Origin of the sequence: Streptococcus sp. IsoGale022, assembly GCF_031142805.1 — a bacterium.
Lineage (GTDB): Bacteria > Bacillota > Bacilli > Lactobacillales > Streptococcaceae > Streptococcus > Streptococcus sanguinis_A.
Window position 1 is genome coordinate 1 of sequence record NZ_JAKZJI010000006.1, and the last position, 57671, is coordinate 57671.

Below are 57671 nucleotides of genomic sequence, written 5' to 3' on the forward strand. Positions count from 1 at the left end.
ACTGATTTTGGTTAGCCTAGTCAATCTAGCAGGTCTCGTCATAGTTGCCGTTTCGGGGAAGTACATGCCCGATTATCGCTGGCAAGCCATTCTCTTTGCCCTGCTTGCACTGATTTTCTTAGTCAATGCTGGGTTGCCAATCTTTCTGCGTTCAAAATTCCAAGTGAGCAAGGGTCGAAAAATCTTGACCTACTTGACCAGCAGCGCTTCACTTATCGTCGTTCTCAATATCCTTTATTGGAGCCTTTACCAGTGGTGGGCTTTATAAATAACAGAAAGGAGCATTTCACATGCAGACTTCCATTTCAACTTCAACTATTAAAAAATTTCTCATCTGGGCTTATGGCATAGGTTGGTTTCTTATGATCTTCTTATGTTATTTCTCTCAGCAAAAACAAAACGTCATAGCCTCGGTCTTCTCTATTTCCGCTATGTTTGCGCCGAGTATCGCGGCTCTTATTTCCAAAGCTCCCATTAAAGAGGCCGGTTGGCGACCTAATCTGAGCAAAAAGTGGAAGTCCTATGCTGCAGTCTGGCTCTGGATTGCCTTTTATGCTATCTTTGGTGCGGTAGTTTATTTTAGCATTTTTCCCCAGCACTTTTCACTAGCCTTTAGCCTGCTTGCTAAAAGCATTGGAACTAGCAATCCAGCTCTAGTTCAATCCACGGTTTGGCAGTATGTCTTTAATTTTCTAACGTGGATAAATTTACTTTGTATCATTCCAGCTTTAGGTGAAGAGTTAGGCTGGCGGGGTGTGCTTTATCCTTATCTTAAGGAGCGCTACGGTCGGACGAAGGGTCGCTTTATCGGTGGTCTGATTTGGGCTTCGTGGCATTTACCTATGTTACTGTTTGCGGACAAATTATCACTAGACACCATTCTCTATATCTTTCCTTACTATATTATGGCGATTACTATGGGCTTCTTGTTAGATATTTATTATGTAAAAAGCAAAACCATTTGGTTGCCTGCTTTTGGTCACTCCACTATTGATACACTTGGCCCCCTGACTTCTTTGTTGGTCGCAGGAAATGTCAAACCTCTTGCCTATCTCGGGCCTGGAGCCAATGGGCTATTTGTAGGCTTACTAGCCATTGTAGTGGTTACTTGGCTAACCAAGCGGGAGGCGAAAGAAAACTAGAATTGAAAAAAGAAAGGAGCATTTTATATGCAAAACACAATTTCAACTTCAACCATTAAAAGGTTTCTAGCTTGGGCGTTTGGGCTCGCTTGGCCAGGTATGCTAGCCATAGCTTACTTTTATGCGAACAATCAGAAACTTGTCGGTAACATTTTATCCGCAAGTGTGGTAATGTTCGCCCCTATGGTGGCTGCTTTTTTGGCTAAAGCTCCTGTCAAGTCTATCGGCTGGAAATTGAAGCTCGCCAGTAAATGGCGCGATTACCTAGCCTGCTGGTTCGCCATTTGTAGCATTATACTTGGCGGCGCACTTGTCTATTTTGCTGTCTTTCCGCAGCATTTGGCTTTTGCCCTGAACCCACAAGTCGCCCTTCAAATTTTAATGATTTTTACGGTCTTAACTCTAGTCGTCAGTCTTTCTGGCTTGGGCGAGGAAGTCGGCTGGCGGGGTATTCTCTATCCTTATTTGAAAGAGCGCTACGGACGGACTAAGGGACGCATCATTGGTGGTCTCATCTGGGCTATTTGGCATTTTCCTGTCAATATGATTGGAGCAGGGACGCTGGGTGAGCGTTTCTTAAATTTAATTCCCTATTATATCATGGCTATTTCTTTTGGGATTATCCTTGATATTTACTATGTACGTAGCAAAACCATTTGGCTGCCAGCCTTTGGACATGGGGTCATTGATGCCGTTGCCATGATAACTACCGTTTTCACTGTTAGTGGGGTAGAAACGTTTAAATTCCTTGGTCCTAGTCCAACTGGACTTTTTGGTGCTCTCATTGCTCTTATCATTGCCGTTTGGCTGACCAAGCGTGAAGCGAGAGAAAGTCAGCAGGGGATTTCTTAATATTTTTTAGGTGATTTTTCTACCACTTACTAGCGCAATCTAACCACTTACCAAAAAGAGATTGATTTGGTGTACTTCTTTTGTTAGGATAAGGGTGTAGGGGAAAATACACCTTAAGGAGGTCACACATGACACATACTTATCAAAAGACAGCCCATCGCTCTAGTCTGGAAATCTTGCAAGAAGAAGCAGGGGCAAAAAATTGGTGGCTGAGCCTGCCGCTGGCTTTTCTTGCGATTGCTGCGGGAAGCCTCATCAGCGGAGCTTTGTCCCAATGGCTCTTGCTGCCGAGCATGACGGACGCCAATCGCTTACTGATAGGCATCGTTTCTTTATCCGTCTTTTTAGGTAGCAGTTTACTCATCATTCTCTTCGTCGCTAAATTTTGGGAGCGGCGCAGCCTTGCCAGTTTTGGACTTTGGAAGGAAAAATTAGGGTTCAATCTGCTGCTTGGTACAGCACTGGGTTTCTTCTTAGTCCTTCTGGCTGTGGGCTTCAATCTGCTCGGCGGACAGCTCCACATTCAAGTCGAAAAGCAGTTCAATCTAGGAATTTGGCTCTTTTTCCTGGTCAATTTCTTCTTTCAGGCGCTGGCTGAAGAGATGATTTACCGCGGCTTTGTCATGAACAAACTCCGCACCAAGCTGGACTTGCTACCGGCTGTCCTGCTCAACTCCCTACTCTTTGCGGTTATCCACATTTTTAAAGGTGGAACGCCCGTCCTTTATATCCTCAATGTCTTTCTGACCGGGATTTTCCTTTCCCTCCTTTTTGCACTGACGGACAATCTCTGGCTGGTCATAGCGCTGCATGCGGCTAATAACATGATTTATCTAGGTGTCTTTGGAGTGATTGGGACGGGCAACAATCTCCAGCACGGTAGTTTCTTACAGACGACTTTGACCAGTCAAGCCAACAGTTTCTTAGCAGGAACGCCAAGCGAACCTCTATCAGGCGGGCTGATAGCAGTCATCGTTATGGCGCTGGCTGCTCTTCTCACCGCCTATCTAGCCAAGAAAAAGCAAGTGTTTAGCTAAGCCCTCCTTGTCTTTTATCCTCAAAAACAGTATAATGGAGAAAAGAATTTGAAAGTTCTCTAAATAGTTTTAGGAGGATTGCTGGCAGAAAATCTTGTCCGTTTGAGTAGCGCCTTGCTTACATTTGTAGGAGCCATGACTTATCTAGAGCTAGTTGCTTTGTTTGTCCTTAGCTAGAAATCAATTTTAAGAGGTATCAAAATTGGGAATTAGTGAAACCATGAAAGCCCTAGCTGATCCAGTTCGGCGGGAAATATTAGAAATATTAAAAAAAGGTCCTAAGTCGGCTGGTGAAATCGCTCAAGTCTTCGATTTGACGGGAGCGACGGTATCCTACCATTTGTCCCAGTTGAAAAAAGCGGGGCTCATCTATGAAGAACGGCAGAAAAATTACATTTACTACCATTTAGATGCTACGGTTTTTGAGGAAATTTTGGTCTGGATTGCCGCGCTAGGAGGGAAAAATAATGAAAACGAAACTGAGAAATAACCTTAGGGAATTGCTGCTGACTTTCTTGGTTATTTGGCTGCCACTTGCTTATGCCTTATGGATTTATCCTAGTTTGCCAGAGAATATTAGGATCAATTTCACGTCGCCGATTAGCCCGACATTTAAGTATGTACCCAAATTTCTCTTTATCTGGGGTCTGCCAATCTTTATGACTTTGGCACAGCTGATTGTTTATGGGGCAACGGCTTACCGAGAAATCACCAAGCCAGCTTTTGCCCGCTTCGTCCTTTGGATTGTTCCCTTGACCCATATCATTGTCTATCTTTCTATTTTGTTCTATGCTCTCGATTCTCACTTCAATGTTAATAAGATTGCCTTGATTTTTTCAGGCTTGATGTTTATGATTTCTGGGAATTATATGCCCAAGAAAGTGGTGGTGGAAGAAAAACCAGCGCCGCGTTGGCTAGCCTACCTCTTTATCCTAGTCGGATTGACAGCCGTACTAGTGGGACTTTTTCTTTTGTAAATCAAGTGAAAACAAAGTGCACAGATTGTGCGCTTTTGTTTAGTCTCATTCTGGCTCTTTGTCAACTGTAGTGGGTTGATGAGAAGTTATAATCTGGAGAGGACTAAATCAGTCCTCTCCTTTTTGATGTTCAAAGCGATGATTTCTTTATGAGTTCCAGCATCTAGAACATCCAAGATTATGGTGTTAGGGTCTTTTATTCCCAGTAAGTTTGTGATAAAATTGAACTGTTCCATAAGAGTCTTTCTAATGATGGTTTTGTCGCTTTTCATTATAGGTCTTATGGGACTTTTTTTCTACAACAAATAGGCTCCATCATTCCTACAGTGGTTTTACCCACTACAGAAATTATAGAGCTATGAAAATCTGGGCGTATTTTTTTATTGCAGTAGAGCTTGATGAATTTTAGATTGAAATCTATTTAGAAAAAAATCAAAATAGATTTGACAGAAAGAAAGGAAAGGTGTATAATCCATTTAGAAAAAAACCTAAACAGTTCAGGAGAAAAACGATGATTTCCATTCATATCTTGATTGCCATGCTGCTGATTTTAGGGGCAGTTCTTGTTCCTTTGCTTTATTTTAAAAAGACCAAGCACATTTCTCTATTAGTCTTTCTTTTAGGGGGAGTCGGTTTTTATTTATCGAGTCAAGTTCTGGAAAATATTTTGCACCGTATCGTTTTACAGCCTCAGGCTGATGGAACTATCGCTTTGAAGACGGAAAATCCCTGGCTATATGTTCTTTATGGTATTGCTGCGGCAGCTATCTTTGAAGAAACAGCCCGCTGGGTCATCTTTTACTGGCTGCAGAAGAAGCGCCCACTGACCTTTAGGGATGGTGTGGCCTATGGCTTGGGTCATGGTGGTATTGAGGCTTTGTTTGTTGGTATTGTCAGTCTCTTAAACTTTTGGGTTATAGCCCAAGTAGTGACTCAGGGGAATGCTCAGACGCTGGCTCAAATTCCTCAAGCAATTATTGACAATGTCCGTTCCATGAACGCTGGCAGCATCTATCTTTTGGCTTTTGAACGGATCTTGGCTATTCTCATTCAAATCCTTCTGACCTTCTGGGTTTGGAAGGCGGTCAAGGAGAAGGCTCCAGTGTATTTTATAGCTGCTCTGGGACTTCACGCCCTGATTGACTTAGCGCCTGCTCTGGCTCAGGTAGGCTTTCTTCCGCCACTGGCTGTTGAGGCTTTGCTCTTAGTAGAAGTAGTGGCACTAGTCTTTCTGACCAAGAAAATTTTGAAAGTTTACCTGAAAGAAAGGTTCAATCATGGGGATCAGTCAAACGCTTAAAGCCCTAGCTGACCCAGTTCGGAGGGATATTCTGGAAATGCTCAAGCATGGTCCGAAGTCTGCAGGGGAAATTGCTCAAGCTTTTGAACTGACCCCTGCGACGGTATCCTACCACCTCTCTCAGCTAAAGAAAGCCGGTCTGCTCATAGAAGAAAAGCAGAAGAACTTTATATATTACAGCTTAGATGTCACGGTTTTTGAAGAAATTCTTATCTGGTTTCAATCTCTTGGAGGAGGAAACAAAAATGAAAAAAAATAGTTTACAAGAATTAGGCTGGGCACTTGGCGTCATGCTCTTGCCAGTTTTATATGCCATCTGGGTCTATCAAAAATTACCAGAAAACCTAGCTATTCACCTTGACTTGTCTGGAAAAGGCGACTCCTTTTTACCTAAGTTTTTAGTAGTTTCGGCTTTTCCAATTGTCATGATGCTGCTAGAAGTTATGATTTATTGGTCTACTGTTGCTAAAGATATCTTAAATCCCACTTTTAAACACCTTATTCGCTGGATATTTCCTTTTACCTTTGTTTCGCTGTATCTAGCTACCATTTATCGGGGCTTAAATGAGAGTTTTGATGTGCGTAAAATAGCAACTATGCTAGTTGCTTTGGTTTTCATAATTGTAGGCAATTACTTGCCCAAAAAAGTACAAGCTGACAGAAATTCCATGAATAGAAAATGGGCACACCTCTTTGTTTTGTTAGGATTTCTTACTTTTATAGTCAGCATTTTCTATTTGTAAGCGGATTTATGCTATAATGGTATCAAGTATCAAATAAAAGGGTTATCATGATTACCAAGGAGCATTATCAATTTATCCGGCAGCACCCTGCCTTTGTCAATCTGCCAGTGGAGCTTTTCGATAAATTAGCAGTGGAGATTCAGTATCGCAAGATTCCAAAAGGGCAAATTATCTTTTTTGCAGGAGACCGGCGTGAGCGCCTTTTTCTCTTGTCTCAAGGCTATGTTCGGATTGAGCAGTATGATTCGACAGACACATTTTCTTATATGGATTATGTCAAGAAAGACAGTGTTTTCCCCTATGGAGGTATGTTTTTTGATGAGCGCTATCATTACACAGCCAGCGCTGTCACCAATGTCGAATATTTGTCCATTCCTATCGATTTGTTTGAAGATTATTCAAAGAAGAGTGTGGACCAGCTGTTGTTCATTACCAAGCGCCTATCGCAAATCCTGGAATTTCAGGAACTTCGTTTGCGCAATGTCGTAGCAGCTAGTGCAAGCGAGCGTGTTATCCAGTCTTTGTCGCTGCTCTGCATGGATTTGTGCAAGGAGGGGGATAGCCTGCCCTTTCCTATCAGTATGAAAGAGTTGGCAAAACTAGGAGCCACAACTCGGGAAACGGTCAATCAAGTTCTGAAAAAGCTCTTGGATGAAGGTCGGATTGAATACGAACATAAAAAATTAACTTTTAAAGAGAAAGAGTATTTTATGAAATACCTTGCTGGAAGCTAATCTATTTTGATTGGCTTCTTTTTTGTCAAACAAATTCAAAATATTCTAATATTAACCATGTACTGATTTTATTTTAAAAAATAAATATTCACAAAAATAATATAATGCATAAAATATTCAAAGAAAACGCTTTAAAGAAGAATATTATAAAAATAAAAATAGAAAAAAGCAAAGGATTTGGCATTTGTAATGTGGTTTTTTTCTTGAAAGCGGTAGCATTAAATGCTAGAATAGTACATGTAAACGGGCTTAGAAAAACCTAAACCGCAAAGAAAAAGGAGGATAGTAGATGTCTACACATCCAATTCGTGTTTTCTCAGAAATTGGAAAACTGAAAAAAGTTATGTTGCACCGTCCTGGCAAGGAGTTAGAAAACTTGCAGCCGGACTACTTAGAACGTCTTCTTTTTGACGATATTCCTTTCTTAGAAGATGCACAAAAAGAACATGATAACTTTGCTCAAGCGCTTCGTAATGAAGGAGTTGAGGTGCTCTATCTTGAGCAGCTGGCTGCTGAGTCACTGACTTCTCCAGAAATCCGCGAGCAATTCATCGAAGAATATCTGGAAGAAGCCAATATTCGTGGCCGTGAAACCAAGAAGGCTATTCGCGAACTGCTTCGTGGTATCAAAGATAACCGAGAGTTGGTTGAAAAAACGATGGCAGGGGTTCAAAAAGTTGAATTGCCAGAAATTCCTGAAGAAGCAAAAGGCTTGACGGACTTGGTGGAATCTGATTATCCATTCGCTATTGATCCAATGCCAAACCTCTACTTCACACGTGACCCATTTGCTACAATTGGTAATGCTGTATCGCTCAACCACATGTATGCAGATACTCGTAATCGTGAAACTCTCTACGGTAAATACATCTTCAAATATCACCCAGTATACGGTGGAAATGTTGAACTTGTATATAACCGTGAAGAAGATACACGTATCGAAGGTGGGGATGAACTGGTTCTTTCAAAAGATGTGCTGGCGGTTGGTATTTCACAACGTACAGACGCAGCTTCTATCGAAAAACTCTTGGTCAATATCTTCAAGAAAAATGTTGGCTTCAAGAAAGTTTTGGCTTTTGAATTTGCCAACAACCGTAAGTTCATGCACTTGGATACTGTCTTCACTATGGTTGACTATGACAAGTTCACGATTCACCCAGAAATCGAAGGCGATCTTCGCGTATACTCTGTGACTTATGTTGATGATAAACTTAAGATTGTTGAAGAAAAAGGTGATTTGGCAGAAATCTTGGCAGAAAACCTTGGTGTAGAAAAAGTTCACCTGATTCGCTGTGGCGGTGGCAATATCGTAGCTGCTGCGCGTGAGCAGTGGAACGACGGTTCTAACACCTTGACCATCGCACCTGGTGTGGTAGTAGTGTATGACCGTAACACCGTTACTAACAAGATTTTGGAAGAATACGGCTTGCGTTTGATCAAGATCCGCGGAAGTGAATTGGTTCGCGGTCGTGGTGGACCACGCTGTATGTCTATGCCGTTTGAACGTGAAGAAATTTAGGAATCCAGTATTTTACTGATACTCAAAGAATAGAAAGAGGAAATAATAGAATGACACATTCAGTATTCCAAGGACGTAGCTTCTTAGCAGAAAAAGACTTTAGCCGTGCTGAGTTAGAATACCTTATCGGTCTTTCAGCTCACTTGAAAGATTTGAAAAAACGCAATATTCAACACCACTATCTTGCTGGTAAGAATATCGCTCTCTTGTTTGAAAAAACATCTACTCGTACTCGGGCAGCTTTTACAACAGCAGCCATTGACCTAGGGGCACATCCAGAATACCTTGGTGCTAACGATATCCAGCTTGGCAAGAAAGAATCTACAGAAGATACTGCTAAAGTTTTGGGCCGTATGTTTGACGGGATTGAATTCCGCGGTTTCAGCCAACGCATGGTAGAAGAATTGGCAGAATTCTCAGGTGTTCCAGTATGGAATGGTCTGACTGACGAATGGCACCCAACTCAAATGTTGGCTGACTACTTGACTGTTCAAGAAAACTTTGGCCGTCTGGAAGGCTTGACATTGGTATACTGTGGTGATGGACGTAACAACGTTGCCAACAGCTTGCTGGTGACAGGAGCTATCCTTGGCGTAAACGTTCACATCTTCTCACCAAAAGAACTCTTCCCAGAAAAAGAAATCGTTGAATTGGCAGAAGGCTTTGCTAAAGAAAGCGGCGCTCGTGTATTGATTACAGAAGATGCTGACGAAGCAGTTAAAGGTGCAGATGTTCTTTACACAGACGTTTGGGTATCAATGGGTGAAGAAGACAAGTTTGCAGAACGCGTTGCCCTCCTCAAACCTTACCAAGTAAACATGGATTTGGTGAAGAAAGCTGACAATGAAGATCTTATCTTCTTGCACTGCTTACCTGCATTCCACGATACAAATACTGTTTACGGTAAAGATGTCGCTGAAAAATTCGGTGTAGAGGAAATGGAAGTAACAGACGAAGTCTTCCGCAGCAAATATGCTCGTCATTTTGACCAAGCAGAAAACCGTATGCACACAATCAAAGCGGTTATGGCTGCAACTCTTGGAAACCTCTACATTCCAAAAGTATAATCTTACCTAAGAAACCGTCTACCAACAGCTATGAGGGCTGCGACTAATAGCTTTAGTCCGGCCCTCTTTTATATGATAAGAAAAGCTCATTTTCTTATTGAAAATTAAAAAATCTACTAAAATAAATTGGAAGCGCATTCATTAGGGCGCAATTAAGGAGAATTTAATGGCAAATCGTAAAATCGTTGTAGCTTTGGGAGGGAATGCCATCCTTTCATCTGACCCATCAGCGAAAGCACAGCAGGAAGCCTTGGTGGAAACTGCTAAGCACTTGGTGAAATTGATTAAAAACGGGGATGATCTTATCATTACCCATGGAAATGGTCCACAGGTAGGGAACTTACTGCTGCAACAGTTGGCAGCGAACTCTGAGAAGAATCCTGCTTTCCCACTAGACTCTCTTGTGGCTATGACAGAAGGCAGCATCGGCTTCTGGCTGCAAAATGCTTTGCAAAATGCTCTCTTGGATGAAGGTATCGAAAAGAATGTTGCTTCTGTTGTGACGCAAGTAGTAGTTGATAAGAACGATCCAGCCTTTGTCAACCTCAGCAAGCCAATCGGTCCTTTCTACTCAGAAGAAGAAGCCAAAGCAGAAGCTGAAAAGAGCGGAGCGACTTTCAAAGAGGATGCTGGTCGTGGTTGGCGTAAGGTCGTTGCTTCACCAAAACCAGTGGATATCAAGGAAATTGAAACGATTCGTACGCTTTTGAATCAAGGTCAAGTAGTAGTGGCTGCGGGTGGCGGCGGAATTCCTGTCGTCAAGGAAGACAATGGCCATCTTACTGGTGTTGAAGCCGTTATTGACAAGGACTTTGCTTCTCAGCGCTTGGCAGAGTTGGTTGATGCAGACCTCTTCATCGTTCTGACTGGCGTGGACTATGTCTTTGTTAACTACAACAAACCAGATCAAGCAAAGCTGGAACATGTGAATGTTGCTCAGTTGGAAGAGTACATCAAGCAAGAACAATTTGCACCAGGCAGCATGCTTCCAAAGGTAGAAGCAGCTATCGCCTTTGTTAACGGTCGTCCAGAAGGGAAAGCAGTTATCACATCTCTGGAAAATCTGGGTGCTCTCATTGAGTCTGAGAGCGGTACGATTATTGAAAAAGGCTAGGAATAGAACTAGCTGAAAAGCGATAGCAAGTAATCTCTATTGCTGATGGAAGTCTTTTCCTGAAAATCTTTGATTATTTTCAAAAACACTCGCTTTTTCAATGTTAATATGGTAAAATAAAAACAAAGTAAGCGTTTTCTTGTTTACTCATGCAGGAAAGTGCAGGTTCGTAACCTCGTAAAAAACGTTTAGGAGGAAAAACAAATGAGTGAAAAAACAAAAAAAGGGTTTAAGATGCCTTCATCTTACACTGTATTGTTGATAATCATTGCCATTATGGCAGTGCTTACTTGGATTATCCCAGCCGGGGCTTTTGTAAAAGGTGTTTACCAGCCTCAGCCCCAAAATCCACAAGGAATTTGGGATGTCCTGATGGCACCGATTCGTGCAATGCTGGGCACGCATCCTGAGGAAGGATCCTTGATTAAGGAAACTACAGCAGCCATTGATGTTGCCTTCTTCATTCTCATGGTTGGTGGTTTCCTTGGTGTTGTAAATGAAACTGGCGCTTTGGATGTAGGGATTGCCTCTATTGTTAAGAAGTACAAGGGTCGCGAAAAGATGCTGATTGTTGTCTTGATGCCTCTCTTTGCCCTCGGTGGTACTACCTATGGTATGGGTGAGGAAACCATGGCCTTCTATCCGCTTTTGGTGCCGGTGATGATGGCGGTTGGTTTTGACAGCCTGACTGGGGTGGCTATTATCCTGCTTGGATCGCAAATCGGATGTTTGGCTTCTACGCTAAATCCATTTGCAACGGGTATCGCTTCAGCGACTGCTGGTGTCGGAACTGGTGAAGGGATTGTCCTTCGTCTTATCTTCTTGTTTGTCCTGACAGCTCTCAGTACTTGGTTTGTTTATCGCTATGCGGATAAGATTCAAAAGGATCCGACCAAGTCACTGGTTTACAGTACTCGCGAAGAAGACTTAAAACACTTCAACGTTGAAACTTCTTCATCTGTTGAGTCAACACTGAGCAAAAAGCAAAGAATTGTTTTAGTATTGTTCATTTTGACATTTGTCCTTATGGTATTGAGTTTCATTCCTTGGACAGATCTCGGTATTACTATCTTTAAGGACTTCAATACTTGGCTGACTGGTCTTCCAGTTCTTGGTAAGATTGTTGGTTCATCTACTTCTGCACTGGGTACTTGGTACTTCCCAGAAGGAGCGATGCTCTTTGCCTTCATGGGAATCTTGATTGGTGTTGTGTACGGTCTCAAGGAAGACAAGATTATCTCTGCCTTTATGAACGGTGCAGCTGATCTGCTTAGCGTAGCCCTAATCGTAGCAATCGCCCGTGGTATCCAAGTTATCATGAACGACGGTATGATTACAGACACTATCCTCAACTGGGGTAAACAAGGACTCAGCGGTCTATCCTCACAAGTATTTATCGTCTTGACCTACATTTTCTACCTGCCAATGTCCTTCCTTATCCCATCATCATCTGGTCTAGCCAGTGCAACTATGGGAATCATGGCTCCGATGGGAGAATTTGTCAATGTCAAGGCTAGCTTGATTATCACAGCTTATCAATCTGCTTCAGGTGTGCTGAATCTGGTTGCACCAACTTCTGGTATCGTTATGGGAGCTTTGGCACTTGGACGTATCAATATCGGTACTTGGTGGAAATTTATCGGCAAGCTGATTGTAGCGATCATTGCTATCAGTATTGGTCTCTTACTCCTAGGAACTTTCTTACCGTTCCTATAAGCTAGAAGCTGAGGTGATTCCATGAAAAATTTTATAACGGAAGAGGCTAAAGAAGATTTTCTTGAATCTTTGAAAACAATCGTTTCTTATCCTTCAGTACTGAACGAAGGTCAAAATGGAACACCTTTTGGACAAGCTATCCAAGATGTCCTAGAAAAAACTTTAGAAATCTGTCGAGGGCTAGGTTTTACAACCTACCTCGACCCTAAAGGTTATTACGGATATGCAGAAATCGGTCATGGAGCTCAGCTCCTGGCCGTTCTCTGTCATTTGGATGTTGTTCCATCAGGTGATGAGTCGGACTGGCAGACGCCTCCCTTTGAAGCTACTGTCAAGGATGGCTGGATTTTCGGTCGTGGGGTTCAGGACGACAAGGGACCTTCCATGGCCGCTCTTTATGCGGTAAAAGCATTGCTGGATAGCGGAGTGGAATTTAAAAAGCGAGTTCGCTTTATCTTTGGTACAGATGAGGAGACACTTTGGCGCTGTATGGGCAGGTATAACCAGCTAGAAGAGCAGGCTGCACTTGGATTTGCGCCGGACTCTTCCTTCCCTTTAACCTATGCTGAAAAGGGGCTTTTGCAGCTTAAGCTGGAAGGGCCGGACTCTGATACTTTAGAGCTCGAAGCTGGGCAAGCTTTTAATGTCGTTCCTGCCAAGGCTTCCTATTCAGGCAGCCTACTGGAGTCAGTCGTTGCTGGCTTGGAAGATTTAGGCTATGAATATGAGCGAACGGCAGAAGAAGTAACGGTTATCGGCTTGCCCAAGCACGCCAAGGATGCCGCCCAAGGAATCAACGCTATTATTCGCCTAGCCAAGGTCTTGCAGTCCTTGGATTCGCATCCGGCTCTTGCATTTCTGGCTCAGGCGGTCGGTGAAGATGCGACAGGCAGCCATCTCTTTGGGTCTGTGTCTGACGAACCGTCGGGCTTTCTTTCCTTTAATGTTGCTGGTCTGACTTTAAACTCTGACCGCTCTGAGATTCGGATTGACATGCGGATTCCGGTCTTGGCAGACAAGGACAAGCTGGTTGAACAGCTAGCAGAGATAGCCAGTCAATACGAGCTGACCTATCAGGAGTTTGACTACTTGGCTCCGCTCTACGTACCTTTGGACAGCGAGTTGGTCAGCACCCTGATGGAAATTTATCAGGAGAAAACAGGAGACGACAGTCTAGCCATGTCTTCGGGTGGAGCAACCTTTGCTCGTACTATGCCTAACTGTGTTGCCTTCGGCGCTCTCTTTCCGGGAGCTGACCAGACGGAGCATCAGGTCAATGAACGATTCCGCCTGGCTGATCTGTATCGGGCCATGGATATTTACGCAGAAGCCATTTACCGCTTGACTACAACACCTTAAATGCTGACTTTTTAAAACCATCTTCAAATCATATTTGTGCTGCCTTGCTCTGGTCAAGTATGGCTTGCTGATTTACTAATGGATTTCATTGAAGCAAAAATCGTAAATAGAAAAAGCTGAGGCAAATTTTGTCTCAGCTTTTATTTACTAAAGAAGAATGGTGGAGTGAATTCCTTGAGCTTCTCAAAGCAGTCAAGGGCACCTTGGTTATCCTCGCAGATAATCAGACAGACGTCATCTCCACAGACAGTAGCTACAATCTGTGGCAGCTTTAGAGCGTCTAAGATGGCACCGAAAGACTGGGCCAGACCAGGCAGGGTTTTCATGACGACTTGATTTTGAACTGGTCTCAGCATGACTAAGGCATCCTCCATGTAGAAACGAAGGCGTTTTTCCCAACGGGATGGTGCAATACTGTTGATGATATAGTAGGAAGTATCGTTCTCACTGACCTTGACCAGATTGAGTGCTTTCATATCTCGTGAAAGAGTGGACTGGGTTACAATGACGCCGTTTGCTTCCAAATGCTCCTGAAGTTCTTGCTGGGTATGGATTTTTTTCTCCATGATTAAGGAGCGGATGAGACGGTGTCTGCTTTCAATTTTATTCATAAATTTTCACCTATAGTTATTTGATAAACATAGCATCACCAAAGCTGAAGAAGCGATAGCGCTCAGTAATGGCATGCTCATAAGCTTCAAGCGTTAAGGAACGTCCGGCAAAGGCAGAGACTAACATGACCAGAGTTGACTTGGGCAGGTGGAAGTTGGTTGAAAAAGCATCAACGACCTTCCAATCGTATCCTGGCTTGATAAAAATATTGGTCCAGCCAGAGTCAGCCTGAATCTTCCCCTGAAATTTATTGCCAATTGTCTCCAGAGTTCGGATAGATGTGGTACCGACTGCAATAACACGGCCGCCCTTAGCCTTGACCTGACGGAGTGTCTGGGCAGCTTCTTCGGACAGACTGTAAAATTCGGAGTGCATCTCGTGATCATCTAAGCTGTCCACAGAAACCGGTCGGAAAGTTCCCAGTCCGACATGAAGAGTGAGGTAGACCAGCTTGACTCCCTTGGCAGCAATCTGCTCCAATAGCTCTTCTGTAAAATGAAGTCCAGCAGTTGGCGCAGCGGCAGAGCCGTTTTCTTTAGCATAGACAGTCTGGTAGCGTTCGCGGTCTGCCAGTTTTTTCGTGAATATAAGGCGGAAGCGGCATTTCTCCCAAACTTTCCAAGACCTCTAGGAAAATCCCTTCGTAGTCAAAGCGCACGATTCGACCACCATGGTCAAGCTCATCTACCACAGTAGCAGTTAAGCGGCCATCTCCAAAGGAAATTTGAGCACCTACTCTGAGGCGCTTGGCTGGCTTAGCTAGCACTTCCCAGTCATCTCCCTGAGTATTTTTAAGCAGTAGCAGCTCGACATGGCCTCCTGTCTCAGGTTTGATACCATAAAGGCGGGCAGGCAGGACACGGGTATTATTCATAACTAGGGCATCGCCGGGCTGGAGCTGATCAATAATCTGGTCAAAGTGCTGGTCGGAGAAGGTCCCCGTTTCTTTATCAACCACAAGCAAGCGGGAAGCATCCCTTTTCTCCAAAGGCGTCTGAGCAATCAGCTCTTCGGGCAAGTCAAAATCAAAATCAGCGGTATTCATCGTATCTCCTTATATTGTTTTCATCAGCCAGAGTAGGTAGGCGGCTAGTAGGAAGGGACTGGCTGTAAGTAAGCCTCCCAAAATCAAGCTCAGCATCTGCCAGCCTCGCTGTTTTTTCAAGAGGAAGCTCAGGCTGCAGAGCAAGACTCCGACTAAAAATAAAATCAATAAAACAATCAGTAAAAACATGTCTCTATTATAACACGATTTGCTGCAAAAGGAAGCGAGCACGACTAGAAAGTATGTCTATTTTGCAGACTTTTTCTTGACAAAAATTGGTCTATACCATATAATAGAATTAAGAAAAAGATGTGGAGGTGGAAAATGAAAATTATTCAAGTGGAAAACCAAGTAGAAGGTGGCAAAGTGGCTCTCGAGCTGCTCAAAGAAAAGCTGGCTCAGGGGGCAAAAACTTTGGGCTTGGCTACAGGCAGCAGCCCAGAAGAATTTTACAAGCAGATCGTTGAGAGCGACCTTGATTTCTCAGAGATGATTAGTGTCAATCTGGATGAATATGTCGGTTTGCAGGCGGACGATTCTCAGTCTTATCGCTATTTCATGAACCAGCACCTCTTTAATCAAAAGCCTTTTAAAGCAAGCTTCCTGCCCAATGGCGCGGCGAAAGATTTAGAAGCAGAGGTTGCGCGGTACAATCAGCTTCTTGCAGAGCATCCGGCTGATTTGCAGATTTTGGGAATTGGTACGAATGGTCATATCGGCTTCAATGAGCCGGGAACCAGTTTCGACAGCCAGACTCACTTAGTGGATCTGACGCCGTCCACCATTCAGTCCAATGCTCGATTCTTCGACAAGATGGAAGATGTTCCGACTCAGGCCATTTCCATGGGAATTGGCAATATTCTCAATGCTAGGTCCATCATCCTCTTTGCTTACGGTTCAGCTAAGGCCAAGGCTATAGCAGGGACTGTTGAGGGTGAGGTGACAGAGGAGCTGCCAGGCAGTGCTCTCCAGAAGCATCCAGATGTTGTGATTATCGCTGATAAGGAAGCTCTTAGCTTGTTAAATCACTAAGATTTTGCCGTTGTTGCTATAAAATTGGCTTTGCCAGATAAAAGTCTCTTAATTTCCTATCTATTTTTTAGGTAGGATTTTTAGATTTATGGTTGACTTTGCGTAAAATATGATATACTAGATAGGTATAATTGTTCTTTGGAGGATCCTGTGAAGAAAAAGCTTTTGTTATTGGGAATTGCGTTCCTGACCTCGTTAGCACCACTAGCTGCTAGGGCTGATGAATTGGTGGATATGGCTAAAAAGATGTATCCGCATGATAATGTTCAGGCGATTAATCGTCCCAAGTCTTCTCTCGTTATTGATGGCAGTACAGGCGATGTTGTATGGGAGGATAATGTCGATGAGGTACGTGACCCAGCCAGTATGAGTAAGCTCATGACGCTTTACTTGGTCTTGAAGCGATTAAGGAAGGAAAAATCAGCGAAAAGACGGTCATTACAGCTACACCTCAGGATCAGGCCATCGCTAATATTTATGAAATTTCAAATAATAAGATTGTCGCAGGTGTAGACTATACCGTAGCTGAGCTGATTACTATGACCATCGTGCCTTCATCCAATGCGACAACTGTCATGCTGGCCAATTATCTATCGGATAATGATCCAGATGCTTTCTTGGATCGGATGAATGCCAAGGCTCAAGAGCTGGGTATGACGAATACCAAGTGGTTCAATGCCAGCGGTGCGGCGGCAGTTTCTTTTAAGGGCTATTATAACCCTCAGAATTATGATAATACTCTCAGCAATCAGACAACAGCCCGTGATTTAGCGATTCTAGCATATAACTTTGTCAATCACCATCCTGAAATTCTAAACTATACTAATAAAGCTAAGGTTACGGTTAAAGCTGGAACTCCTTACGAGGAAACCTTTGACACCTATAATTACTCCCTGCCAGGTGCTAAATACGCACTCAAGGGAGTAGATGGGATGAAGACGGGTTCTAGCCCTAATGGTGCTTTCAACTATATCGCGACCATTAAGCGTGGCGATCAGCGCATGATTGCTGTGATTATGGGAGTTGGTGACTGGTCTGACCAAGACGGTGAGTATTACCGCCATCCTTTTGGTAATGCTTTGATTGAGAAGGCTTATGCGGACTACGAGTACAAAAAACTCTTATCCAAGGGTGAGCAGGAGATTGATGGACAGAAATATAAGCTGCCTGAGGATTTCTACGCTACTGTTAAAAAGGGAACCGAGCCTAAAGTCAAGGTTGAAAACAATGTTCTCAAGGCTGAAAATGGCTTGAAGACCTTGTCTAGCAAGATCTCTGATGAAATGAAAGTCGAGAAAGTTGAGAATCCAGTTGCTCAGGCTATTGAAAATGTGACTGGCAGCAAGTCGGAAAGCAAGCCTTGGTATGGTGTGTTCTTCAGCGATAAGATGTTGATTCTGCTGCCTGTTGGCATCCTGCTAATCATTCTGTACTTTGAATACCGCAGTCGTCAAAAACGCAAGGCTGCAAAGCAGGAACGTCGTAGAAATACAGATGTTGAATAAAGGGAATGTCCTCTGTCACATGCGAACGGAATGACTTTCCAAGCTAAAACTCAGTTCTTTCGCTGAGTTTTCTTTCTGTCTTAAGGAGATTTCGATGCGAAAAAAGTTTCACAACAGCTATTTAGCTCATTTTTTACTTTTTAATTTTTTCTTTCTGGCCTACTCTCTTTTTTCGACCCTGATATCAGTCTATATGCAGGACTTAGGCTATTCTAATGCTCAAGTATCGCTAGTAGTGTCGTCTTCCTTCTTTGCTTCCATGTTGGCTCAGCCAATCTTTGGAGTTCTCAGCGATACATTGGGCATTAAAAAGTCTTCCTTTTTAGCTTTCTAGCTATGATGGTCGGGGCTGTCTTTTTTATGAAGGCAACTCAGCTTTGGCAGCTCTTGGTCTGGTATAGTCTGGTCCTCTTGCTGATTAACGGGGTCAATCCAGTCATGGATGTTCTTGCGGCTCAAAGTCCTTATACTTATGGGAAGATTCGGATTTGGGGAACTATTGGCTATGCCTTAGGCTCTCAGCTGGCAGGACTAATCTATCAAAGAGTCGCACCACAGGCTATTTTCCCAGTCTTTATTGGCATGATGCTTATCAGCAGTCTAGGACTTTTGGGAATCCAGCCCAAGCACGACCGAGCAGCCCTAGAAAGCAGGAATACCCGCAAGCAGACAGGTCTGGGGAAGCTCTTGACCAACAAAACCTATCTCTTTTACCTGCTGTTGGTCGCCCTTTACTCTGGGGTGGGGAATACTGGTCATACCTATATCCCGGCCATGCTACAGCATAGTGGCTTAGAGGTAGATAGGGCTTCGACTGTCGTTGCCTTATCAGTTCTGGTTGAAGCGCCTTTTATCTTTTATTCCTATCTTTTTATGGACAAGCTTTCGATGAAAAAGCTTCTTTATATCTGTCTGGGAATCATCTTTCTCCAGTACAGCGTCTATGCTTTAGACCTAGGTTTGATTTCGAAAATCGGGATGACTCTCCTTTCCAAGCACGTGACAGGCATGGTTTTGATTATGGTGACCCTGAAAATCGTAGCTAGCTTGGTTGATGAAAAATACTTGGTCACTGCCATTGCTCTGGTCCAGACAGCCCGCAGTCTAGGAACCATTCTCATTCAAAATCTTGCGGGTCACTTTCTGGACAGTTGGGGTTACGAAGGAATGAACCTCTTTTTAGCAGCTGTTATCTGTCTAGTCTGTCTGCTGGCCCTCTTTCTGAAATTACCAGAACGAAAAGGAAATCAGTTATTTGGATAATGAAAAACGAGTAGAGAGATGTTCTCTCGACTCGTTTTTTTGACAGTGTAGATCTTTTCTCTTTTCTTTTGCGAATATTTTAGTAAATGAGAGAAATTTTAGAGGGGGCTAGAATATGTTTGTGGCGCGAACTCATAAGGGGCTTTTGTGTAATGCTCTGGAGGAGAAGATTGAGAAGGGGGCTGATTTCGTCTGCCCCGCTTGTTCAGGGGCAGTCCGTTTAAAAAAAGGTAAAGTTATGCAGCCGCATTTTGCCCATGTCTCGCTAGAAGAGTGTAGCTTTTATAGGGAAAATGAGAGCGCTGAGCACCTCAACCTTAAGGCAGAGCTTTTTCGCTGGGCTGGCCAGACAGAAGAAGTTGAGGTGGAGGCTTTTTTGCCTGCTCTGCAGCAGATTGCTGATCTACTGGTTGATGAAAAACTGGCGCTTGAAGTCCAGTGCAGTCCTCTAAGTATAGAACGGCTGCAGGAACGGACGTTTTCTTACCGCCAGCATGGCTATCAGGTTCTCTGGCTCTTGGGGCGAAAACTTTGGCTCAAGGATTCCCTAACCCGTCTGCAGAAGGATTTTCTCTATTTTAGTAAAAATATGGGCTTTCATCTCTGGGAGCTGGATCAAGAAAAGCGAGTTCTGCGTCTCAAATACCTGATTCACGAAGATCTGCATGGAAAAGTCCAGCACAAGACCAAGAACTTTCCCTTTGGTCACGGCCAGCTTTTGGATATTTTGCGTTTGCCCTTTCAAAAGCAGGAGATGAACAGCTTTCTGGCCCAGCAAGATCCGCACATCTGCAGCTATATCCGCCGTCAGCTTTATTATCAGCAGCCTAGATGGATGCGGCTGCAGGCGCAGCTCTACCAGAATGGCGATAATCTCTTGACTAAGAATGCAGAGGATTTCTATCCACAGGTTCGGCCAATACAAGCTGCCTCCTTCTGTCAGATAACTACTGACCTGACTGACTATTACCAGCAGTTTGAGAACTATTACGCCAATCTCCAGCAAAAAAATCTGCAAATTGTTTATTCACCAGCTTTTTATGAGATGATAAAAGAAAATTGTTAAGTACCTCTAGTTTCTCATTGATGAAGCCATAATCTTTTAGCTATCCTTTCAGTTTTAGAATATTTGAGAATCCTGTATAATATAATAAAGTAATAAGTTAGATATTTAAAAATTCTAAATCGTGCTAATCCAGCTGGCTTTAGCAAAGATGAGAAGCGAAAGGAGCCACCATGAAGAAAATTTTTGTAATATTTCTGATTATCACTACGCTCAGTTCGGCTATGTTTTTAGGAGGTTGCAGTACGCCAAGCAGTCGGTCAGAAAAAGAAGAAATGCTTCAGATTGCAGAGAGTAAAAAGATGAAGAGAGCCTTGGAAGATTTTCTTAAGGAATTAGATCCCAAAGCTTTGACAGCAGAAGGGAAGATTAAATCCTATGAAATTCAAAAGGATAAGTTAGATTATAACCCAATGGGTGGACTAAATGTTTATATAATTATTAATGGGAATGAAGTTTTGAATATTGATATGACTGTTCAATAAGAAGATACTGGAGAATATGAAGTTGTATCATATGGTATTCCACAAGAATTGAGTGAGTTATTAGGAGAGGATTAATATAGCTAATAATGCAGAGTACAATGATAAGCAGAATGTTGCAGCAGCTTTGGTAGAGTATCGTGAATTAGAATTTGGGAAAAATTACTCAATAGCAGGTAAGAATTGATACATTGGTAATCTTTCTCAGATTTACGATAATGTACATGGCAATGAAGAACAAGCTTATATCTTTACGAACCCTTAAAAATGATTGCGTTTTCATATCCTGTAGAAAAATAGTATAACAATCAATATAAGACGCTAATCTAAAACTGGCTTCTCATTTTCGTTAAGGTATCAGCTTTAGCAAAGACGAGAAGTGAAAGGAGCTGTCATGAAGAAAATTTTTGTAATATTTCTGAGTATCATCACGCTCAGTTCAGCTGTGTTTCTAGGAGGTTGCAGTATGCCAAGCAGTCGGTCAGAAAAAGAAGAAATGCTTCAGATTTCAGAAAGTAAAAAGATGAAGAGTGTAATTGAGGAAGGGCTGAAAAAGATTGACCCTCAAGCATTAACACCTGAAGGGAAAATTAAAAGTTATGAAATTGATAAGAAAACTCTGACTCAGAACCCAATGGGAGGATTAATGTTTGATTTAATCATTAATGGTGACGAAGAAGTAACACTAGGATATGTCATTACAGAGGACGAAAATGGGAAATTTCATAGGAATGGAACTGTGTGGTCACCGAAGCTTACAGAACTAATGGATGAAGAAAATGTAAATAGCAATGAAGAATAAGGTTTTTCCTTCATAACTTCCTAGCAATGATTGCGCTATGATAAAGCATTTTATATTTATGAATCTTTGATGATTCCGCTTTCATATTCTTTGGGAAAATAGTATAATAATCAATATAAAACATTAATCTAAATCTAGTTTCCCACTTTTGCTAAGGATCCAGCTTTAGCAAAGATGAGAAGCGAAAGGAGCCACCATGAAGAAAATTTTTGTAATCTTTTTGAGTATCATCACGCTCAGTTCAGCTATGTTTTTAGGAGGGTGCAGTATGGTAAACAGTCGGTCAGAAAAAGAAGAAATGATTCAGATTGCGGAGAGTAAAAAATCTAAGAGATTGATTAAGCAAATGTTAAAGAAGAAAGATCCTGAAGCATTGACAGAAAAGGGAATAATCAAAAAATATACAATAAACGAAAAAAATCTTGAGTATAATCCCATGGGAGGTTTAATTGTTGAGCTTATAATCAACGATGATCCTGACTTGACAATTACAACAACATTAACGGAAGATTCTAATGGACAGATGGAGTATTCTGGATACGTAATTTCTGGTGAACTCGCAAAGAAATTGAGAGGAGAATAATATGACATATGATGAATCATTTAGTGATAAACAGAAAGTAAAAATTGCCTTACAAGAATATGAGATAAAACGTGTTAATCAAGAAATTGAACTAAGTGACGAAACCTATGTTGGAACCGTCTCCCAAATTTACGATAATGTAAATGGTCATGAAGAGCAGGTCTATGTGCTAACGAATAAAGAAAGTGGCTTAACAGAAGCTGAAATCAAAGACTCTAATGGGAGTTTGCGTGGTGCTGTTCCCTACTCAGCTTCGGATGCTGAGCGTGCTCAGGTGCAGGATGTGACAGTCATGATGCAGGGCTCTCAGACCAAGACGCACACTCCTAAGTTGCTCCACGATACAGTTACGGATTGGCTGCCAACAGACTTTGTGACGGCATCTCACCGTCTGGGACCTGTAGGTGCAGTAGAATATGCTACCCCTTTTGTTTATCGTCATTCAAAAAATATGATTACTCAAAAAAGCCGAGAAGAATTAGATAAGGCAGATCGAGATGTAAGTAATAACATAGGAAATGTAGTAGGATTCTTTAATAAAGAAGCTGGTCAAGCTGTGAAGCAGAGCCTTAATTCTTTCAATAAAAATCCTTTCAATGAGCTGAGGAAGAATGTTATATCAAATCTTGCAGGTGTTTCTGGCGGAACTTTCACGACAGGAATTGCTGCACCGAATATTTTGGTAGCTGCTAGTTATCTCAAAAAGACACAAGAGTTTCCTCCGGCTCAGTTTAAGGATGCGGCTAAGCATCTTAAGGAAACCATTCGTAAGTACCCTAATGCCAAGATTGATCTTTACGGACACTCTTTGGGTTCTATGGATATCCAGTATGCTCTATCCACCCTGACAGAGGAGGAGATGCGCCATATTGGCACAGTCCATATCTACAATGGCCCTAATATCTATCCTCTCTTGCCCAAGGAACAGCAGGCACGACTGGATAGCGCTAAGTATAAGATTTTTAATCATATCGACCATAAGGACATCGTCAGCTTAGGCTACAGCTTATCTGGCAGTGAAAATGCTGCTGGTATTGTACGCCATATTGCGACTGTCGAAAAAGAAATCGGCGATCAGCATATGATGGAGGGCTATATCTACGATAAAAATAAAAACTTTGTGCTTATGGATGGGACAGGTAAGACGACTATCAAGGATACCATCAAAGCAAATATGATTCCTTACCAGAATATGAAGAAGTATCTGTCTAAGGGTGGATTTAGCAGTAATGAAAAGATTTATCTGGACAGTGTTCAAGCCCAGGCAACTGTTCAAAATTTAGTAAATGTGACCAAACTAGGCTATGACACTTTGAAGCAGGCTAGAGATCAGGTTGTTAGCGAAGCAGAAAAGCTAGCAGAGCAGTTGGGAAAAGTTCCTCAGGGCTTCAGTCTTAGTGCAGATGAGGTGACTGCAGCCTATCAGGCTGGAGGTGCAGATTATCAATCATTGGTCGGATCTTTACAAGAGCACTTTGAAAGTCGATTGTCTAAATTTCAAATGCCTCTAATTATCTTTGAAGTTTTGCAAGGTCAGATTGAAGCTGGCATTGAGCAGCTGCTGGCTAAAGATCAGGCGTTAGCAGGAGATTTTGAACAATGGAACCAAATCAATCAATGAAGCAGGATATAGCTAAAAAAGAAAAAGAGATGGAGGAACTTTACTCAGAACTTCAGCGGGAACGCTTGAAGATTGATAAAGAACGAGATGTCATCCTATCTAAGAAAAAAGCTTTTTCCGACATGCTACAAGAAGAGTATGAAATGGCGACTGCTATTTTGCGGAAACAAGAAAGGGACACTAGTATCGAATGGCAGGCTCTAAATCAGTATATAGAATCCTATGATATATTGGCGGAAGAGGCTAGCAGCGAGGAACTGAAAAATCTTGATCTAAAAGATGAGAAAGTTTTGGAAACATTCTCTAAGCAGAGACGCCGTTTAGAATGGGAAATTGAAGATAGCTATTCTCATCTTCGTGATTCTAAATAAATCTGCTGTTTAGAGTAGAGGAAAGGAAAAAGTCTATGTTTATATCAGAAATAGCTTCAACACCAGTAAAAAGTTACTTTTCACCATCTAAAACATCTGATTTGGCAGAAATTAGAAAAGCAATAGAAAAGCAAATTATAACGAATGTTCTAGCTCCTCTTTTGTTAGCTCAAAAAAGCAGTCTTCAAAGCAATTATGATACTCTTTTTACCGATGTCGCAAAGACTGTTCAGGAGAGTGTGAAAGTAGCTGCAGATCAGATAGATAGCTCGATGAAAGGGCAATTTTCTAAAAAAGTTGTAAGCGTTATAGACAACAGCAGTACGAAATTTGAAGAAATTTAGCGAGGAACTCTTTGGAATCTAATTTTTGTTTGGTCAGGAATTAGGTTCAAAGAGTTTTTTTTAAAACTAAGTCAGTCTGCCTAGCTACTATGTGATTTTGGTACTTGAGTTTTATAAAAAGTGGAATTTTGTGATAAAATAGGGGAGTCGGAGGATTTTTTTATGGCAAAACAAAGAAATGAAATTGAAGAAAAATATACTTGGGATTTGAGCACCATTTTCCCAACAGATGAAGCCTTTGAAGCCGAGTTGGCGCAGGTTTCAGAAGAAGTGAAGAAAGCAGCTAGTCTGGCTGGACATTTGCTGGATTCAGCGGACAGTCTCTTAACAACGACTGAAGTGCAACTGGACTTGATGCGTCATATTGAAAAGCTTTATTCTTATGCTCACATGAAGAATGACCAGGATACACGTGTAGCTAAGTACCAAGAGTATCAGGCGAAAGGCATGACTCTTTACAGCGATTTTGGTCAAAGCTTTGCCTTCTATGAGCCCGAATTTATGGCTATTACAGAAGAGCAGTACCAGGCTTTCTTGGCTGAGCAGCCAGCCCTGAAGCTGTATCAGCATTATTTTGACAAGCTTTTGAAAAAGAAAGCCCACATCTTAACACAGCGCGAAGAGGAGCTATTGGCCGGTGCTGGTGAAATCTTTGGCGCAGCGGGCGAAACCTTTGCTATTTTGGATAATGCGGATATCGTCTTTCCGATGGTGCATGACGAAGATGGAAATGAAGTTCAGCTCAGCCATGGTAACTATATTACCTTGGTCGAGTCTAAGAACCGAGAAGTCCGTAAGGAAGCTTACGAGGCTCTCTACAGCGTCTACGAGCAGTATCAGCATACCTATGCTAAAACTTTGCAGACCAATGTCAAGGTCCACAACTACAATGCGAAAGTCTGCAAGTTTTCATCTGCCCGTGAAGCGGCTTTGTCAGCTGACTTTATTCCAGAAAGTGTCTATGACAGCCTAGTTTCAGCTGTCAATAAGCATTTGCCTCTTTTGCAGCGTTATATCGCTTTGCGAGCGAAGATTTTAGGCATTTCTGACTTGAAGATGTATGATATGTACACACCTTTGTCAGAGACAGACTACAAGTTCACTTATGAGGAAGCCTTGGCTAAGTCTGAGGAAGTCCTGGCTATTTTGGGTGAGGATTATTTGAACCGAGTGAAGACAGCTTTTTCAGAGCGCTGGATTGATGTTCATGAAAATCAAGGCAAGCGATCAGGAGCATACTCAGGCGGGTCTTATGATACCAATGCCTTTATGTTGCTCAACTGGCAGGACACGCTGGATAATCTCTTTACCTTGGTGCACGAGACAGGCCACAGTATGCACTCCAGTTATACTCGTGAGACCCAGCCTTATGTCTATGGAGACTATTCTATCTTCCTAGCTGAGATTGCTTCAACGACCAATGAAAACATCCTAACAGAGAAGCTCTTGGAAGAAGTAGAAGATGATGCTACCCGCTTTGCTATCCTCAATCACTTCTTGGATGGCTTCCGAGGTACAGTCTTCCGTCAAACCCAGTTTGCTGAGTTTGAGCATGCTATCCACAAGGCTGACCAAGAAGGTCAAGTTTTGACCAGTGAGTTTCTCAATGAGCTCTATGCTGATTTAAACGAGAAATACTATGGATTGAAAAAAGAAGACAATCCGCAGATTCAGTACGAATGGGCTCGGATTCCTCATTTCTACTACGATTACTATGTTTTCCAATATTCGACAGGATTTTCAGCGGCTTCTGCCTTGGCTGAAAAGATTGTCCATGGCAGTCAGGAAGACAAGGACAAGTATTTGGACTATCTGAAAGCTGGGAACTCTGACTATCCACTCAATGTCATCAAGAAAGCAGGTGTGGATATGGAAAAAGAAGACTACCTAAATGCTGCTTTTGCTGTCTTTGAGCGTCGTCTGGATGAATTTGAAGCCTTGGTAGAAAAGTTGGGACTGGCATAAGATGGTCGAGACTTATAATCAAAACTCTAATCCCAATATGCGCCGTCCTGTGGTCAAAGAAGAAATTGTAGACTTTATGAGGCAGCGTCTCCAGCCAGTCACTGGTGGACTTAAGGAGCTGGAAGACTTTGCCAGAGCTGAAAATGTACCTGTGATTCCCCATGAGACTGTGGCTTACTTCCGCCTGCTACTCGAAAGCCTGCAGCCAGAGAAGATTTTAGAAATCGGGACGGCCATTGGTTTTTCGGCTCTTTTGATGGCTGAGCATGCGCCTCAGGCTCAGATTACAACCATTGACCGCAATCCAGAGATGATTGAGTTGGCCAAGGCTAATTTTGCCAAATATGACAGCCGTCAGCAGATCACTCTGCTGGAAGGTGATGCTATGGATCTGCTTGAGACACTGGAGGATTCCTACGACCTGGTCTTTATGGACTCTGCCAAGTCCAAGTATGTGGTCTTTCTGCCTCAGGTCCTCAAGCGCCTCAATCCCGGCGGTCTGATCCTCATTGATGATGTCTTTCAAGGTGGCGATGTTGCCATGCCTTTTGAGGAAATTAAGCGTGGCCAAAGGGCTATTTACCGAGGTTTGCATAGCCTGTTTGACGCAACTTTGGACAGTCCAGATCTGACTGCGAGTCTGCTTCCCTTGGGAGATGGACTGCTTATGATTAGAAAAAAATGACATCTCTGATTTTTCCTAATTTCCAAAAATTTTTAGTAAAATTTAAGATATCAATTCAAATTTGTGCTACAATAGAAAACGTGAACTTTTAAGAATAAGGAGTCAATATAAAATGAAGAAAAAAATATTTGCAGGAGCTGTGACACTCTTGTCAGTCGCTGTATTAGCAGCATGTTCCAACTCAGAAGGCAAGGACATCGTGACTATGAAAGGAAACACGATTACTGTCAATGAATTTTACGATCAAGTGAAGACTAATGGTGCAGCTCAGCAGGTCTTGCTGCAGATGGCTATTAAAGACATCTTTGAAGAAAAATACGGCAAAGATGTCAAAGACAAGGATGTTAAAGATGCTTTCGAAAAGTCTAAAACTGCTTACGGTACAGCTTTTGCCCAAGTCTTGGCTCAAAACGGATTGACTGAAGATGCCTACAAGGAGCAAATCCGTACCAATATGCTGGTAGAGTATGCCGTTAAGAAGGCTGCTGAAAAAGAGCTGACTGACGAAAACTACAAGGCTGCCTTTGAAAACTACACGCCAGAAGTAACAGCTCAAATCATCAAGGTTGCCAGCGAAGACAAAGGTAAGGAAGTTCTTGAAAAAGCTAAAGCAGAAGGAGCAGACTTCAGTCAAATCGCTAAGGAAAACTCTACCGATGCTGCCACTAAGGAAAAAGGCGGAGAAATCAAGTTTGACTCTGGCTCTACTGATGTTCCAGATGCTGTCAAAAAAGCTGCCTTTGCTTTGGAAGAAAATGGCGTTTCAGACCTTGTGACTGTGCCAGATTCACAGTACTCAGCAAGCTACTATATTGTTAAGCTGGTCAAGAAGTCAGAGAAATCTTCTAACTGGAAAGACTACAAAGATAAGCTGAAAAAGATTATCATTGCGCAAAAAGAAAAAGATACTAGCTTTATCCAAAGTGTTGTAGCTAAAGAGCTGAAAGATGCCAACATCAAGGTTAAGGACAGTGCTTTCCAATCTGTCTTTGCTCAGTATATTGAAACGACAGGCTCTTCAACTTCTTCATCAAGTGCTGCCAGCAGCTCAAAGACTTCTGAGTCCAGCTCAGCAGCTGAAAGCAGTTCGGCAGAAGCTTCATCATCAGCCGCAGAATAAGGTTGACGAAAAGACAATAAGCAAGTATAATAAGACTGGTGAGAATTGATTTTTCAAGTTCTTAGTTCAGAGAATTGGCGGTGCTGCGAGCCATCTGAGGCGGAGAATCATGCTACTCATCTAGCAAAATAGAATACGAAATGAGAATGACAAGTTCATTGAATGAAGGTGGTACCGCGGTTTTTCGCCCTTCGGACAAGGAACTTGTCTTTTATGTTGACTCTGGAGGTAACATAATGAAAACCTATCTTGTCAAACAGAAATTTCGCTTAGGCGGCGAACGCTTTGATATCAAGGACGATCGAGGAAATGTGGATTATCAAGTGGAGGGCTCTTTCTTCCAGATTCCTAAGACCTTTACTATCTATGATAGTCAGGGGCAAATCGTCAGTCAGATTACCAAGACCGTTCTAACCTTCCTGCCCCAGTTTGAAATCAAACTCAGCAGCGGGCATAGCTTTTATATTCGTCAAAAATTCACTATTTTGCGTGATAAGTATAAATTTGATAATTTGGGGCTACGGGTTGAAGGGAACATCTGGGATTTAAACTTTCGTCTGCTGGATGACAGCAATCAAGTCGTTGCAGAGATTACCAAGGAGCTCTTCCATCTAACCTCTACTTATCAGGTGAATGTCTATGAGGAGACTTATTCAGATTTGGTGATTTCCCTCTGTGTCGCTATTGATTATGTCGAAATGCTGGAAAGTTCGTCCTCATAATGCAATTTTTAGAAAAAATTTAAGGAGAAAAAACAAATGAAACAAATGTCAAGTGCTCAGGTTCGTCAAATGTGGCTGGATTTTTGGGCAACTAAGGATCATGCAGTAGAACCATCTGTCAGCTTGGTGCCGGTCAACGATCCAACCTTGCTCTGGATTAACTCTGGTGTAGCAACCCTCAAGAAATACTTTGACGGAACCATTATTCCAGAGAATCCTCGGATTACCAATGCTCAAAAGGCCATTCGGACCAATGATATTGAAAATGTTGGAAAAACTGCCCGCCACCATACCATGTTTGAAATGCTGGGCAATTTCTCTATCGGCGATTATTTTCGTGATGAAGCGATTGAGTGGGCTTACGAGCTTTTGACTAGCCCTGAGTGGTTTGATTTTCCCAAAGACAAGCTCTACATGACCTACTATCCAGATGACAAGGACTCTTACAACCGCTGGATTGCTATGGGCGTTGAGCCTAGTCATTTGATTCCGGTTGAGGATAATTTCTGGGAAATCGGTGCGGGACCTTCTGGACCAGATACAGAGATTTTCTTTGACCGGGGTGAGGCTTTTGATCCAGAAAATATCGGGGTTCGTCTCTTAGAAGAAGATATTGAGAACGACCGTTATATCGAAATCTGGAATATCGTCTTGTCACAATTCAATGCTGACCCTGCTGTACCGCGTAGCGAGTACAAGGAATTGCCACACAAGAACATTGATACGGGTGCTGGTTTGGAGCGTTTGGTCGCTGTTATCCAAGGGGCTAAGACCAACTTTGAGACCGACCTCTTCATGCCAATCATTCGTGAAGTAGAGAAACTGTCTGGCAAGGTCTATGACCAAGATGGCGACAATATGAGTTTCAAGGTGATTGCAGACCATATCCGCTCGCTCTCCTTTGCCATTGGTGATGGAGCTCTTCCTGGAAATGAAGGCCGTGGCTATGTGCTTCGCCGTCTTCTCCGCCGTGCTTCAATGCATGGTCAAAAGCTGGGCATCGAAGGGACTTTCCTTTACAAGCTGGTACCAACTGTGGGCAAGATTATGGAAAGCTACTATCCAGAAGTCCTTGAAAAGAAGGACTTTATCGAAAAGATTATCAAGAGTGAGGAAGAATCTTTTGCCCGCACCCTACACTCTGGTCAACACTTTGCCCAAGGCATCGTAGCAGACCTGAAAGAAAAAGGTCAGACAATCATCTCTGGTCAAGATGCCTTCAAACTCTACGATACTTACGGCTTCCCACTGGAGTTGACTGAGGAAATCGCTGAAGAAGCAGGCATGACTGTAGACCGTGCTGGCTTTGAATCCGCTATGAAAGAGCAGCAGGATCGGGCGCGTGCTTCTGTCGTCAAGGGCGGATCAATGGGCATGCAAAATGAAACCTTGCAGGCCATCACTGTAGAGAGTGTCTTTAACTACGAAGAAGAAGATCTGACAGCTGAACTCCTTGCTATTGTGGCGGATGATGCAGCAGTCGAATCTGTTGAAACAGGAACAGCTGCCCTCATCTTTGCAGAAACGCCATTCTACGCAGAAATGGGTGGTCAGGTGGCCGACCACGGTCAAATCTTTGATGCAGCAGGTAATCTGGTAGCGCAAGTGACGGATGTGCAAAAGGCACCAAATGGTCAGCCATTGCATACTGTAGAAGTTTTGGCACCTATAGCTCTGGGTCAAAGCTACAAACTGGAAATCGACCACAGCCGTCGCCACCGTGTGATGAAAAACCACACAGCGACTCACCTCTTACATGCAGCCTTGCATAATGTTCTTGGCAACCATGCAACCCAAGCTGGCTCTCTGAACGAAGTAGAATTCCTGCGCTTTGACTTTACGCATTTCCAAGCAGTGACAGCAGAAGAGTTGCGCGCTATTGAGCAAGAAGTCAATGAGAAAATCTGGGAAGCTCTTGCCATTGAGACAGTAGAGACAGATATTGACACGGCTAAGGAAATGGGTGCCATGGCGCTCTTTGGCGAAAAGTATGGTAAAGAAGTTCGTGTCGTAACCATCGGCGACTACTCTGTCGAGCTTTGCGGAGGAACTCACGTGGGCAATACTTCTGAAATTGGTATTTTCAAGATTGTCAAAGAAGAAGGTATCGGATCTGGAACTCGCCGTATCTTGGCAGTCACCAGCAAGGAAGCTTTTGAAGCCTACCGTGAGGAAGAAGAGGCGCTTAAGGCTATTGCAGCGACTCTCAAGGCACCGCAAATCAAGGAAGTGCCTCACAAGGTAGAAGCACTGCAAGAGCAGCTGCGTCAACTGCAAAAAGAGAATGCGGAGCTCAAGGAAAAAGCAGCAGCAGCGGCCTCTGGTGAGGTCTTCAAGAATGTTCAAGAAGCAAATGGACATAGCTTTATCGCTAGTCAGGTCTCTGTTTCTGATGCAGGTGCCTTGCGTACCTTTGCGGATACTTGGAAGCAGAAAGACTATTCAGATGTTCTCGTACTGGTAGCAGCAATTGGTGACAAGGTCAATGTCCTTGCAGCCAGCAAGACTAAGGACGTACATGCTGGTAATCTGATTAAGGAATTGGCACCGATTGTAGATGGTCGAGGCGGCGGTAAGCCAGACATGGCTATGGCCGGCGGCAGCAAGCAATCAGCTATTCCAGACCTGCTAGCAGCAGTTGCTGAGAAGTTGTAATATTAGATAACAGATAGATGAAAAGGTCTGCTCTTTGGGCGGATCTTTTTCTGTGCTCTCAGCTCTCTTACTTCTCTATATGAGAAGCAAATAGGCCGCTTTTCGGCAAGAAAGTATGAATTATTTTAGAATAAATAATGATATTTTCAAAAATATTGCATAAAAATACAGAAAATACTTGACAAAGGGAAAATATACGAGTAAAATAAAACGCATATTTATACGGAGGTGTTTTAAAAATATGCGTATTTCGATTGTAGGAATTACTGGTTACTCAGGAATGGAACTCCTCCGTATTTTATTGCAGCATCCGCAGGCGGAAGTCGTTTCTCTTCATGCCAGCCAAGATATGGAGTCTCCTGTGTCAGAGCTTTATCCCCATTTGAAGGAGATTTGCGACCTGAAAATAGAAGCTTTTGACAGTCAGGAAATAATGCGACGAGCAGATCTTGTTTTCTTTGCAACGTCAAGCGGAGTGGCTAAAGATTTGTCAAAAGATTTTGTAGAAGCAGGATTTCCAGTCATTGACCTATCTGGTGATTATCGTTTACCAGGGAATATTTATAAAAAATGGTATCAGAAAGAGCCAGCAGAAAACCATGTTCAAAAAGAGTTTATTTATGGACTGTCTGAGTTTACAGATGTTAAAGGGAAGCGATTTATTGCCAATCCTGGTTGTTATGCGACGGCTACAGAGTTGGCTTTGATTCCCTTGCTGCAGGCTCAGGCTATTGAGCTGGACTCCATTATTGTTGATGCCAAGAGCGGTTTGACAGGGGCGGGGAAAAATCCAGCCGCATCCAGCCATTTTGTCCATGTGCACGATAACTATGTGACTTACAAGTTAAATCAGCATCAGCATATTCCGGAGATTGTGCAACAGTTGCAGCGTTTTGATAAGAGATTGCAGCAGATTCAGTTTTCAACTTCCCTCATTCCGCTCAATCGTGGCATCGTAGCGACGGTTTACAGCAAGTTAAAAGAACCTTTGACTAGGGAAAAACTGATTGCTATTTATCAGGAATGCTATCAGGACAAGCCTTTTGTCCGTATCCAAGCTGCTCTGCCGAGTCTGCACCAGGTTGTTGGTACTAATTATACAGATATTGGTTTTGACTATAATCCTGTGACAAATATTTTAACTGTCGTAGCTGTGCTGGATAACCTGATTAAGGGGGCTGCTGGTCAGGCAGTTCAAAATATGAATCTGATGCTGGGCTTCCCTGAAACAGATGGTTTGCTCAGTCAACCGTCCTATGTCTAGATGAGAAAGGGTTAGATATGAAAACTATTGATGGAACGATTGCCAGCCCGCTAGGCTTTTCGGCTGACGGTTTACACGCTGGCTTTAAGAAAAAGAAGTTGGATTTTGGCTGGATTGTATCAGAAGTACCGGCCAGTGTGGCTGGAGTCTATACGACCAATAAAGTCATTGCTGCTCCGCTTCTAGTGACCAAAGCCTCAATCCAAAAGAGCCAAAAATTGCAAGCAATAGTAGTTAATTCTGGTATTGCCAATTCCTGTACAGGACAGCAGGGACTGGATGCTGCCTATGAGATGCAGCGATTGACTGCTCAAAAGCTGAAGATTGAGCCCGACTTGGTAGGTCTGGCTTCTACAGGAGTCATCGGCGAGCAGCTTCCAATGGATGCTTTGAAAAATGGTCTTTCTCGGATTCTGGTGAGTGGTAAGGCAGAAGATTTTGCTGAGGCTATCTTGACGACAGATACTTGTACCAAGACCTGTGTAGTCACAGAAGAGTTTGGCTCAGATCTGGTGACGATGGCGGGAGTGGCCAAGGGATCGGGCATGATTCATCCGAATATGGCAACTATGCTGGCCTTTATCACCTGTGATGCTAATATTTCAAGCGCTACCTTGCAAGCGGCTCTCAGCCAGCATGTTGAGACGACTTTCAACCAAATCACGGTGGATGGAGATACATCGACCAATGACATGGTATTAGTCATGGCAAATGGCTGCCGACAAAACGAAGAAATTCTACCAGATACGGAAGAATTTGAAAAGTTTTCTAAGATGCTTCGCTATCTTATGGCTGACTTGGCTAAGAAAATTGCTAAGGATGGCGAAGGAGCAACCAAACTGATTGAAGTTAATATGCGGCACGCTAAGGATGAACAGAGCGGCCGTATGATTGCCAAGAGTGTTGTTGGCTCTAGCTTGGTTAAAACTGCCATTTTTGGTCAAGATCCCAATTGGGGCCGAATCTTAGCAGCTATCGGCTATGCGGGAGCAGATGTCTCAGTGGACAATATTGATATTTGGATTGAGGGGATTCCAGTCATGCAGGCTTCAAGCCCTGTGGCTTTTGACCCCGAGGAGACGAGTGATGCCATGGCTGGGGAGCTGCTGACCTTGACCATTGACCTACACGATGGGGACGCTGAAGCTCAGGCCTGGGGCTGCGATCTATCCTATGATTATGTGAAAATCAATGCCCTCTATAGAACCTAAGGAGAAATGCAATGAAAGATGTGATTGTTATAAAAATTGGCGGTGTTGCTGCGCAAAAGCTGTCTGATAAGTTTATCAAGCAAATGCAAGCATGGATCGCAGCTGGTAAGAAAATCGTGGTCGTTCATGGGGGCGGTCTGGTCATAAACCAACTTATGAAAGAGCGCCAGCTGCCTACTCGCAAGGTTAAGGGGTTGCGGGTGACAGCTAAGTCTGACTTACCCATCATTGAGCAGGCCTTGCTAGGTCAAGTCGGCCGGACGCTGGCACAAGAACTGAATGATTCAGATATTGAAAGCCTTCAGTTGATTTCACGCTTGGGAAAGACAGTTTCGGCAGATTTTATCGATAAAGAGCTCTATGGCTATGTCGGTCAGGTGACGGCCATTCAAACTGCTTATCTAGAGCAGCTGCTGGATGCGGACATGGTCCCAGTATTGGCTTCGCTAGGGGAAAATGCAGCTGGTGAGCTCTTAAATATCAATGCAGACTATTTGGCTGCGGCAGTTGCTAGCAGCTTGCAGGCAGAGAAGCTGATCCTGATGACAGATATAGAAGGAGTTTTAGAGGATAAAAAAGTCCTGCCTCAGCTTCTGACCAGTCAGGTGTCCAAGAAGATTCAGACAGGTGTCATCAAGGGCGGCATGATTCCTAAGATCGAGAGTGCTGTTCAGACTGTGCTTTCCGGTGTCGGACAGGTTCTGATTGGCGATAATCTTTTGACGGGCACCTTGATAGCAGAGGGATAACGATGACTTATTTATTTGAAAACTACAAGCGGGCGCCTATTGAGTTTGTTAAAGCAGAGGGCTCCTATCTGATTGACAGTGAGGGAAAGGCTTATTTGGACTTTTCATCGGGTATTGGTGTAACCAATCTTGGCTTTCACCCGCAGGTCCAGCAGGCTTTGATCCAGCAAGCAGGGCGCATCTGGCACAGTCCCAATCTCTATCTTAGCTCTCTGCAAGAACAGGTGGCTCAGGAACTGGCAGGTTCTTATGATTATTTGGCTTTTTTCTGCAATAGCGGTGCAGAAGCCAATGAAGCAGCTATTAAGCTAGCCCGCAAAGCTACTGGCAAGCAAGGTATTGTCACTTTTCAGCAATCCTTTCATGGTCGGACCTTTGGCGCTATGGCCGCAACAGGACAGGATAAGATTAAGGAAGGATTTGGTGATGGGGTGCCCCATTTCAGCTATGCGGTTTACAATGATTTGGCCAGCGTAGAAGACTTGGTCAATCAGGATACGGCAGCTGTCATGCTGGAATTGGTCCAAGGAGAATCAGGAGTTCGTCCAGCAGAAGCAGCCTTTGTCAAAGACTTGGCAGATTTTTGCCAACGAGAGGGGATTTTACTGATTGTTGATGAGGTACAGACAGGTATGGGGCGCACGGGTCAGCTTTATTCCTTTGAGCACTATGGGATTATACCGGATATTGTGACACTGGCTAAGGGGCTGGCCAATGGCCTGCCCGCAGGCGCTCTATTAGGAAAATCCAGCTTGGCTCCTGCTTTTGGACCTGGCAGTCATGGCTCTACCTTTGGTGGCAATAGATTAGCCATGGCAGCCGCCTTGGAGACCTTGCATACCATGAAAGAGGCAGGCTTTATGGAAGAAGTCAGGTCTAAGAGTGCCATCTTACTGGAGCAGCTGCAGTTTGCTTTTCAGGACCATCCAAAGATTTCTGCTGTTCGAGGCCTGGGCATGATGATTGGGATTGAAACAAGTATTAGCCTGTCAAAGATTGTTGAAGCCGCTCGTCAGAAGGGCTTGATTATCCTGACAGCCGGAGAAAATGTTATCCGTCTCCTGCCACCATTGACTATCAGCAGGGAGGAAATCCAGCAGGGGATTGCTGTTTTAAAAGAAGTATTTTCAGAAATTGATGAATAAAGGAAAAGGATTCAGTTTGAGCTGGATTCTTTTTTGTCTATGATAATAGTGTTTTTGACAATGATTATTATTTTTTTGACAAAGATACTTGTCAAAAAGAAAAGAATCTGTTACAATACTTTTGAACAGAAAATGGAGGGACGCTTATGAATGCATTCTTATGGTTCTTGCTTCCGATGACTTTTATGGTTTTTATCTTTGGGCTTGATTCTTCCAATAAGCTAAAACGGATGCAGGGACGGATAAAGTCTTTAGAAAGAAAAAGAAAGGGGAACAAAACAATGTCACAATTTTTAAAAGAAATGATTGGAAAGAAGCCGACAATTATGAGCGAGTCAATTGGAACCAATAACTGGCTGGTAAACTGGCTGGTAGTGGATGTGGATGAAGAATGGGTCAAGCTGAGCATGACAGATAAAAAAGGTCAGACCAAGACCAAGCTGATTCGTATTGAAGACATTCGGTCTATCGAGCTTTAGGAGAAGTGGAGGATTTTAATGAAATTAAGAAATCGACTCAAGGAGTTGAGGGCGCGTGACGGTCTCAACCAGACAGAACTGGCTAGGCTGGCCGGTGTTTCCAGGCAGACAATCAGCCTTATAGAGAGAGGCGAATATACCCCATCGATTGTGATTGCCCTTAAGATTGCCCATATTTTCAATGAAAATGTTGAGAATATCTTTCGGCTGGTGGAGGAGGAAGCAGAATGAAGAGACGATTAGAATTCATTTCAAGAGGAGCTAAAACAGTCCTTCAGTCTCAGCATTCTTGTATCATCTATTGTAAAAAAATAAAGGAGAAGAAGTCGTGAAAGAGCAAAAACGTATATCTACACCGAAAAGAGTTTTATATAATGTCCTTATATTGCTAGCTGGAGCTTTAATAGGTGGTCTGTCTATTTTGTTTTCGGAAACTGGTCTGCTAAAAAGCATCAGTTGGTCGACTATTTTTTCTGTTCAACTGCTGCGCCAGCTAGGTAGGGCCAGCCTTATCCTCCTCTATCCATTGGTCTTTTTCTTGATTTATCGGACTCGTAAATACAATGAAGCCTATGAAAAAGAAGCAGATGAGGATAAGAATTATGAATGGTACCGGCTAACCTTTAAAAATCTGGAATATGCGACTATTGTCTTTAATATCAGCAGTGCTATCGTTCTTTTTACGATTTTAGTTGGAGGTGTTTTTATTGGAAATATCACTAATCATAAGAGCCCTCTTCAGTGGAGTCTTATAGATTATGCGATTGCCTTTCTTTATATTATTTTGCAAGTTTTCTTTTTAAAGACAGTTCAGAAGGTGCGGCACTATAAGCTATCAGCCTTTCCGACTACTGAGGAAATAAAAGAATTTGCCCTCTCTTATGATGAGTCAGAGCTGCAAGCCAATTATGAACAGTGCTATCTCATTCTCTTCAATGTAAATCAGAGACTTCTGCCAGCCCTCTATGTCATTTTAGGGATAGTGGGAACTTTCACACCTCTCAATGTTGTTTCTGGCTTTGTCGTCATCGTGGTAATCCATATTTATATCAATCTTATGTATTATCCAATGGTAAGAAAATATTTCAAATAAGCTTATTTCCCGATGAAAGGCGGAAATTATGAAACTACTGAAAGAACTTGATTTTATCCATAATAAAAAGGTCAATCTGGCTCTGAATATAACGGCTGTATTGCTAATCTTCCCTTTTCTAGCCCTCTTTACCTGGATTGCTATTCTAATGTATGGCAAGGGCAGCGAAGTTTTTCATTTCTTTGACTTATTCTACCTCCTTGTTCTAATGGTCATCCATGAGCTGATCCACGGCTTTTTCTTCAAGGTCTTGGGGGATGAAAATACCAAGGTCAAGTTTGGTTTTAAGAGCGGCATGGCCTATGCGACCAGCCCAGGCAGTCGTTACAGTCGGAAAAGGATGCTCGTCATTATTCTGGCACCTTTCTTTCTGATTAGCCTAGCCCTGACCTTGATCTATGGCTTGCATATTCTGACTGCGGCTTCTTATATCGTCCTTGCTAGCTTCCATGCAGCCGGCTGTGCAGGAGATTTTTTCCTTGCTGCCGCTATTCTCCGGCAGAAAGGGGAAATCGCTGTTGAGGATACGGAGGTCGGAATCAATATTTATCAAAAGGAGAATACAAAATGAACAACTTCAAATCAATTGCTTTAGGACTTGTAAAATGGTTAGGCTTAATTGCTCTTAGCCTCCTTATAAATGCTGCTCCGATGCTATTCTTAAGGCACGGGAAGAATTTACCTATTTATGCAGAAATCTTATTGGTAGCCTTGTATCTGATTTTAGTTTTCCTGATTTTCCGTAGCTTATGGCGGCGATATCAGAAGCGTGTGTCTGAAGAAAAGAAAAAATTCAAACTGTCTGGTAAGGACATCGGTTTTGCTTTTCTATTCTTTTTCCTTGCCAGAGTGGCTGCTATTGTTGGTGTTTATCTTAATCTCATCCTGAGCGGCAATTCCTCAACCACTAATGACAGCGCCATACAAGGGCTGGGGGGAATGATGTCTTCGCAGCATATCTTTTTTGCCTTGCTCTTTGTTGCAACGATTGCTTTTATCGCTCCTATCATGGAAGAATTAATTTTCCGCGGTTTTGGGACTGCCTTCTTTTTCAAAAATAATCAAAAAGTTTTGCCTGCTATTGTGACTTCTGTGGTCTTCACTCTGCCTCATATCACCCAATTGACAGAGTTCCCAATTTATTTTGCACTTGGACTGGTTCTTTATTTGTCCTATGCTCGTCGGGGGAATATAAAAGATTCCATGTTGGTGCATATCCTGAACAATCTCCCCATGGCTATAATACTGCTGCTAGCTATGTTTAAGTAAATCAATCTATAAGGAATCACTATGAAATTAAAAACTTTCTTTACTAATTTTGGCCTTTATATTCTTGTCCTCTTATCCTATTTTTATATCTTTTCGGCTATAGTTGTCTTCACTATAGGTTCCCTGACAGGAGGACTTTCTCAATTATTGATTTTGCTGATTTTTGTCATACTTGCGAGTCTCTATTCTTTTGCCATGTGGAAATGGTACCAGAAAGATTTGAAACTGGAAATCAAAAATACCAAGCTGACCAGCTCTATCTGGCTTCCCAGCGTTCTCTTGCTTGCTTTTATCATCTTCCAGCAGCTCGTTCCTATTGAATCTTCTGCCAATCAGAACACTGCTGTACAGTTGATTCAGCAGCAGCCAGCTTTTGCCTTCCTATACATGGTAATCTTTGCTCCTATTCTTGAAGAGTTGCTGACGCGAGGATTTTTGGCTAAGTTTCTCTTTCCCGACCAAAATAGCTTGGCGAAAATCCTGCTCTATTTAACTGTATCTGCCAGCTTTTTCTCTCTTCTGCACATGCCGGGCAATCTAGTTCAGTTTCTGGTCTACTTCATCTTGGGAGCAATTTTCGGCCTAGGCTATCTATATAAAAAGGACCTGCGCTACTCAATGGGCCTACATTTGGCCAATAATCTCATTGCCTTTGTTCTCATTGTCTTCTTTTAATAGAAAAACTAAATATAAGACAGCACTTCTAAAATTAGGCAGAAAAGTCTAATGGCAGAGGTGTTTTTCTGTGAAATCAATTCGAAATACCAAGTTGATTTTCTTCTGCATAGAAAAGTCATAGTTTCAAATATTTGTGAAAGTGTTTTCCAGATGGTATAATGAGCTATCAAATGAAAAGAGGTTTCCTTATGTCTAAAGTCCTATTGATTGTCAACCCTAGCTCGGGAGGTGAAAAAGCCAAGTCCTATGAAGACTTGGCAAGAGAAAAACTGGCAGAATGTTTTGATGAGGTAGTGGTTAAGCATACTGAAAAAGGCGGAGACGCAGCAGCTTTTGCTAAGCAAGCCGCAGAAGACCATTATGATAGCGTCTTTGTCATGGGTGGCGATGGAACAGTCAATGAAGGAATCAGCGGTCTGGCTGAACTAGACTATCGTCCGACCTTTGGCTTCTTTCCACTAGGTACGGTCAATGACTTGGCGCGTGCTCTCGACATTCCCCTGGACGCTGAAGAAGCCATCCAAAATCTCGATATCAGCAAAGTCAAGCCGCTTGATATCGGCAAGATTAATGACCAGTATTTTATGAATGTGGTTGCCATTGGAACCATTCCAGAGTCGATTAACAACGTAGATTCTGAAGACAAGACCAAGTGGGGCAAGTTTGCCTACTTTATCTCTGGTTTCAAGCAGTTGATGGATACTAGTTTTTACGAATTTCACTTAAAGATTGATGGAGAAGAGCGTACGATAAAGAGCAGCACACTCTTGATTGGCTCTACCAACTCAATCGGAGGTTTCGAGAGCATTCTCCCTGAAGCTACTGTCAATGATGGCTTGCTTCATCTTTTGTATCTTAAGGATAAAAACCTCTTGGACACCTTGGTTTCTGTGCCGGATTTGATTTCAGGCAATGGAGAAGAAAGTGATAATATCGAGTATCTGACCTTTAAGGAAATCACAGTTGAGTTGGCTGATGACAAGGCAGAGCTCAGCGTCAACGTTGACGGAGATGAGGGCGACCAATTGCCAGTAACGATTCGTGTCTTACCATCTCACTTGAATGTGTATTACTAATTATTTTGGGAAGTTCAGAAAAGCTAGATGATATTTACTTTCTCTGTTCTCCTTACTAGTTTAGACTACAAAACCCCTCTTTCCGTAATTTGGAAAGAGGGGTTCTTCGTCTTATAAACCGTAATTATAGTCGTCGTCCTGCATGGCTTCAACTTCGCCCAGTAGGTAGCCGTTACCTACTTGGGAGAAGAAGTCATGGTTGGAAGTACCAGTTGAAATACCGTTCATGACGATAGGGTTGACATCGTCCGCTGAGTCTGGGAAGAGTGGATCTTGTCCCAGATTCATCAGAGCCTTGTTGGCATTGTAGCGCAGGAAGGTCTTGACCTCTTCGGTCCAGCCGACTGTGTCATACAGGCTTTCAGTGTAGCCTTCTTCATTTTCATAGAGGGTGTAGAGCAGGTCGTACATCCATTCTTTGAGTTTTTCTTGCTCGTCTTCTGGCAATTCGTTAAAAGCTAGCTGGAACTTATAGCCGATATAGGTTCCATGGACAGACTCGTCACGGATAATCAGCTTGATAATTTCAGCAACGTTAGCCAGCTTGTTATTACCCAGATAGTAGAGCGGAGTAAAGAAACCAGAGTAAAAGAGGAATGTTTCCAAGAAAACGCTGGCTATTTTCTTTTCCAGAGCTGTACCGTTCAGGTAAATTTCGTTGATAATCTCAGCTTTCTTTTGCAAGTATGGATTGGTGTTGGTCCAGGCAAAGATTTCATCGATTTCTGACTTGGTGTTAAGCGTAGAAAAGATAGAAGAGTAGGACTTGGCGTGAACGGACTCCATAAATTGGATGTTGTTGAAGACAGCTTCTTCGTGAGCAGTGCGGACATCCTTACGCAGGGCATCCACACCAGACTCAGACTGGAGGGTATCCAGCAGCGTCAGGCCGCCGAAGACCTTGCCGACCAGGTCTTTTTCCTTGTGGGATAGCTTTCTCCAGTCATCCAGGTCATTGGATAGGGGAATCCGTGTATCCAGCCAGAATTGCTCAGTCAGTTTTTCCCAGGTGGACTTATCGATGACATCTTCAATAGCGTTCCAGTTAATGGCTTTGTAGTAAGTTTGCATTCTTTCTCCTTTAGTAGATGGTACGACCTGACGTGGTATCAGCTATCACTTCTTGGATACTGTCCCAATATTCCACGATTTTACCTTCCTGTCCATGATGAGGAAAGTAAAATTGTGACGTGGTCGAATTTCCTTTTCTTTTTCTAAAATCTCTTGTTAGATCACACAGCTTTCACAATGGTTGGCACCTACTTCGCCGCCATCATCAGTGAAGGTGCGGACGTAGTAGATGGACTTGATACCCTTGTTGAAGGCATAGTTACGTAGGATAGAAAGATCGCGGGTTGTTTGCTTGCTTTCTTTTTTCCATTCGTAGAGGCCCTGAGGGATATCGCTGCGCATAAAGAGAGTCAGGGAAAGACCTTGGTCTACGTGCTCAGTTGCGGCTGCATAGACATCAATAACCTTGCGCATGTCCATGTCATAAGCACTGGTGTAGTAAGGGATAGTCTCAGTTGACAGGCCAGCAGCAGGATAGTAGATCTTACCGATTTTCTTTTCTTGACGTTCTTCGATCCGCTGGGTAATTGGATGGATTGAAGCAGAAACATCATTGATATAGCTGATAGAGCCATTTGGTGCAACTGCTAGGCGGTTTTGGTGGTAGAGACCATCAGCCTTGACCTTGTCGCGCAACTCTGCCCAATCTTCTGCAGACGGGATAAAGATACCTGCGAAGAGTTCTTTGACACGGTCAGATTTAGGTACAAATTCACCCGTCAGGTATTTGTCAAAGTAAGTACCGTTGGCATAATCAGATTTTTCAAAGTTATGGAAGGTCACGCCACGCTCGCGAGCGATATTGTTAGACTCAACTAAGGTCCAGTAGTTCATGAGCATAAAGTAGATGCTTGTGAACTCTACAGCTTCCGCTGATCCATAATCGATCAACTGCTGAGCCAAATAGCTGTGCAGTCCCATAGCTCCCAGACCAAAGGTATGGGCTAAGCTATTGCCATTGTCAATAGAAGGAACAGCTGTGATATGCGAGCTGTCTGTGACAAAGGTCAGGGCGCGTGTCATAGTTCGGATGGATTTTCCGAAGTCAGGCGAAGTCATCATGTTGACAACGTTGGTAGACCCTAAGTTACATGACACATCTGTTCCTAGGTGAAGATACTCTTGCGCATCATTCAAAAGGCTAGGCTCTTGCACCTGCAGGATTTCAGAGCAAAGGTTACTCATGACGATTTTACCGTCAATTGGATTTGAACGATTGGCCGTATCAATGTTTACGACATAAGGATAGCCAGATTCTTGTTGGAGCTTAGAAATTTCTGTTTCCAAATCACGGGCCTTGATCTTGGTCTTAGTGATATTTGGATTAGCGACCAATTCATCGTATTTTTCAGTGATGTCAAGGTAGGCAAATGGCACGCCATACTCGCGTTCAACAGAATATGGGCTGAAGAGGTACATTTCTTCATTCTTACGCGCTAATTCATAGAACTTATCCGGAATGACAACACCGAGTGAGAGGGTTTTAACCCGAACTTTTTCGTCAGCATTTTCTTTCTTAGTAGAAAGGAAGGCGATGATATCTGGGTGGAAGACATTGAGGTAAACAACCCCAGCTCCCTGACGTTGCCCCAGTTGGTTAGAGTAAGAGAAGCTGTCCTCAAAGAGTTTCATAACAGGCACAACACCAGATGCAGCTCCTTCATAACCCTTGATAGGTGCTCCAGCTTCCCGCAGATTGCTGAGGGAAATACCGACCCCGCCTCCGATACGAGACAATTGCAGGGCAGAGTTGATGGAGCGGCCGATTGAGTTCATATCATCTGTTACTTGGATGAGGAAGCAAGAAACCAATTCACCGCGACGAGCCCGACCAGCGTTAAGGAAGCTTGGTGTAGCCGGTTGGTAGCGTTGGTGGATGATTTCATTAGCAATATCCTTGGCAATGGCCTCATCTCCGTTGGCAAAGTAGAGGGCGTTGAAGAGTACCCGATCTTCCATGCTTTCTAGGTAGTATTCACCATCATTGGTCTTCAGTGCATACTGGTTGTAGAACTTATAGGCAGCCATGAAAGATTTAAACTTGAAATCTTGAGCATGGATAAAAGCAGTCAGCTCCTCAATGTATTCCGGAGAGTAGAGCTGGATAAATTCCTTTTCCAAATAGTTTTCTTCTATTAAGTATTCAATCTTTTCTGTAATAGAAGAAAATTGCTTGGTGTTCGGCTCAACATTTTCCTTAAAGAAAGCCTCCAGAGCTTCTTTGTCCTTATGGAGCATAATCTGTCCGTTAATCGGACGGTTGATTTCGTTGTTGAGTCGGAAGTATGTCACATCCTCTAAATGTTTGAGTCCCATGTTTTCCCTTTTCTATATAAATAAGATAATTAGCTAGCGGAAAAAGTTCCGCCTTACAAAAGAAACGGCTCCTATGAGCATAGGAGCTGCAGTTTGCCCTGATAATATGTCCTTAGTTTATCTCCCGATCAAGGCGCGCTGCCCTCAAAATAAACCACATTAAGACAGTTTTTTCAATTTACCAGGTTGGAAACCAGAAAATGCTTCAGTTGCTGTCTGAATCACAGGAGCAGCATTGAAACCAAGATCTTTGACATGGTCAATAAATTCTGGCTGCTCGTCCAAATTGATTTCGCGGTATTCTACATGATTAGTATCTAAGAAGCGCTTGGTCATTTTGCACTGAACGCAGTTATTTTTTGAGTAAATAGTTACCATTAAAGATTCCTCTAAACTTTCTTTTTTTCTTTTAAATAATACGAACCTAGTATATCTAAAAGCAAATAGAATGTCAATAGTTTTGAACTAAATATTGTGTGATATTTTGTTATAGGATAGATTACAATACAATATATAGTGTTTGTATAAACAATGAAAAGAAGTGAAAAATTGCAGAAAGAGAGCAAAATGCTGTTGCGGCAATGCTTAAACAAGTCTTAAAACTTTAGATAAATGACTGGTAGATTTTCCTCCCAAAAACCAAAATCCAATATCTTGTGTTAAAGAATTTAGGGAATCACTAGGAGGAGTAGAGGGAGAAGTTTTTGGATCTGAATTCGAGCTGGATATTTTTTATTGGAATGTAAAAACTCCCTGCAAATGTCGCTGCAGGGAGCTAGGGATAACATGTTATTTTTTAGTAGGCAGCCCACCATTGATAAAGAGACCAGTAGAGAATATTAGCGACCATGATTAGAGAGGATAGGCTGGCAATACTAGTGATAAATAATTTACTCTTACTCCATTTTTCCTTGTTTTGAAGATAGAAAGGATAAAGAGAGCCGATTGCAAGAAGCAGAGCTAGAATGGCTAATGTTATAAAGTTCCAGTTATAGTCAGCATCTGCAGCATTCATAAGTTTAGTAAAGATATTGAATAGGTTGAAGGGGATGCTTAAAATAGCGGCATTGGTTAGGTATATCCATATTTTCCATGCTAATGAAGTCTTCTTTTGGGATTTTTTAGGATAAGGCGATAAAGATCGATACCTGCATTGCTAAGGAGACTAATCGCACTAAACAAAATAGCCAATCCAGCAAGAAGGAGCATCCCATAATCTTTGATAAGATCCCAATTAGATTGCCGAAGTGCATCGCCATAAACTATCGTGATTTTTTCTTGTCCTTGAGATTCACTAGCGACCCAGAAATTTCCATTGAGCTGAGCAGCATCTGCTTTTTCATTAATATAGTAGGTATATCCCGGAATTGTTCTTAAGAAAGAGAAGGGACCACTATTGAAAGTACGGGCGTTGCGATAGTAACCAGGATGGAACTTTGCATAAGATTGTTTATTTGGAGATTTTTTAGGACCAAATACTAGCTCGGGCATCTTGTAATTATAGATTTTTTCTTGAAATTGGTTTGTCATAATGACTTGGCCAATACCAGACTCTAAGTCAAGTAAAATGTAAGAAGAAAATCCTCCAGAATTGCCGCCGTGTCCAATAACTCTGACACCATATTCTTGATACCAAAATCCGTGTGCATTCAGAGGAATATCCGTACCTGGGTAGGTAGAGCTTGCAGTATATAGAGTCTTCCAAGTTTCAGGATGTTTGAAAAGTTCTTTCTTTTTTAGAAGGGCTTGGGCAAATTTCTGCAAGTCATCTAGGGTTCCTGTGGCACGGCCGACAGGATAGAGACTCAGTTCAAAGTCTGAATCTTTTTTATAATTTCCATTAGCATCATAGCTCTTGACTTCTTTATGTTTTTTATAGACATATGCATTATCGGACAAGTCAGGCAAAATAGCCGTTTTTTCCATCTCTAAGGGTTTAAAGATGTGCTCATGGGCATAGTCGGCAAATGATTGTCCAATAATTCGCTCAACAATATAAGCGGCTAGTCCGGTACCAAAGTTAGAATAGGCAGTAGTTGTACCTGGTTCAAATACTTGATTGGGTTGTCTGGTCTTCATCAGTTCTTCAATACTTTTATCCCCTTTTAGGTAAGTATTTTGCTCGTCAAATCCGGCTTGATGATTCATCAAATCTAGCATAGTAATAGGTTTATCGAAATTTAAATGTTTGAGAAAGTTCTTGGGCAGGTAGTTTTTTATATCAGTCTCAAGATCAATTTTTCCTTCTTCCCAGAGCTGCATGACAGATATCCAGACAGTCAGCTTAGTGATAGAACCCCATTCAAAAATGGTGCTATCATCAGCTTTGGTCTGTTTTTCCTTATCAATATAGCCGAAATTTCCTCGATAAATGGTTCCATTTGTATCAAAAACAGCTGTTTCCATAGCAGCGGATGTCTTTTCATTTTTTTTATAAAAATCTTCTATCTTTTGACCAATCTGTTCATAGCTATCCCCTGTAGGTAAAGTCTTACTATCCGCCAATACAGGGCTTGGAATGATAATGCTAAGTACAGGGAGTAGTGAGCAGATGAATAATAGTAATTTCTTCATAGCGTCTTCCTTTCGTAAAAATAGAGACTGGACCGTCTATAACCTCTATTTCTTTTCCATTAAATATAGCGCGCCTTCAATAGACAGAAGAAATAGAGAAATCAGTTCTTTTCTATAAAAAAGATTGCAATTGTAGCTAAAGTAAGATATATTTAACGAGTAGCTACAAAACAATTATACCATATGACTAAAATTGTGTAAATAGTCATATACGATTTTTAAAAAGAAAGGAAAACTATGCCAAAAGGGTTTACAATAGAAGAAAAGAGAATATTAATTGAAAAATTTAAGGATGCTTGCAGTCAAAGCTGGATGAATTTTGGCTATAAGAAAACGAGTGTTGATATTCTCTGTCAAGAAGTTGGGATTGCAAAAGGTTCCTTTTATACCTTTTTTAAAAATAAAGAAGAGCTCTTCTTTCAGGTTTATCGCGATGCACAAGATAGGATTTTTTCCATTTTTGAAGCTATTTTGAAGGAAAATCCATCAAAGGAGGGGCTGTCTAAAGCTTTGAAGGCAGTTTTTAAAGAGTATGAAAAAAGTACATTTGTCTTTGATACAAAGAATCCTGATTACTTAAACTTTAATAATAAACTGAATCTTGAACAGCGACAAGAAATTGATGCTCAAACGGCTCGTCTGAATGAAGAAATTTTTTCTCAGTCCTTTCTAAGTTTAAAGATTGATAAGGATTTAGCTATTTCTGTTTTATTTGCAACTATGTCTACCATTACACATAAGGATCAGTTACCTGTTGATATTGAACAAGTTTTTGATTTTATGATTGAAAATTTGGTGGAAGTCATTTTTGAATAAAGCTTGGTGAGTGTGGGCTTTAGCTTTGAAATTCTACCTTCAATATAATAAGAAGTGCTTTCATTTCCTAAGAAATATTTTGTAAGCGGGCCATAAAATTCTTGAAAAAGATTTCAAAAGGTGATATAATATCAACTTGTAAGGGTTATCACAATAACTCAAAAAGAATTATTTAAAAGGAGAGTCTAACTATGGCTTCTAAAGATTTCCACATTGTAGCAGAAACAGGTATTCACGCACGTCCAGCAACTTTGTTGGTTCAAACTGCTAGCAAATTCGCTTCAGACATCACGCTTGAATACAAAGGTAAATCAGTAAATCTGAAATCAATTATGGGTGTTATGAGTCTTGGTGTAGGTCAAGGTGCAGACGTAGTTATCTCAGCTGAAGGTGCAGATGCAGACGATGCTATCGCTGCAATCTCCGAAACAATGGAAAAAGAAGGATTGGCTTAATATGACAGAAATGCTTAAAGGAATTGCAGCATCTGACGGTGTTGCCGTTGCTAAGGCATATCTATTAGTTCAACCGGATTTATCATTTGAGACTGTTTCAGTCGAAGATACGAATGCAGAAGAGGCTCGTTTGGATGCAGCTCTTGAAGCTTCACAGAACGAGCTTTCTGTTATCCGTGAGAAAGCAGTAGATAGCCTTGGTGAGGAAGCCGCTCAGGTGTTTGACGCTCACTTAATGGTGCTTGCTGACCCTGAAATGGTTGGGCAAATCAAAGAAACAATCCGTGCGAAAAAGACCAATGCAGAAGCTGGTCTGAAAGAAGTAACGGACATGTTTATCACTCTCTTTGAAAACATGGACGACAATCCATATATGCAAGAGCGTGCGGCAGATATCCGCGACGTGACGAAGCGTGTTCTTGCTAATCTTTTGGGCAAGAAATTGCCAAATCCAGCGTCTATCAATGAAGAATCAGTTGTCATTGCTCATGACTTGACTCCTTCTGATACTGCTCAGCTGGATAAGAAATTTGTTAAAGCTTTTGTAACCAATATCGGGGGCCGGACAAGCCACTCTGCAATTATGGCGCGTACGCTTGAAATCGCAGCAGTATTGGGAACTAATAACATTACTGAGCTTGTAAAAGACGGCGATGTGATTGCAGCTAACGGTATCACTGGTGAAGTGATTATCAATCCAACTGAAGATCAAATCGCAGCATTCAAGGCAGCTGGTGAGGCTTATGCTAAGCAAAAAGCTGAATGGGAATTGCTTAAAGATGCTCAGACTGTGACTGCAGATGGTAAGCACTTCGAATTGGCTGCCAATATCGGTACGCCAAAAGACGTTGAAGGTGTCAATGCTAACGGTGCAGAAGCAGTTGGTCTTTATCGGACTGAGTTCCTTTATATGGATTCTCAAGACTTCCCGACAGAAGATGAGCAGTATGAAGCATACAAGGCTGTGCTTGAAGGCATGAATGGAAAACCAGTGGTTGTTCGTACGATGGACATCGGTGGAGATAAGGAGCTTCCTTACTTCGATATGCCGCATGAAATGAACCCGTTCCTCGGTTTCCGTGCTTTGCGTATCTCTATCTCTGAAACGGGTGATGCGATGTTCCGTACACAAATCCGCGCTCTCTTGCGTGCTTCTGTACATGGACAATTGCGCATCATGTTCCCAATGGTGGCCCTTCTGACAGAATTCCGCAAAGCTAAAGCGGTTTATGACGAAGAGAAAGCTAAGCTGCAAGCTGAAGGCGTTGCAGTAGCAGACAATATCCAAGTGGGTATCATGATTGAAATCCCAGCAGCAGCTATGCTGGCGGATCAATTTGCCAAGGAAGTAGACTTCTTCTCAATCGGTACCAACGACTTGATCCAGTACACTATGGCAGCTGACCGGATGAATGAGCAAGTCTCTTACCTCTATCAACCTTACAACCCATCTATCCTTCGCTTGATTAACAATGTTATCAAGGCAGCTCATGCTGAAGGCAAGTGGGCAGGTATGTGTGGAGAAATGGCCGGCGACCAAACAGCGGTGCCATTGCTCGTAGGTATGGGCTTGGATGAATTCTCTATGAGTGCGACTTCTGTCCTTCGGACTCGTAGCCTCATGAAGAAGCTGGATACGAAGAAGATGCAAGAATTGGCTCAGCGTGCATTGACTGAATGTGCAACGATGGAAGAAGTTCTTGCGCTTGAAAAAGAATATCTCGACTTCGATTAATCTGAAAAATTAAGATCAGGAAAAAATTCCTGGTCTTTTTTTGTTGTGGCCTCATATGTAAGAGGGAGCAAAAAGTGGAAACCAAAGAAAAAAATAGCAAATAAGCAAGTAGAATATGAACGGACTAAGATAATCTATTTAATTTGTGAAAAAATTCCTTAAATTCACGGATTTTAGTTGAAATTTTCAGAAAATTTGGTAAAATAATATTTAATAAAATTTTGGAGGGGACACGTGACACAATATAAAAACTATATAAATGGAGAGTGGAAAGTTTCTGAAAATGAAATTACCATTTCATCTCCTATCAACAATGAGACTTTAGGAACTGTTCCTGCCATGACTCAGGCAGAGGTAGACTATGCTATGGCGAGCGCTCGTGCAGCTTTGCCAGCTTGGAGAGCTCTTTCAGCAGTTGAACGTGCAGCTTATTTGCACAAGGTTGCGGGTATTTTGGAGCGTGATCAGGAGAAGATTGGTGAAATCCTTGCTAAAGAAGTTGCCAAGGGGATCAAAGCGGCAGTCGGAGAGGTAGTCCGGACAGCAGACTTGATTCGCTATGCAGCTGAAGAGGGCATTCGTATTCACGGTCAGGTTATGGAAGGTGGTGGCTTTGAAGCTGCCAGCAAGAAAAAACTAGCCGTAGTTCGCCGTGAACCTGTAGGAGTTGTATTGGCTATTGCGCCATTCAACTATCCAGTTAATCTGTCAGCTTCGAAAATTGCTCCTGCTCTTATCGGCGGAAATGTCGTGATGTTTAAGCCACCTACTCAAGGTTCAATCTCTGGTCTGCTCTTGGCTCAGGCTTTTGCTGAGGCTGGTCTGCCTGCTGGTGTTTTCAATACCATCACTGGCCGCGGTTCAGAAATCGGGGATTACATCATTGAGCATAAGGAAGTAAACTACATTAACTTTACTGGCTCCACTCCAATCGGTGAACGCATCGGTAAGTTGGCTGGTATGCGTCCAATTATGCTTGAATTGGGTGGTAAGGATGCTGCAGTCGTGCTAGAAGATGCTGACTTGGAGCATGCGGCTAAGCAGATTGTTGGTGGGGCATACAGTTATTCCGGCCAGCGCTGTACGGCTATTAAACGTGTCATTGTCATGGAGAGCGTAGCAGATAAATTAGCGGCGCTGATTAAGGCAGAAGTAGAGAAACTGACGGTTGGTGATCCCTTTGATAATGCGGATATCACACCAGTCATTGATCATGCATCAGCAGATTTCATCTGGGGCTTGATTGAAGATGCTCAAGAAAAAGGAGCGTCAGCCTTGACAGAAATCAAACGTGAAGCAAATCTCATCTGGCCTGCCTTGTTTGACCATGTGACACTGGATATGAAAGTAGCTTGGGAAGAGCCGTTTGGTCCTGTTCTTCCGATTATTCGTGTGACTTCCGTTGAAGAGGCTATCCAGATCTGTAACCAGTCAGAATTTGGTCTTCAATCTTCAGTCTTTACAAATGATTTCCCGAAAGCATTTGAAATAGCTGAAAAACTGGAAGTGGGTACTGTACATATCAATAATAAGACCCAGCGTGGTCCAGATAACTTCCCATTCCTTGGTCTTAAGGGGTCTGGAGCCGGAGTGCAAGGGATTCGTTACAGTATCGAAGCCATGACACAAGTGAAATCTATCGTGTTTGATGTGAAATAATGAGAAAGGCGGCTTTGTGCGGCCTTTTTTCTTACCTTGATGAACTTGTAAATCTAACAAGGTTATCGAACCATTTGAAAAGAACCAAGCATTTATATACTTAATTGCTTATTATCTTAAAATGTAAATTTACATATTGGTCTATATCTTTATGAAAATTTTCATCTTTTCCTTGTCTGGAGTAGGGGCTATATTTAGAGAAAAAGGAATGAAAAATGATTAAGGAATACAAAATGCAGTGGTTTCCATCTTATTTATTCCTAATTTCAGCTAATGTTCGGTTCTGGTAATTTTCCGTAAGGATATTTGAAATTTACTTGAAAAAGAGATAAAAATAATGTAGAATAGTATTATAGAAAACGCTTACAAATAGAAAGGTGATTGCATGGATAAGAACGAAGCATTAAGAACCTTTACAACAGGTGAAAACTTTCATTTACAGCATTATCTAGGGGCGCATCAGGATGAAGTGGACGGCAAGTCTGGCTACTCTTTCCGCGTTTGGGCGCCTAATGCTCAGAGTGTCCATTTGATTGGAGATTTCACCAATTGGTATGAAGAGCAGATTCCTATGGTCCGAAATGAAGCGGGCGTTTGGGAAGTCTTCACGGAGCTGCCTAAGGAAGGAGATATTTACAAGTACAATATCAAGCGCAGCAGTGGTCAGGAAATTTTGAAAATTGATCCGTTGGCTATCTATCTGGAAGAGCGTCCGGGCACTGGAGCAGTCATTCGCACTATTCCTGAAAAGAAATGGAAAGACGGTCTTTGGCTGGCACGCCGGAAGCGCTGGGGCTTCTTCTCTCGGCCGGTCAATATCTATGAAGTGCATGCCGGATCTTGGAAACGTAATGAAGACGGCAGTCCTTATAGCTTTACCCAGTTAAAGGAAGACTTGATTCCTTATCTGGTGGAGATGAACTACACACATGTGGAATTCATGCCGCTTATGGCTCATCCGCTGGGACTTAGCTGGGGCTATCAGCTTATGGGCTACTTCGCCTTTGAGCATACCTATGGCACACCTGAGCAATTTCAGGACTTTGTCGAAGAATGTCACTTGAACAATATCGGTGTCATTGTGGACTGGGTGCCAGGTCATTTCACCATTAATGATGATGCTTTGGCCTACTATGATGGGACACCGACTTTCGAGTATCAGGATCACGACCGCGCTCATAACTATGGCTGGGGTGCTCTCAACTTTGATTTGGGCAAGAATCAGGTTCAGTCTTTCTTGATTTCTAGCATTAAATTCTGGATTGATTTTTATCATCTGGATGGGATTCGGGTTGATGCGGTCAGCAATATGCTCTATCTGGACTATGACAGTGGTCCATGGCAGCCAAATAAAGATGGCGGCAATCGCAACTATGAAGGCTATTACTTCCTGCAGCGTCTCAATACGGTTATCAAATTAGCCCATCCTGATGTCATGATGATTGCAGAGGAAAGCTCCTCAGAAACCAAGATTACTGGTATGAGAGAGCTGGGTGGTCTTGGATTTGACTACAAGTGGAATATGGGCTGGATGAATGATATCCTTCGCTTCTACGAAGAAGATCCGATTTATCGTAAGTACGATTTTAATCTGGTGACCTTCAGCTTTATGTACGTTTTCTCTGAAAACTTCCTCCTGCCATTCTCGCATGATGAAGTGGTTCACGGCAAGAAGAGTCTTATGCACAAGATGTGGGGTGACCGTTACAATCAATTCGCAGGGCTCCGCAACTTGCTGACCTATCAGATCTGCCATCCGGGCAAGAAACTGCTCTTTATGGGCTCAGAATTTGGTCAGTTCCTAGAATGGAAGTCAGAAGAGCAACTAGAATGGTCGAATCTGGATGATCAGATGAACAAGAAGATGCAGGGCTTTACTGCTACACTCAATGCCTTCTATAAAGACAATCGTCCGCTTTGGGAAATTGATCTGAGCTACGATGGCATCGAAATCATTGATGCGGATAATACCGATCAAAGCGTCCTCTCCTTTATCCGTAAGACGGAAAAAGGAGATATGTTAGTTTGTATATTCAATATGGCGCCGGTAGAGCGAAAGAACTTTACCATCGGTGTTCCAGTGGCAGCCATTTATGAAGAAGTATGGAACACTGAATTAGAAGAATGGGGAGGTGTTTGGAAGGAACATAACGAAACAGTTCAGTCTCAAGAAGGACTTTGGAAAGATTATCCACAGACCTTGACCTTTACCTTGCCGGCTCTTGGGGCCAGCATCTGGAAGATCAAGCGTCGGATTGCTCGCAAAAATGTTAAAAAAGATTCCACAAAGGAGTAGTAGTCTATGAAGAATGAAATGCTAGCTTTGATTCTTGCCGGCGGGCAAGGAACTCGTCTTGGAAAGCTCACACAGAGTATCGCAAAACCAGCGGTACAGTTTGGCGGCCGCTATCGTATTATTGACTTCGCCTTGTCTAACTGTGCCAACTCCGGTATTCACAATGTCGGTGTCATTACTCAATACCAACCACTAGCTCTGAACAGTCATATCGGAAATGGTTCTAGCTGGGGGCTCGATGGTATTAACTCAGGCGTGTCCATTCTTCAGCCTTATTCTGCGAGCGAAGGAAATCGTTGGTTTGAAGGTACCAGCCATGCGATTTATCAAAATATCGACTATATCGACAGCATCAATCCTGAATATGTCCTGATTTTGTCTGGGGACCATATCTACAAGATGGACTATGATGACATGCTTCAGTCTCACAAGGACAACAATGCCAGCCTGACTGTTGCCGTTCTGGATGTGCCTCTCAAAGAAGCCAGCCGTTTTGGTATCATGAATACAGATGCTAATAATCGGATTGTTGAATTTGAAGAAAAACCAGAAAATCCTAAGTCCACCAAGGCTTCTATGGGGATTTATATCTTTGACTGGCAGCGTCTGCGCAATATGCTGGTAGCTGCTGAAAAGAGCAATGTGGATATGTCTGACTTTGGTAAGAATGTTATCCCTAACTACCTAGAATCTGGCGAAAGCGTTTATGCTTATGACTTTGCAGGCTATTGGAAAGACGTTGGTACAGTAGAGTCTCTCTGGGAAGCCAACATGGAATACATCAGCCCAGAAAATGCTCTAGATAGCCGCAATCGTCGCTGGAAGATTTATTCTCGCAACTTGATTTCTCCGCCAAACTTCATCAGTGAAAATTCCCATGTGGAAGATTCGCTGGTCGTTGATGGATGTTTCGTTGACGGTACAGTAAAACACTCTATCCTTTCTACTGGTGCTCAGGTCAAGAAGGGTGCAGTCATTGAAGACTCAGTCATCATGAGTGGAGCTGTTATTGGCAAAGACGCTAAGATTAAGCGGGCCATTATCGGCGAAGGTGCGATCATCTCTGATGGTGTAGAGATTGATGGTACAGAGGAAGTATATGTTGTCGGATACAACGAGAAAATGGGGGTACCAAAAGATGAAGATTGATAAATACTCAGCAATTTTAGGAAACACAGTCGGCTTCCATGATATGTCAACTTTGACAAATCATCGTCCAGTAGCCAGCTTGCCATTCGGTGGGAAATACCGTTTGATTGACTTCCCGCTTTCAAGTCTTGCCAATGCTGGTATCCGCAGTGTCTTTGGTATCTTCCAGCAGGACAATATTAGCTCTGTCTTTGACCATATTCGTTCTGGTCGTGAGTGGGGTCTGTCTACCTTGCTCAGCCACTATTACCTGGGAATCTACAATACTCGTGTAGAAAGTTCTACAGTCGGTGAGGAATACTATGACCAGCTTTTGACCTACCTCAAACGTTCTGGTTCCAACCAAACGGTTGCACTTAACTGCGATATCCTGGTTAATATTGACCTCAATCAAGTTTTCCATTTGCACAATACAACAGAGCAGCCGATTACAGTTGTCTACAAGAAATTGCATAAGGAAAATATTTCGGATGTGAACGCTGTTCTAGACATTGACGAGACAGACCATGTCAGAGGGCATAAACTCTTTGATGGTCGAGAAGATGTTGAGCTCTTCAATATGTCTACAGACATCTTTGTGGTAGATACCCCATGGCTGATTGAAAAGCTGGAAGAAGAAGCTAAGAAAGAGCATCCGCAAAAACTGCGCTATGTCCTGCGTGATTTAGCAACTCAGGAAGGGGCATTTGCCTACGAATATACAGGCTATCTGGCGAATATCTATTCTGTAGAGACCTACTACAGATCCAATATCGATATGCTTGAAAGTAAGAAATTCTACTCTCTCTTCAGTCCGAATCAAAAGATTTACACCAAGGTTAAGAATGAAGAGCCAACTTACTATGCTGAGTCTTCGAAAGTAGCTCGCTCTCAATTTGCGTCAGGAAGCATTGTGGAAGGTGAGGTCGTCAATTCTGTGATTTCGCGGAATACCAAGATTAAGACTGGAAGCAGTGTTAAATCCAGTGTTCTCTTCCCTCGAGTGAAAGTTGGAGAAAATGCAACTGTTGAGTACGCGATTGTGGACAAGGGTGTTGAAATTGCCGAAGGAGTGGTGATTCGCGGAACAGCAGAAGACCCAATTGTAGTCAAGAAGGGCCAAAAAGTTACAGAGGACATAATTCGATGAAGATTTTATTTGCAGCAGCAGAAGGAGCCCCATTTTCTAAGACAGGTGGTTTGGGAGACGTTATCGGCGCTCTCCCCAAATCACTGGTCAAGGCTGGCCATGAAGTTGGTGTTATTCTGCCTTACTATGACATGACCCATGCCAAATTTGGCGACCAGGTGGAAGACCTTTTCTACTTTGAAGTCAGTGTTGGCTGGCGCCGGCAGTATGTTGGGATCAAGCGACTGGTCTTGAACGGTGTGTCCTTCTATTTTATTGACAATCAGCATTATTTCTTCCGCGGCCATGTTTACGGGGATTTTGATGATGGTGAGCGTTTTGCCTACTTCCAGTTAGCAGCCGTAGAGCTGATGGAGCGGATTGATTTCATTCCGGATGTTCTGCATGTTCACGATTATCATACAGCCATGATTCCTTTCTTGGTTAAGGAAAAATACCATTGGATTCAAGCATATCAGAATATCAAGACTGTCTTAACCATTCATAATCTTGAGTTCCAAGGTCAATTCCCGGACAGTATGCTTTGGGAACTGTTTGGAGTGGGCTATGAGCGCTATGCAGATGGAACCCTGCGTTGGAATGACTGTCTCAACTGGATGAAGGCTGGTATTCTCTATGCGGACCGAGTGACGACTGTATCACCAAGCTATGCAGGTGAAATCCGTACACCGGAATTTGGCTGCAATTTGGATCAAATCCTGCGGATGGAGTCCGGTAAGTTGGTCGGAATTGTCAACGGTATTGATACAGATATCTATAATCCAGAAACGGATCCGTTATTAGCTCATCATTTTGACAAATCTGACTTATCTGGTAAACTAGAAAATAAGCGGGCTTTGCAAGAGAGAGTTGGTCTACCTGTGCGTGATGATGTGCCGGTTGTTGGGATTGTTTCCCGCCTGACGCGTCAGAAAGGCTTTGACTTGGTAGTGGAAGAGCTGCACAATCTCCTGCAGGAAGATGTGCAGATTATCCTCTTGGGAACAGGCGATCCAGCTTTTGAGCAGGCTTTCGCTTGGTTTGGTCATGCCTATCCTGATAAGCTTTCAGCTAACATCCTCTTTGATGTGACCTTGGCTCAGGAGATTTACGCTGCCAGCGATATTTTCCTCATGCCAAGCCGCTTCGAGCCTTGTGGCCTGTCACAAATGATGGCTATGCGCTATGGAACCTTGCCTTTGGTGCATGAAGTGGGCGGTCTGCGTGATACCGTAGAGCCTTACAATGCCTATACAGGACAGGGAACTGGCTTTAGCTTCAATAACTTTTCTGGCTACTGGCTGATTTGGACCTTCAAGGAAGCACTCAGGCTTTATGTCGATGACAAGGAAGCTTGGAAATCTCTGCAAGAGCAGGCGATGGAGAGAGACTTCTCTTGGGATACAGCTAGCCAGGCTTACAGTGATTTATATCAATCACTTCTATAACATTTACTTCGGAATCAGTGTAAACAAATCCTCTCTTGTCCATGGGACAAGGGAGGATTTCCGTGAGAATTACATTTTTATATATTATCATACTGTTTTGGAGCTCTGTTTTTAGCTTGTGGCTGAAGCGAGTACTTCTCATCTTGATTGAAAAAAAGTATTCCTGCGTTTAAAAACTGTTTCCCACTTTTAAGAAAGGGAGATAACCACCCACCATGGAACTGACAAAAGAACGTTTTATTAGAGATTTTAAGGACATGCTGCACGAACGAACGCTGATTAAGGTTGCCGATGCGACTTCAGTGGAGCTTTTTCAGGCCTTAGCCAGCACTGTCCGCAAGTATATCACGCCCCTATGGCTGGAGCGCCGTAATCAGTTGATTGAGCAGCAGCAAAAGACAGCTTATTACTTTTCTATCGAGTTTCTTCCAGGACGCATGCTGGAAACCAATCTGCTCAACTTAGGTATCCTCGATACGGTCAAGGAAGGCTTTGCTGATTTGGGCGTTGACTTTGAGGATGTTAAGAATGCTGAGTATGACATGGCCTTGGGCAATGGCGGTCTGGGCCGCTTGGCGGCTGCCTTTATGGACTCGCTGGCAACCACTGGCTATCCTGGCTTTGGAAATGGGATTCGCTATCGCTATGGT

The 57671-nt window shown here is 42.7% G+C and carries 50 protein-coding genes and 7 pseudogenes (1 of these 57 running past the window's edge); 50 read left to right on the plus strand and 7 right to left on the minus strand.

Going from position 1 to position 57671, the window contains the following annotated elements:
• The 15 genes and pseudogenes from RG608_RS04395 to RG608_RS04465 all read left to right on the plus strand — a co-directional run.
• Positions 1–268 (plus strand): annotated as a pseudogene (locus tag RG608_RS04395) (methicillin resistance protein FmtA); the annotation flags it as partial.
• Between the two features lie 22 nt (positions 269–290).
• Positions 291–1142: a CPBP family intramembrane glutamic endopeptidase gene (locus tag RG608_RS04400; protein WP_002929784.1), complete on the plus strand. Its 852-nt coding sequence runs from the start codon at positions 291–293 to the stop codon at positions 1140–1142.
• Positions 1143–1169: 27 nt separating this feature from the next.
• Positions 1170–1994, plus strand: coding sequence for a CPBP family intramembrane glutamic endopeptidase (locus tag RG608_RS04405; protein ID WP_268686411.1), 825 nt, complete (start codon positions 1170–1172; stop codon positions 1992–1994).
• Positions 1995–2122: 128 nt separating this feature from the next.
• Entirely contained in the window at positions 2123–3031 is a 909-nt protein-coding gene (locus tag RG608_RS04410; protein ID WP_002897963.1) for a CPBP family intramembrane glutamic endopeptidase, read from the plus strand.
• 202 nt (positions 3032–3233) lie between these two features.
• Positions 3234–3521, plus strand: a complete 288-nt coding sequence (locus tag RG608_RS04415; RefSeq protein WP_002897962.1) for an autorepressor SdpR family transcription factor — start codon at positions 3234–3236, stop codon at positions 3519–3521.
• Positions 3499–4008 (plus strand): hypothetical protein, encoded by a 510-nt coding sequence (locus RG608_RS04420; RefSeq protein ID WP_002906985.1) that lies wholly within the window; start codon positions 3499–3501, stop codon positions 4006–4008. The genes RG608_RS04415 and RG608_RS04420 overlap by 23 nt, the downstream gene beginning before the upstream one ends.
• A 511-nt stretch (positions 4009–4519) precedes the next feature.
• Positions 4520–5308, plus strand: coding sequence for a YhfC family intramembrane metalloprotease (locus RG608_RS04425; protein ID WP_268686412.1), 789 nt, complete (start codon positions 4520–4522; stop codon positions 5306–5308).
• Positions 5286–5567, plus strand: coding sequence for an autorepressor SdpR family transcription factor (locus RG608_RS04430; RefSeq protein ID WP_268686413.1), 282 nt, complete (start codon positions 5286–5288; stop codon positions 5565–5567). The genes RG608_RS04425 and RG608_RS04430 overlap by 23 nt, the downstream gene beginning before the upstream one ends.
• A complete protein-coding gene (locus RG608_RS04435) occupies positions 5554–6051 on the plus strand; it encodes a DUF1648 domain-containing protein (RefSeq protein WP_268686414.1) in 498 nt (165 codons plus the stop codon). The genes RG608_RS04430 and RG608_RS04435 overlap by 14 nt, the downstream gene beginning before the upstream one ends.
• Before the next feature lie 47 nt (positions 6052–6098).
• The gene (locus RG608_RS04440) at positions 6099–6785 is read left to right on the plus strand and encodes a Crp/Fnr family transcriptional regulator (protein WP_268686415.1); all 687 of its coding nucleotides are present in this window, start codon (positions 6099–6101) and stop codon (positions 6783–6785) included.
• A gap of 289 nt (positions 6786–7074) precedes the next feature.
• Positions 7075–8304, plus strand: a complete 1230-nt coding sequence (gene arcA, locus RG608_RS04445; RefSeq protein ID WP_002912023.1) for an arginine deiminase — start codon at positions 7075–7077, stop codon at positions 8302–8304.
• 50 nt (positions 8305–8354) lie between these two features.
• Positions 8355–9371 (plus strand): ornithine carbamoyltransferase, encoded by a 1017-nt coding sequence (gene argF, locus RG608_RS04450; RefSeq protein WP_002925466.1) that lies wholly within the window; start codon positions 8355–8357, stop codon positions 9369–9371.
• A 166-nt stretch (positions 9372–9537) separates the two neighbouring features.
• The gene (gene arcC, locus RG608_RS04455; protein ID WP_002897952.1) at positions 9538–10485 is read left to right on the plus strand and encodes a carbamate kinase; all 948 of its coding nucleotides are present in this window, start codon (positions 9538–9540) and stop codon (positions 10483–10485) included.
• A 204-nt stretch (positions 10486–10689) separates the two neighbouring features.
• Positions 10690–12201 (plus strand): YfcC family protein, encoded by a 1512-nt coding sequence (locus tag RG608_RS04460; protein ID WP_268686416.1) that lies wholly within the window; start codon positions 10690–10692, stop codon positions 12199–12201.
• A 21-nt stretch (positions 12202–12222) separates the two neighbouring features.
• On the plus strand, positions 12223–13560 hold the full coding sequence (locus RG608_RS04465; protein WP_268686417.1) for a dipeptidase: 1338 nt from the start codon (positions 12223–12225) through the stop codon (positions 13558–13560).
• A 140-nt stretch (positions 13561–13700) separates the two neighbouring features.
• Here RG608_RS04465 and RG608_RS04470 read toward each other — a convergent pair whose 3' ends face one another.
• The 3 genes and pseudogenes from RG608_RS04470 to RG608_RS04480 form a co-directional block, all read right to left on the minus strand.
• Positions 13701–14171 (minus strand): arginine repressor, encoded by a 471-nt coding sequence (locus RG608_RS04470; RefSeq protein WP_308946592.1) that lies wholly within the window; start codon positions 14169–14171, stop codon positions 13701–13703.
• Positions 14172–14187: 16 nt separating this feature from the next.
• Positions 14188–15217 (minus strand): annotated as a pseudogene (gene queA / locus RG608_RS04475) (tRNA preQ1(34) S-adenosylmethionine ribosyltransferase-isomerase QueA).
• A gap of 9 nt (positions 15218–15226) precedes the next feature.
• Entirely contained in the window at positions 15227–15406 is a 180-nt protein-coding gene (locus RG608_RS04480) for a hypothetical protein (protein ID WP_268686419.1), read from the minus strand.
• Positions 15407–15541: 135 nt separating this feature from the next.
• Here RG608_RS04480 and RG608_RS04485 point away from each other — a divergent pair, with 135 nt between their 5' ends.
• The 26 genes and pseudogenes from RG608_RS04485 (at position 15542) to RG608_RS04610 (ending at position 40394) form a co-directional block, all read left to right on the plus strand.
• Complete coding sequence (locus RG608_RS04485) at positions 15542–16249, plus strand: glucosamine-6-phosphate deaminase (protein ID WP_268686420.1); 708 nt, start codon at positions 15542–15544, stop codon at positions 16247–16249.
• A 150-nt stretch (positions 16250–16399) separates the two neighbouring features.
• Positions 16400–17754: pseudogene (locus tag RG608_RS04490) on the plus strand (DUF1958 domain-containing protein).
• Positions 17755–17848: 94 nt separating this feature from the next.
• Positions 17849–19017: pseudogene (locus RG608_RS04495) on the plus strand (MFS transporter).
• Between the two features lie 115 nt (positions 19018–19132).
• Entirely contained in the window at positions 19133–20083 is a 951-nt protein-coding gene (locus RG608_RS04500; RefSeq protein WP_268686423.1) for a competence protein CoiA, read from the plus strand.
• A 170-nt stretch (positions 20084–20253) separates the two neighbouring features.
• Positions 20254–20640 (plus strand): annotated as a pseudogene (locus RG608_RS04505) (DUF1310 family protein).
• A gap of 316 nt (positions 20641–20956) precedes the next feature.
• The gene (locus tag RG608_RS04510; RefSeq protein WP_268686425.1) at positions 20957–21364 is read left to right on the plus strand and encodes a DUF1310 family protein; all 408 of its coding nucleotides are present in this window, start codon (positions 20957–20959) and stop codon (positions 21362–21364) included.
• Between the two features lie 196 nt (positions 21365–21560).
• Positions 21561–21947, plus strand: coding sequence for a DUF1310 family protein (locus tag RG608_RS04515; RefSeq protein WP_032906448.1), 387 nt, complete (start codon positions 21561–21563; stop codon positions 21945–21947).
• Between the two features lies 1 nt (position 21948).
• Positions 21949–23568 (plus strand): hypothetical protein, encoded by a 1620-nt coding sequence (locus RG608_RS04520; protein WP_268686426.1) that lies wholly within the window; start codon positions 21949–21951, stop codon positions 23566–23568.
• Positions 23565–23939: a hypothetical protein gene (locus tag RG608_RS04525; protein WP_308946633.1), complete on the plus strand. Its 375-nt coding sequence runs from the start codon at positions 23565–23567 to the stop codon at positions 23937–23939. The genes RG608_RS04520 and RG608_RS04525 overlap by 4 nt, the downstream gene beginning before the upstream one ends.
• A gap of 35 nt (positions 23940–23974) precedes the next feature.
• Positions 23975–24283, plus strand: coding sequence for a hypothetical protein (locus RG608_RS04530; RefSeq protein WP_002929842.1), 309 nt, complete (start codon positions 23975–23977; stop codon positions 24281–24283).
• 162 nt (positions 24284–24445) lie between these two features.
• Positions 24446–26248, plus strand: a complete 1803-nt coding sequence (pepF, locus tag RG608_RS04535) for an oligoendopeptidase F (RefSeq protein ID WP_308946593.1) — start codon at positions 24446–24448, stop codon at positions 26246–26248.
• A 1-nt stretch (position 26249) separates the two neighbouring features.
• Positions 26250–26933, plus strand: coding sequence for an O-methyltransferase (locus tag RG608_RS04540; protein ID WP_268686429.1), 684 nt, complete (start codon positions 26250–26252; stop codon positions 26931–26933).
• A gap of 112 nt (positions 26934–27045) precedes the next feature.
• The gene (gene prsA / locus RG608_RS04545) at positions 27046–28053 is read left to right on the plus strand and encodes a peptidylprolyl isomerase PrsA (RefSeq protein ID WP_268686430.1); all 1008 of its coding nucleotides are present in this window, start codon (positions 27046–27048) and stop codon (positions 28051–28053) included.
• Positions 28054–28193: 140 nt separating this feature from the next.
• Entirely contained in the window at positions 28194–28775 is a 582-nt protein-coding gene (locus RG608_RS04550) for an LURP-one-related/scramblase family protein (protein WP_268686431.1), read from the plus strand.
• A 36-nt stretch (positions 28776–28811) separates the two neighbouring features.
• Entirely contained in the window at positions 28812–31430 is a 2619-nt protein-coding gene (gene alaS, locus RG608_RS04555; RefSeq protein ID WP_308946594.1) for an alanine--tRNA ligase, read from the plus strand.
• A 241-nt stretch (positions 31431–31671) separates the two neighbouring features.
• Entirely contained in the window at positions 31672–32694 is a 1023-nt protein-coding gene (argC, locus tag RG608_RS04560) for an N-acetyl-gamma-glutamyl-phosphate reductase (RefSeq protein WP_268686433.1), read from the plus strand.
• 17 nt (positions 32695–32711) lie between these two features.
• Positions 32712–33905: a bifunctional glutamate N-acetyltransferase/amino-acid acetyltransferase ArgJ gene (gene argJ / locus RG608_RS04565; RefSeq protein WP_268686434.1), complete on the plus strand. Its 1194-nt coding sequence runs from the start codon at positions 32712–32714 to the stop codon at positions 33903–33905.
• Positions 33906–33916: 11 nt separating this feature from the next.
• A complete protein-coding gene (argB, locus tag RG608_RS04570; RefSeq protein WP_308946595.1) occupies positions 33917–34654 on the plus strand; it encodes an acetylglutamate kinase in 738 nt (245 codons plus the stop codon).
• 2 nt (positions 34655–34656) lie between these two features.
• Entirely contained in the window at positions 34657–35799 is a 1143-nt protein-coding gene (locus tag RG608_RS04575) for an acetylornithine transaminase (RefSeq protein ID WP_268686436.1), read from the plus strand.
• 146 nt (positions 35800–35945) lie between these two features.
• Positions 35946–36278, plus strand: a complete 333-nt coding sequence (locus RG608_RS04580; RefSeq protein WP_308946596.1) for a hypothetical protein — start codon at positions 35946–35948, stop codon at positions 36276–36278.
• Positions 36279–36296: 18 nt separating this feature from the next.
• Positions 36297–36509, plus strand: coding sequence for a helix-turn-helix transcriptional regulator (locus RG608_RS04585; RefSeq protein WP_268686437.1), 213 nt, complete (start codon positions 36297–36299; stop codon positions 36507–36509).
• A gap of 97 nt (positions 36510–36606) precedes the next feature.
• A complete protein-coding gene (locus RG608_RS04590; protein WP_268686438.1) occupies positions 36607–37371 on the plus strand; it encodes a DUF3169 family protein in 765 nt (254 codons plus the stop codon).
• A 28-nt stretch (positions 37372–37399) separates the two neighbouring features.
• Entirely contained in the window at positions 37400–37942 is a 543-nt protein-coding gene (locus RG608_RS04595) for a DUF3267 domain-containing protein (RefSeq protein ID WP_268686439.1), read from the plus strand.
• Positions 37939–38640: a CPBP family intramembrane glutamic endopeptidase gene (locus tag RG608_RS04600; RefSeq protein WP_268686440.1), complete on the plus strand. Its 702-nt coding sequence runs from the start codon at positions 37939–37941 to the stop codon at positions 38638–38640. Before RG608_RS04595 ends, RG608_RS04600 begins: the two co-directional genes overlap by 4 nt.
• Before the next feature lie 21 nt (positions 38641–38661).
• Complete coding sequence (locus RG608_RS04605; protein ID WP_308946597.1) at positions 38662–39315, plus strand: type II CAAX endopeptidase family protein; 654 nt, start codon at positions 38662–38664, stop codon at positions 39313–39315.
• A 161-nt stretch (positions 39316–39476) separates the two neighbouring features.
• Positions 39477–40394, plus strand: a complete 918-nt coding sequence (locus RG608_RS04610) for a diacylglycerol kinase family protein (protein ID WP_268686441.1) — start codon at positions 39477–39479, stop codon at positions 40392–40394.
• Between the two features lie 111 nt (positions 40395–40505).
• Here the strand turns inward: RG608_RS04610 and nrdF are convergent, their stop codons facing one another.
• The 4 genes and pseudogenes from nrdF to RG608_RS04630 all read right to left on the minus strand — a co-directional run bounded on the left by nrdF (position 40506) and on the right by RG608_RS04630 (position 46355).
• Positions 40506–41465, minus strand: a complete 960-nt coding sequence (gene nrdF, locus RG608_RS04615; protein ID WP_002896021.1) for a class 1b ribonucleoside-diphosphate reductase subunit beta — start codon at positions 41463–41465, stop codon at positions 40506–40508.
• A gap of 156 nt (positions 41466–41621) precedes the next feature.
• Positions 41622–43781, minus strand: a complete 2160-nt coding sequence (nrdE, locus tag RG608_RS04620; RefSeq protein ID WP_308946598.1) for a class 1b ribonucleoside-diphosphate reductase subunit alpha — start codon at positions 43779–43781, stop codon at positions 41622–41624.
• A 159-nt stretch (positions 43782–43940) separates the two neighbouring features.
• Positions 43941–44159, minus strand: coding sequence for a glutaredoxin-like protein NrdH (gene nrdH / locus RG608_RS04625; protein ID WP_002897920.1), 219 nt, complete (start codon positions 44157–44159; stop codon positions 43941–43943).
• 418 nt (positions 44160–44577) lie between these two features.
• Positions 44578–46355 (minus strand): annotated as a pseudogene (locus RG608_RS04630) (serine hydrolase domain-containing protein).
• Between the two features lie 237 nt (positions 46356–46592).
• On the opposite strand from RG608_RS04630, the gene RG608_RS04635 reads away from it, so the two are divergent.
• From RG608_RS04635 to RG608_RS04675, 9 genes and pseudogenes are all read left to right on the plus strand, one after another.
• Positions 46593–47171, plus strand: a complete 579-nt coding sequence (locus tag RG608_RS04635) for a TetR/AcrR family transcriptional regulator (protein ID WP_308946599.1) — start codon at positions 46593–46595, stop codon at positions 47169–47171.
• A 191-nt stretch (positions 47172–47362) separates the two neighbouring features.
• Positions 47363–47626 carry a phosphocarrier protein HPr gene (locus RG608_RS04640; protein WP_002929889.1) on the plus strand — a complete coding sequence of 88 codons (264 nt, stop codon included), beginning with the start codon at positions 47363–47365 and terminating at the stop codon, positions 47624–47626.
• A gap of 1 nt (position 47627) precedes the next feature.
• The gene (ptsP, locus tag RG608_RS04645; protein ID WP_308946600.1) at positions 47628–49361 is read left to right on the plus strand and encodes a phosphoenolpyruvate--protein phosphotransferase; all 1734 of its coding nucleotides are present in this window, start codon (positions 47628–47630) and stop codon (positions 49359–49361) included.
• A gap of 234 nt (positions 49362–49595) precedes the next feature.
• A complete protein-coding gene (locus RG608_RS04650) occupies positions 49596–51020 on the plus strand; it encodes an NADP-dependent glyceraldehyde-3-phosphate dehydrogenase (RefSeq protein ID WP_308946601.1) in 1425 nt (474 codons plus the stop codon).
• 385 nt (positions 51021–51405) lie between these two features.
• Positions 51406–53316 carry a 1,4-alpha-glucan branching protein GlgB gene (glgB, locus tag RG608_RS04655; RefSeq protein ID WP_308946602.1) on the plus strand — a complete coding sequence of 637 codons (1911 nt, stop codon included), beginning with the start codon at positions 51406–51408 and terminating at the stop codon, positions 53314–53316.
• Between the two features lie 6 nt (positions 53317–53322).
• The gene (locus RG608_RS04660) at positions 53323–54465 is read left to right on the plus strand and encodes a glucose-1-phosphate adenylyltransferase (protein ID WP_308946603.1); all 1143 of its coding nucleotides are present in this window, start codon (positions 53323–53325) and stop codon (positions 54463–54465) included.
• Positions 54455–55594 carry a glucose-1-phosphate adenylyltransferase subunit GlgD gene (gene glgD / locus RG608_RS04665; protein ID WP_308946604.1) on the plus strand — a complete coding sequence of 380 codons (1140 nt, stop codon included), beginning with the start codon at positions 54455–54457 and terminating at the stop codon, positions 55592–55594. The genes RG608_RS04660 and glgD overlap by 11 nt, the downstream gene beginning before the upstream one ends.
• A complete protein-coding gene (gene glgA / locus RG608_RS04670; protein ID WP_268686448.1) occupies positions 55591–57021 on the plus strand; it encodes a glycogen synthase GlgA in 1431 nt (476 codons plus the stop codon). Before glgD ends, glgA begins: the two co-directional genes overlap by 4 nt.
• A 215-nt stretch (positions 57022–57236) precedes the next feature.
• Positions 57237–57671, plus strand: a pseudogene (locus RG608_RS04675) (glycogen/starch/alpha-glucan phosphorylase); it runs 1961 nt beyond the window's last position.

Bases quoted from the DNA above. Each gene is read 5' to 3' on its own strand.
- RG608_RS04400 (WP_002929784.1), top strand. From the start codon at position 291: ATGCAGACTTCCATTTCAACTTCAACTATTAAAAAATTTCTCATCTGG.
- RG608_RS04405 (WP_268686411.1), top strand. From the start codon at position 1,170: ATGCAAAACACAATTTCAACTTCAACCATTAAAAGGTTTCTAGCTTGG.
- RG608_RS04410 (WP_002897963.1), top strand. From the start codon at position 2,123: ATGACACATACTTATCAAAAGACAGCCCATCGCTCTAGTCTGGAAATC.
- RG608_RS04420 (WP_002906985.1), top strand. From the start codon at position 3,499: ATGAAAACGAAACTGAGAAATAACCTTAGGGAATTGCTGCTGACTTTC.
- RG608_RS04425 (WP_268686412.1), top strand. From the start codon at position 4,520: ATGATTTCCATTCATATCTTGATTGCCATGCTGCTGATTTTAGGGGCA.
- RG608_RS04430 (WP_268686413.1), top strand. From the start codon at position 5,286: ATGGGGATCAGTCAAACGCTTAAAGCCCTAGCTGACCCAGTTCGGAGG.
- RG608_RS04435 (WP_268686414.1), top strand. From the start codon at position 5,554: ATGAAAAAAAATAGTTTACAAGAATTAGGCTGGGCACTTGGCGTCATG.
- RG608_RS04440 (WP_268686415.1), top strand. From the start codon at position 6,099: ATGATTACCAAGGAGCATTATCAATTTATCCGGCAGCACCCTGCCTTT.
- arcA (WP_002912023.1), top strand. From the start codon at position 7,075: ATGTCTACACATCCAATTCGTGTTTTCTCAGAAATTGGAAAACTGAAA.
- argF (WP_002925466.1), top strand. From the start codon at position 8,355: ATGACACATTCAGTATTCCAAGGACGTAGCTTCTTAGCAGAAAAAGAC.
- arcC (WP_002897952.1), top strand. From the start codon at position 9,538: ATGGCAAATCGTAAAATCGTTGTAGCTTTGGGAGGGAATGCCATCCTT.
- RG608_RS04460 (WP_268686416.1), top strand. From the start codon at position 10,690: ATGAGTGAAAAAACAAAAAAAGGGTTTAAGATGCCTTCATCTTACACT.
- RG608_RS04465 (WP_268686417.1), top strand. From the start codon at position 12,223: ATGAAAAATTTTATAACGGAAGAGGCTAAAGAAGATTTTCTTGAATCT.
- RG608_RS04470 (WP_308946592.1), bottom strand. From the start codon at position 14,171: ATGAATAAAATTGAAAGCAGACACCGTCTCATCCGCTCCTTAATCATG.
- RG608_RS04480 (WP_268686419.1), bottom strand. From the start codon at position 15,406: ATGTTTTTACTGATTGTTTTATTGATTTTATTTTTAGTCGGAGTCTTG.
- RG608_RS04485 (WP_268686420.1), top strand. From the start codon at position 15,542: ATGAAAATTATTCAAGTGGAAAACCAAGTAGAAGGTGGCAAAGTGGCT.
- RG608_RS04500 (WP_268686423.1), top strand. From the start codon at position 19,133: ATGTTTGTGGCGCGAACTCATAAGGGGCTTTTGTGTAATGCTCTGGAG.
- RG608_RS04510 (WP_268686425.1), top strand. From the start codon at position 20,957: ATGAAGAAAATTTTTGTAATATTTCTGAGTATCATCACGCTCAGTTCA.
- RG608_RS04515 (WP_032906448.1), top strand. From the start codon at position 21,561: ATGAAGAAAATTTTTGTAATCTTTTTGAGTATCATCACGCTCAGTTCA.
- RG608_RS04520 (WP_268686426.1), top strand. From the start codon at position 21,949: ATGACATATGATGAATCATTTAGTGATAAACAGAAAGTAAAAATTGCC.
- RG608_RS04525 (WP_308946633.1), top strand. From the start codon at position 23,565: ATGAAGCAGGATATAGCTAAAAAAGAAAAAGAGATGGAGGAACTTTAC.
- RG608_RS04530 (WP_002929842.1), top strand. From the start codon at position 23,975: ATGTTTATATCAGAAATAGCTTCAACACCAGTAAAAAGTTACTTTTCA.
- pepF (WP_308946593.1), top strand. From the start codon at position 24,446: ATGGCAAAACAAAGAAATGAAATTGAAGAAAAATATACTTGGGATTTG.
- RG608_RS04540 (WP_268686429.1), top strand. From the start codon at position 26,250: ATGGTCGAGACTTATAATCAAAACTCTAATCCCAATATGCGCCGTCCT.
- prsA (WP_268686430.1), top strand. From the start codon at position 27,046: ATGAAGAAAAAAATATTTGCAGGAGCTGTGACACTCTTGTCAGTCGCT.
- RG608_RS04550 (WP_268686431.1), top strand. From the start codon at position 28,194: ATGAGAATGACAAGTTCATTGAATGAAGGTGGTACCGCGGTTTTTCGC.
- alaS (WP_308946594.1), top strand. From the start codon at position 28,812: ATGAAACAAATGTCAAGTGCTCAGGTTCGTCAAATGTGGCTGGATTTT.
- argC (WP_268686433.1), top strand. From the start codon at position 31,672: ATGCGTATTTCGATTGTAGGAATTACTGGTTACTCAGGAATGGAACTC.
- argJ (WP_268686434.1), top strand. From the start codon at position 32,712: ATGAAAACTATTGATGGAACGATTGCCAGCCCGCTAGGCTTTTCGGCT.
- argB (WP_308946595.1), top strand. From the start codon at position 33,917: ATGAAAGATGTGATTGTTATAAAAATTGGCGGTGTTGCTGCGCAAAAG.
- RG608_RS04575 (WP_268686436.1), top strand. From the start codon at position 34,657: ATGACTTATTTATTTGAAAACTACAAGCGGGCGCCTATTGAGTTTGTT.
- RG608_RS04580 (WP_308946596.1), top strand. From the start codon at position 35,946: ATGAATGCATTCTTATGGTTCTTGCTTCCGATGACTTTTATGGTTTTT.
- RG608_RS04585 (WP_268686437.1), top strand. From the start codon at position 36,297: ATGAAATTAAGAAATCGACTCAAGGAGTTGAGGGCGCGTGACGGTCTC.
- RG608_RS04595 (WP_268686439.1), top strand. From the start codon at position 37,400: ATGAAACTACTGAAAGAACTTGATTTTATCCATAATAAAAAGGTCAAT.
- RG608_RS04600 (WP_268686440.1), top strand. From the start codon at position 37,939: ATGAACAACTTCAAATCAATTGCTTTAGGACTTGTAAAATGGTTAGGC.
- RG608_RS04605 (WP_308946597.1), top strand. From the start codon at position 38,662: ATGAAATTAAAAACTTTCTTTACTAATTTTGGCCTTTATATTCTTGTC.
- RG608_RS04610 (WP_268686441.1), top strand. From the start codon at position 39,477: ATGAGCTATCAAATGAAAAGAGGTTTCCTTATGTCTAAAGTCCTATTG.
- nrdF (WP_002896021.1), bottom strand. From the start codon at position 41,465: ATGCAAACTTACTACAAAGCCATTAACTGGAACGCTATTGAAGATGTC.
- nrdE (WP_308946598.1), bottom strand. From the start codon at position 43,781: ATGGGACTCAAACATTTAGAGGATGTGACATACTTCCGACTCAACAAC.
- nrdH (WP_002897920.1), bottom strand. From the start codon at position 44,159: ATGGTAACTATTTACTCAAAAAATAACTGCGTTCAGTGCAAAATGACC.
- RG608_RS04635 (WP_308946599.1), top strand. From the start codon at position 46,593: ATGCCAAAAGGGTTTACAATAGAAGAAAAGAGAATATTAATTGAAAAA.
- RG608_RS04640 (WP_002929889.1), top strand. From the start codon at position 47,363: ATGGCTTCTAAAGATTTCCACATTGTAGCAGAAACAGGTATTCACGCA.
- ptsP (WP_308946600.1), top strand. From the start codon at position 47,628: ATGACAGAAATGCTTAAAGGAATTGCAGCATCTGACGGTGTTGCCGTT.
- glgB (WP_308946602.1), top strand. From the start codon at position 51,406: ATGGATAAGAACGAAGCATTAAGAACCTTTACAACAGGTGAAAACTTT.
- RG608_RS04660 (WP_308946603.1), top strand. From the start codon at position 53,323: ATGAAGAATGAAATGCTAGCTTTGATTCTTGCCGGCGGGCAAGGAACT.
- glgD (WP_308946604.1), top strand. From the start codon at position 54,455: ATGAAGATTGATAAATACTCAGCAATTTTAGGAAACACAGTCGGCTTC.
- glgA (WP_268686448.1), top strand. From the start codon at position 55,591: ATGAAGATTTTATTTGCAGCAGCAGAAGGAGCCCCATTTTCTAAGACA.